Source organism: Geodermatophilus sp. SYSU D00708, from assembly GCF_054050115.1.
Map to the genome: position 1 here is coordinate 1 of NZ_JBJGYS010000020.1, position 56,692 is coordinate 56,692.

Annotated in this window: 52 protein-coding genes (1 of these 52 cut by a window edge); 17 read left to right on the forward strand and 35 right to left on the reverse strand. The window is 73.6% G+C overall.

Annotated features, from left to right (window positions below):
• Positions 1 to 117: 117 nt before the first annotated feature.
• From folP to glyA, 9 genes are all read right to left on the reverse strand, one after another.
• Positions 118 to 984, reverse strand: a complete 867-nt coding sequence (gene folP / locus ACI79D_RS16750; protein ID WP_456919577.1) for a dihydropteroate synthase — start codon at positions 982 to 984, stop codon at positions 118 to 120.
• Positions 981 to 1,826, reverse strand: a complete 846-nt coding sequence (locus ACI79D_RS16755; protein WP_456919578.1) for a bifunctional 5,10-methylenetetrahydrofolate dehydrogenase/5,10-methenyltetrahydrofolate cyclohydrolase — start codon at positions 1,824 to 1,826, stop codon at positions 981 to 983. The genes folP and ACI79D_RS16755 overlap by 4 nt, the downstream gene beginning before the upstream one ends.
• Positions 1,823 to 2,443 carry a cyclodeaminase/cyclohydrolase family protein gene (locus ACI79D_RS16760; RefSeq protein ID WP_456919579.1) on the reverse strand — a complete coding sequence of 207 codons (621 nt, stop codon included), beginning with the start codon at positions 2,441 to 2,443 and terminating at the stop codon, positions 1,823 to 1,825. The genes ACI79D_RS16755 and ACI79D_RS16760 overlap by 4 nt, the downstream gene beginning before the upstream one ends.
• A 101-nt stretch (positions 2,444 to 2,544) precedes the next feature.
• The gene (locus ACI79D_RS16765) at positions 2,545 to 5,010 is read right to left on the reverse strand and encodes a GcvT family protein (protein ID WP_456919580.1); all 2,466 of its coding nucleotides are present in this window, start codon (positions 5,008 to 5,010) and stop codon (positions 2,545 to 2,547) included.
• A 94-nt stretch (positions 5,011 to 5,104) separates the two neighbouring features.
• Positions 5,105 to 5,695: a sarcosine oxidase subunit gamma gene (locus tag ACI79D_RS16770; protein WP_456919581.1), complete on the reverse strand. Its 591-nt coding sequence runs from the start codon at positions 5,693 to 5,695 to the stop codon at positions 5,105 to 5,107.
• Entirely contained in the window at positions 5,688 to 8,558 is a 2,871-nt protein-coding gene (locus tag ACI79D_RS16775; RefSeq protein WP_456919582.1) for a 2Fe-2S iron-sulfur cluster-binding protein, read from the reverse strand. The genes ACI79D_RS16770 and ACI79D_RS16775 overlap by 8 nt, the downstream gene beginning before the upstream one ends.
• A complete protein-coding gene (locus ACI79D_RS16780; RefSeq protein ID WP_456919583.1) occupies positions 8,555 to 8,833 on the reverse strand; it encodes a sarcosine oxidase subunit delta in 279 nt (92 codons plus the stop codon). Before ACI79D_RS16780 ends, ACI79D_RS16775 begins: the two co-directional genes overlap by 4 nt.
• Before the next feature lie 14 nt (positions 8,834 to 8,847).
• Positions 8,848 to 10,107: a sarcosine oxidase subunit beta family protein gene (locus tag ACI79D_RS16785; RefSeq protein WP_456919584.1), complete on the reverse strand. Its 1,260-nt coding sequence runs from the start codon at positions 10,105 to 10,107 to the stop codon at positions 8,848 to 8,850.
• Positions 10,104 to 11,414, reverse strand: coding sequence for a serine hydroxymethyltransferase (glyA, locus tag ACI79D_RS16790; RefSeq protein WP_456919585.1), 1,311 nt, complete (start codon positions 11,412 to 11,414; stop codon positions 10,104 to 10,106). Before glyA ends, ACI79D_RS16785 begins: the two co-directional genes overlap by 4 nt.
• 196 nt (positions 11,415 to 11,610) lie before the next feature.
• On the opposite strand from glyA, the gene ACI79D_RS16795 reads away from it, so the two are divergent.
• Genes ACI79D_RS16795 through ACI79D_RS16810 form a run of 4 tightly spaced genes read left to right on the forward strand, consistent with a single transcriptional unit; the run spans position 11,611 to position 15,121 of the window.
• Positions 11,611 to 12,702 (forward strand): S-(hydroxymethyl)mycothiol dehydrogenase, encoded by a 1,092-nt coding sequence (locus tag ACI79D_RS16795; RefSeq protein WP_456919586.1) that lies wholly within the window; start codon positions 11,611 to 11,613, stop codon positions 12,700 to 12,702.
• On the forward strand, positions 12,699 to 13,310 hold the full coding sequence (locus ACI79D_RS16800; RefSeq protein WP_456919587.1) for an MBL fold metallo-hydrolase: 612 nt from the start codon (positions 12,699 to 12,701) through the stop codon (positions 13,308 to 13,310). The genes ACI79D_RS16795 and ACI79D_RS16800 overlap by 4 nt, the downstream gene beginning before the upstream one ends.
• A 19-nt stretch (positions 13,311 to 13,329) precedes the next feature.
• Positions 13,330 to 14,217, forward strand: a complete 888-nt coding sequence (locus ACI79D_RS16805) for a methylenetetrahydrofolate reductase (protein ID WP_456919588.1) — start codon at positions 13,330 to 13,332, stop codon at positions 14,215 to 14,217.
• Entirely contained in the window at positions 14,207 to 15,121 is a 915-nt protein-coding gene (locus ACI79D_RS16810) for an MBL fold metallo-hydrolase (RefSeq protein WP_456919589.1), read from the forward strand. The genes ACI79D_RS16805 and ACI79D_RS16810 overlap by 11 nt, the downstream gene beginning before the upstream one ends.
• Positions 15,122 to 15,215: 94 nt before the next feature.
• Here the strand turns inward: ACI79D_RS16810 and ACI79D_RS16815 are convergent, their stop codons facing one another.
• Both ACI79D_RS16815 and ACI79D_RS16820 read right to left on the reverse strand, forming a co-directional pair.
• A complete protein-coding gene (locus ACI79D_RS16815) occupies positions 15,216 to 16,337 on the reverse strand; it encodes an aromatic ring-hydroxylating oxygenase subunit alpha (RefSeq protein ID WP_456919590.1) in 1,122 nt (373 codons plus the stop codon).
• Between the two features lie 327 nt (positions 16,338 to 16,664).
• The gene (locus ACI79D_RS16820; protein WP_456919591.1) at positions 16,665 to 17,465 is read right to left on the reverse strand and encodes an IclR family transcriptional regulator; all 801 of its coding nucleotides are present in this window, start codon (positions 17,463 to 17,465) and stop codon (positions 16,665 to 16,667) included.
• Between the two features lie 131 nt (positions 17,466 to 17,596).
• Here ACI79D_RS16820 and ACI79D_RS16825 point away from each other — a divergent pair, with 131 nt between their 5' ends.
• Together ACI79D_RS16825 and ACI79D_RS16830 are read left to right on the forward strand one after the other, a co-directional pair.
• Complete coding sequence (locus tag ACI79D_RS16825; RefSeq protein ID WP_456919592.1) at positions 17,597 to 17,917, forward strand: bifunctional 3-phenylpropionate/cinnamic acid dioxygenase ferredoxin subunit; 321 nt, start codon at positions 17,597 to 17,599, stop codon at positions 17,915 to 17,917.
• The gene (locus ACI79D_RS16830) at positions 17,914 to 19,086 is read left to right on the forward strand and encodes an NAD(P)/FAD-dependent oxidoreductase (RefSeq protein ID WP_456919593.1); all 1,173 of its coding nucleotides are present in this window, start codon (positions 17,914 to 17,916) and stop codon (positions 19,084 to 19,086) included. Before ACI79D_RS16825 ends, ACI79D_RS16830 begins: the two co-directional genes overlap by 4 nt.
• Here the strand turns inward: ACI79D_RS16830 and ACI79D_RS16835 are convergent.
• Positions 19,063 to 20,271, reverse strand: a complete 1,209-nt coding sequence (locus tag ACI79D_RS16835; protein ID WP_456919594.1) for an MFS transporter — start codon at positions 20,269 to 20,271, stop codon at positions 19,063 to 19,065. The two genes, ACI79D_RS16830 and ACI79D_RS16835, sit on opposite strands and share 24 nt — an antisense overlap.
• 21 nt (positions 20,272 to 20,292) lie before the next feature.
• On the opposite strand from ACI79D_RS16835, the gene ACI79D_RS16840 reads away from it, so the two are divergent.
• Positions 20,293 to 20,904, forward strand: coding sequence for a TetR/AcrR family transcriptional regulator (locus ACI79D_RS16840; RefSeq protein WP_456919595.1), 612 nt, complete (start codon positions 20,293 to 20,295; stop codon positions 20,902 to 20,904).
• 88 nt (positions 20,905 to 20,992) lie between these two features.
• On the opposite strand, the gene ACI79D_RS16845 is transcribed toward ACI79D_RS16840, so the two are convergent.
• On the reverse strand, positions 20,993 to 22,834 hold the full coding sequence (locus tag ACI79D_RS16845; protein WP_456919663.1) for a BCCT family transporter: 1,842 nt from the start codon (positions 22,832 to 22,834) through the stop codon (positions 20,993 to 20,995).
• A gap of 417 nt (positions 22,835 to 23,251) precedes the next feature.
• Positions 23,252 to 25,150 (reverse strand): alkyl/aryl-sulfatase, encoded by a 1,899-nt coding sequence (locus tag ACI79D_RS16850; RefSeq protein ID WP_456919596.1) that lies wholly within the window; start codon positions 25,148 to 25,150, stop codon positions 23,252 to 23,254.
• 229 nt (positions 25,151 to 25,379) lie between these two features.
• On the opposite strand from ACI79D_RS16850, the gene ACI79D_RS16855 reads away from it, so the two are divergent.
• Entirely contained in the window at positions 25,380 to 26,432 is a 1,053-nt protein-coding gene (locus ACI79D_RS16855) for a DUF389 domain-containing protein (RefSeq protein ID WP_456919597.1), read from the forward strand.
• A gap of 150 nt (positions 26,433 to 26,582) precedes the next feature.
• Here ACI79D_RS16855 and ACI79D_RS16860 read toward each other — a convergent pair whose 3' ends face one another.
• From ACI79D_RS16860 to ACI79D_RS16920, 13 genes are all read right to left on the reverse strand, one after another.
• Positions 26,583 to 27,467 carry a mycofactocin-coupled SDR family oxidoreductase gene (locus ACI79D_RS16860; protein ID WP_456919598.1) on the reverse strand — a complete coding sequence of 295 codons (885 nt, stop codon included), beginning with the start codon at positions 27,465 to 27,467 and terminating at the stop codon, positions 26,583 to 26,585.
• A gap of 62 nt (positions 27,468 to 27,529) precedes the next feature.
• A complete protein-coding gene (locus tag ACI79D_RS16865) occupies positions 27,530 to 27,916 on the reverse strand; it encodes a nuclear transport factor 2 family protein (RefSeq protein WP_456919599.1) in 387 nt (128 codons plus the stop codon).
• The gene (locus ACI79D_RS16870; protein ID WP_456919664.1) at positions 27,913 to 29,031 is read right to left on the reverse strand and encodes an NAD(P)-dependent oxidoreductase; all 1,119 of its coding nucleotides are present in this window, start codon (positions 29,029 to 29,031) and stop codon (positions 27,913 to 27,915) included. Before ACI79D_RS16870 ends, ACI79D_RS16865 begins: the two co-directional genes overlap by 4 nt.
• Positions 28,934 to 30,010, reverse strand: coding sequence for a maleylacetate reductase (locus ACI79D_RS16875; RefSeq protein ID WP_456919600.1), 1,077 nt, complete (start codon positions 30,008 to 30,010; stop codon positions 28,934 to 28,936). Before ACI79D_RS16875 ends, ACI79D_RS16870 begins: the two co-directional genes overlap by 98 nt.
• Positions 30,007 to 30,945, reverse strand: a complete 939-nt coding sequence (locus ACI79D_RS16880) for an intradiol ring-cleavage dioxygenase (RefSeq protein ID WP_456919601.1) — start codon at positions 30,943 to 30,945, stop codon at positions 30,007 to 30,009. The genes ACI79D_RS16875 and ACI79D_RS16880 overlap by 4 nt, the downstream gene beginning before the upstream one ends.
• Positions 30,942 to 32,009 carry a zinc-dependent alcohol dehydrogenase gene (locus tag ACI79D_RS16885; protein WP_456919602.1) on the reverse strand — a complete coding sequence of 356 codons (1,068 nt, stop codon included), beginning with the start codon at positions 32,007 to 32,009 and terminating at the stop codon, positions 30,942 to 30,944. Before ACI79D_RS16885 ends, ACI79D_RS16880 begins: the two co-directional genes overlap by 4 nt.
• Complete coding sequence (locus ACI79D_RS16890) at positions 32,006 to 32,986, reverse strand: zinc-dependent alcohol dehydrogenase (protein ID WP_456919603.1); 981 nt, start codon at positions 32,984 to 32,986, stop codon at positions 32,006 to 32,008. Before ACI79D_RS16890 ends, ACI79D_RS16885 begins: the two co-directional genes overlap by 4 nt.
• An 8-nt stretch (positions 32,987 to 32,994) precedes the next feature.
• Complete coding sequence (locus ACI79D_RS16895; protein WP_456919604.1) at positions 32,995 to 34,062, reverse strand: SDR family oxidoreductase; 1,068 nt, start codon at positions 34,060 to 34,062, stop codon at positions 32,995 to 32,997.
• A gap of 64 nt (positions 34,063 to 34,126) precedes the next feature.
• On the reverse strand, positions 34,127 to 34,585 hold the full coding sequence (locus tag ACI79D_RS16900) for a VOC family protein (protein WP_456919605.1): 459 nt from the start codon (positions 34,583 to 34,585) through the stop codon (positions 34,127 to 34,129).
• A 24-nt stretch (positions 34,586 to 34,609) separates the two neighbouring features.
• Positions 34,610 to 35,674 (reverse strand): alcohol dehydrogenase catalytic domain-containing protein, encoded by a 1,065-nt coding sequence (locus ACI79D_RS16905; RefSeq protein WP_456919606.1) that lies wholly within the window; start codon positions 35,672 to 35,674, stop codon positions 34,610 to 34,612.
• Between the two features lie 47 nt (positions 35,675 to 35,721).
• Entirely contained in the window at positions 35,722 to 38,241 is a 2,520-nt protein-coding gene (locus ACI79D_RS16910) for an ATP-binding cassette domain-containing protein (protein WP_456919607.1), read from the reverse strand.
• Positions 38,242 to 38,337: 96 nt separating this feature from the next.
• Positions 38,338 to 39,450, reverse strand: a complete 1,113-nt coding sequence (locus ACI79D_RS16915) for a substrate-binding domain-containing protein (protein WP_456919608.1) — start codon at positions 39,448 to 39,450, stop codon at positions 38,338 to 38,340.
• A 50-nt stretch (positions 39,451 to 39,500) separates the two neighbouring features.
• On the reverse strand, positions 39,501 to 40,520 hold the full coding sequence (locus ACI79D_RS16920; RefSeq protein WP_456919609.1) for an ABC transporter permease: 1,020 nt from the start codon (positions 40,518 to 40,520) through the stop codon (positions 39,501 to 39,503).
• Between the two features lie 459 nt (positions 40,521 to 40,979).
• On the opposite strand from ACI79D_RS16920, the gene ACI79D_RS16925 reads away from it, so the two are divergent.
• Together ACI79D_RS16925 and ACI79D_RS16930 are read left to right on the forward strand one after the other, a co-directional pair.
• Positions 40,980 to 41,723: a helix-turn-helix domain-containing protein gene (locus ACI79D_RS16925; protein ID WP_456919610.1), complete on the forward strand. Its 744-nt coding sequence runs from the start codon at positions 40,980 to 40,982 to the stop codon at positions 41,721 to 41,723.
• A 197-nt stretch (positions 41,724 to 41,920) separates the two neighbouring features.
• Positions 41,921 to 42,703: an SDR family NAD(P)-dependent oxidoreductase gene (locus ACI79D_RS16930; protein ID WP_456919611.1), complete on the forward strand. Its 783-nt coding sequence runs from the start codon at positions 41,921 to 41,923 to the stop codon at positions 42,701 to 42,703.
• A 156-nt stretch (positions 42,704 to 42,859) separates the two neighbouring features.
• Here the strand turns inward: ACI79D_RS16930 and ACI79D_RS16935 are convergent, their stop codons facing one another.
• Together ACI79D_RS16935 and ACI79D_RS16940 are read right to left on the reverse strand one after the other, a co-directional pair.
• Positions 42,860 to 43,258: a hypothetical protein gene (locus tag ACI79D_RS16935; protein ID WP_456919612.1), complete on the reverse strand. Its 399-nt coding sequence runs from the start codon at positions 43,256 to 43,258 to the stop codon at positions 42,860 to 42,862.
• Between the two features lie 7 nt (positions 43,259 to 43,265).
• The gene (locus ACI79D_RS16940; protein WP_456919613.1) at positions 43,266 to 43,616 is read right to left on the reverse strand and encodes a hypothetical protein; all 351 of its coding nucleotides are present in this window, start codon (positions 43,614 to 43,616) and stop codon (positions 43,266 to 43,268) included.
• Positions 43,617 to 44,377: 761 nt separating this feature from the next.
• On the opposite strand from ACI79D_RS16940, the gene ACI79D_RS16945 reads away from it, so the two are divergent.
• A complete protein-coding gene (locus ACI79D_RS16945; protein WP_456919614.1) occupies positions 44,378 to 44,707 on the forward strand; it encodes a TraR/DksA family transcriptional regulator in 330 nt (109 codons plus the stop codon).
• Positions 44,708 to 44,859: 152 nt separating this feature from the next.
• Complete coding sequence (locus ACI79D_RS16950; RefSeq protein WP_456919615.1) at positions 44,860 to 45,309, forward strand: STAS domain-containing protein; 450 nt, start codon at positions 44,860 to 44,862, stop codon at positions 45,307 to 45,309.
• A gap of 62 nt (positions 45,310 to 45,371) precedes the next feature.
• On the opposite strand, the gene ACI79D_RS16955 is transcribed toward ACI79D_RS16950, so the two are convergent.
• Entirely contained in the window at positions 45,372 to 46,250 is an 879-nt protein-coding gene (locus tag ACI79D_RS16955) for a DUF6544 family protein (protein ID WP_456919616.1), read from the reverse strand.
• A 90-nt stretch (positions 46,251 to 46,340) separates the two neighbouring features.
• Positions 46,341 to 46,694: a DUF3040 domain-containing protein gene (locus ACI79D_RS16960; protein ID WP_456919617.1), complete on the reverse strand. Its 354-nt coding sequence runs from the start codon at positions 46,692 to 46,694 to the stop codon at positions 46,341 to 46,343.
• 164 nt (positions 46,695 to 46,858) lie between these two features.
• Here ACI79D_RS16960 and ACI79D_RS16965 point away from each other — a divergent pair, with 164 nt between their 5' ends.
• A complete protein-coding gene (locus tag ACI79D_RS16965; RefSeq protein ID WP_456919618.1) occupies positions 46,859 to 48,076 on the forward strand; it encodes a PucR family transcriptional regulator in 1,218 nt (405 codons plus the stop codon).
• An 88-nt stretch (positions 48,077 to 48,164) separates the two neighbouring features.
• Positions 48,165 to 48,908, forward strand: a complete 744-nt coding sequence (locus ACI79D_RS16970; protein ID WP_456919619.1) for a VOC family protein — start codon at positions 48,165 to 48,167, stop codon at positions 48,906 to 48,908.
• Positions 48,909 to 48,959: 51 nt separating this feature from the next.
• Here ACI79D_RS16970 and ACI79D_RS16975 read toward each other — a convergent pair whose 3' ends face one another.
• Positions 48,960 to 49,472 (reverse strand): DinB family protein, encoded by a 513-nt coding sequence (locus ACI79D_RS16975; RefSeq protein ID WP_456919620.1) that lies wholly within the window; start codon positions 49,470 to 49,472, stop codon positions 48,960 to 48,962.
• Between the two features lie 327 nt (positions 49,473 to 49,799).
• Here ACI79D_RS16975 and ACI79D_RS16980 point away from each other — a divergent pair, with 327 nt between their 5' ends.
• Positions 49,800 to 51,320, forward strand: a complete 1,521-nt coding sequence (locus ACI79D_RS16980; RefSeq protein ID WP_456919621.1) for an amidase — start codon at positions 49,800 to 49,802, stop codon at positions 51,318 to 51,320.
• 463 nt (positions 51,321 to 51,783) lie between these two features.
• Here the strand turns inward: ACI79D_RS16980 and ACI79D_RS16985 are convergent, their stop codons facing one another.
• On the reverse strand, positions 51,784 to 52,059 hold the full coding sequence (locus ACI79D_RS16985) for a hypothetical protein (protein WP_456919622.1): 276 nt from the start codon (positions 52,057 to 52,059) through the stop codon (positions 51,784 to 51,786).
• Positions 52,060 to 52,318: 259 nt separating this feature from the next.
• On the opposite strand from ACI79D_RS16985, the gene ACI79D_RS16990 reads away from it, so the two are divergent.
• Together ACI79D_RS16990 and ACI79D_RS16995 are read left to right on the forward strand one after the other, a co-directional pair.
• Positions 52,319 to 53,308 carry an AraC family transcriptional regulator gene (locus ACI79D_RS16990; RefSeq protein WP_456919623.1) on the forward strand — a complete coding sequence of 330 codons (990 nt, stop codon included), beginning with the start codon at positions 52,319 to 52,321 and terminating at the stop codon, positions 53,306 to 53,308.
• 38 nt (positions 53,309 to 53,346) lie between these two features.
• The gene (locus tag ACI79D_RS16995) at positions 53,347 to 54,345 is read left to right on the forward strand and encodes a helix-turn-helix domain-containing protein (RefSeq protein WP_456919624.1); all 999 of its coding nucleotides are present in this window, start codon (positions 53,347 to 53,349) and stop codon (positions 54,343 to 54,345) included.
• Here ACI79D_RS16995 and ACI79D_RS17000 read toward each other — a convergent pair.
• Positions 54,233 to 55,315 (reverse strand): AraC-like ligand-binding domain-containing protein, encoded by a 1,083-nt coding sequence (locus ACI79D_RS17000; protein WP_456919625.1) that lies wholly within the window; start codon positions 55,313 to 55,315, stop codon positions 54,233 to 54,235. The two genes, ACI79D_RS16995 and ACI79D_RS17000, sit on opposite strands and share 113 nt — an antisense overlap.
• Before the next feature lie 1,056 nt (positions 55,316 to 56,371).
• On the reverse strand, positions 56,372 to 56,692 hold the 3' end of the coding sequence (locus ACI79D_RS17005; protein WP_456919626.1) for a DUF427 domain-containing protein. Its footprint extends 477 nt past the window's final position; the window shows 321 of its 798 coding nt (coding positions 478-798); the start codon falls outside the window, past its right edge — the gene reads right to left on this strand; it ends in the stop codon at positions 56,372 to 56,374.

Below are 56,692 nucleotides of genomic sequence, written 5' to 3' on the forward strand. Positions count from 1 at the left end.
CTTATTGTATTTTTTTTTTTTTCTTTTTTAATATATTTTTTTTTTTTTTTTTTTTTTTTGTTGGTTGTTGGTGGGGGGGGGGGGGGCCGCCCCGCCCCCCCCCCCCCCGCAGGCCGCTCAGGCCGAGCCGACGGCGGACAGGACCGCCAGGGCGTCGCGCGTGGCCGCGACGTCGTGCACGCGCAGCACCGACGCTCCGCGCTCGACGGCGACCAGCGCCGCGGCCAGGGAACCGGGCAACCGCTCCCCCACGGCCCGGCCGGTCAGCTGCCCGACCATCGACTTGCGCGACAGCCCCACCAGGACCGGCACCCCGAGGCCGGCGACCACGTCGAGCGACGCCAGCAGCGCGACGTTGTGCGCCAGCGTCTTGCCGAACCCGAACCCCGGGTCGACCACCAGGTGCTCCGGGTGGACGCCGGCGCCGAGGCAGGCGGCGATCCGCTCGGCGAGGAAGGCGCGCACCTCGGCGACGACGTCCCCGTAGCGGGGGTCCTCCTGCATGGACACCGGCGAGCGCTGCATGTGCACCAGGCACACCGGCACGCCGAGCTCCGCGGCGGCCGCGAGGGCGCCCGGCCGCTGCAGCGCCCGCACGTCGTTGACCATGCTCGCCCCGGCGGCCACCGCCGCGCGCATGACCTCGGGCCGCGAGGTGTCGACCGACAGCGGCACGGGGACCCGCCCGGTCAGCGCCTCGACCACCGGGACGACGCGGTCCAGCTCCTCGGCCACGGACGGCGGCCGTGAGCCCGGCCGGGTCGACTCCCCACCGATGTCGATCAGGTCGGCGCCCTCGGCCGCCAGGCGGCGGCCGTGCCCGACGGCCCGCTCGAGGTCGTCGAAGCGGCCGCCGTCGGAGAAGGAGTCGGGGGTGACGTTGAGGATGCCGCAGACCAGGGGCCGCCCCCCGCGGAGCAGCCGGCCGAGCGAGTCGGCGGTAGCGGTCGAATGCGGGGCCTCCACCAGCGCCGTGGCCGTCACGACGCCCCTTGCGCCGAGGCGACGGTGTGCTGCAACAACAGCGCGGTGGTCACCGGGCCGACCCCGCCGGGCACCGGGGTCAGGCCGGCCGCCCGCCCGGTGACCGAGCCGGCGTCGACGTCCCCGACCAGTCCGCCGTCGGCCGTCGGGTTGGTCCCGACGTCGATGACGACCGCGTCCTCGGCGACGTGCTCGGCCGTGATGAGCTCCGGTCGCCCGACGGCCGCGACGAGCACGTCCGCGGACCGGGTCACCGCGGCCAGGTCCTTGGTGCGGCTGTGGCAGACGGTCACGGTGGCGTCCCGCTGCAGCAGCAGGTGCGCCACGGGCTTGCCGACGACGGTCGAGCGGCCCACCACGACGGCGTGCGCCCCGGACAGCGGGACCCCGTGGGCGTCCAGCAGCGCGAGCACGGCCTCGGCGGTCGCCGGCGGGTGCGCGGGCAGGCCGGCGGCCAGCCGTCCCAGGCTGAGCGGGTTGGCGCCGTCGACGTCCTTGGCCGGGTCGATCGACGCGGCCAGGTCCTCGACGACGGCCCCGGCCGGCAGCGGGGTCTGCAGGATGATCCCGTGCACCGCGGGGTCCGCGCTGAGGGCGGCCAGCTCGGCGCGGATGCGGTCCGGCGTCGCGGTCTCCCCCAGGTCGACCACCGTGCAGGTGATGCCGGTCCGCTCCGCGGCCCGGGCGATGGAGCGGACGTACCAGGCGCTGGACTCGTCCGCCGTCGCGACGACCACGGCCAGCCGCGGCGGGGTCCCGGCCGCGGCCAGCTCGGCGGCAGCGGTGGCCGCCTCGGCGCGGATGCGGGCGGCCAACTCGGTGCCGCTCAGCGTCGCGGTCACCGGACCAGCCCGTCCCGGACGGCGGCGGTGACCTTCTCCGCGCGCAGCACCAGGTCGTCGACGGTGTCGACGACCGCGGCGAGCTCACCCCAGGCCGTCGGGTCCTTGATGCCGCCGAGGTTGACCTCCACGTTGACCCGCGCCGTCGTGGCCGCGGCCCGGGCCGCCTCCGCCGCGGCGGCGACGTCGCTGACCACGCTGCGGTTGCCGATGGGCAGGAGCCGCTCGGCCAGGTCCAGCACCTGCTCGGCGACGGCGACGACGATCGCCGGCACGTGCGCGGCGGCGACCAGGGCCGTCGCGATGGCGTCGGACCGGGCGGCGGCCTCGTCGGCGGTCCCCTTCGGGAGCCGGTAGGCCTCGGTGACCGCGGTGAAGGCCGCGGCGTCCTCCTCGGCCAGGCCCAGCGCGTTCTCGCGCAGCCGGTCGGCGGTGTGCGTGATGGTGCTGATCTCCTCGGCGTGCTCGGCGTACCTCGCCGAGTCGCTGTAGCGGGCGACCATCGCCACGAGGGCGGCGGCCTGGGCCGCGTGCAGCGCGGCGGTGGCCCCTCCCCCCGGTGCGGGCACCCTGGCGGCGAGCTGCGCCAGGAACGTCTCGATGCTGTCGGTGCGCACGTGCGGTCCTCCGGGTCGGTGGAACTCCGGTCAGGTGGGCGGCCCCCGTGCAGGGCCCCGCCGCGAGCCTGTGAGCGGCGGGGGGCACGGGGGTCCTTTCTCTAGCCGCGGATGCGGGCCATCTCCGGGTCGACGAGCGGCTCGGCGGCGACGGTGGCCGCGATCCGGGTGCCGAAGTACTCGATCTCCACCTGCGTGCCGACGGTCGCCGAGGCGGGCAGCCAGGCGTAGGCGATCGGCCGGCCCACGGTGTGCCCGAAGGCCGCGCTGGTCACGTAGCCGGCCGGGCGGCCGTCGACGAGGACCGGCTCGTGGCCGAGGACGACGCTGCGGCCGTCGTCGATCGTCAGGCAGGACAGCCGGCGGCCGACCGTGTCCGCGCTCTTCCCGGCGAGGGCCCGACTGCCGATGTGGCCCTCCTTCTGCTTGCGGACGGCGAACCCGAGGCCGGCCTCGTACGGGTCGTGCTCGGTGGTCATGTCGTGGCCCCAGGCGCGGTAGCCCTTCTCCAGCCGGAGGCTGTTGAAGGCGGCGCGGCCTGCCGCGATCACGCCGAGGTCCTGGCCGGCGCGCCAGAGCACGTCCCACAGCCGCCGGCCGTTGTCGGCGCTGGTGTAGATCTCCCAGCCGAGCTCGCCGACGTAGGACAGCCGCATCGCCGTCACCGGCACTCCCCCGATCCGGGCCCGCTTGGCGCGGAAGTACTTCAGCCCGTCATTGGAGAAGTCGTCGGCGCTGACCCGCGCGACGAGGTCGCGGGCCCGCGGTCCCCACAGGCCGATGCAGCAGGTGCCGCCGGTGATGTCGCGGACCTGCACGCTGCCGTCGTCCGGCGCCTCGCGCAGGAGGTGGTCGAGGTCGAGCGGGCCGTTGGCGCCGACCTGGAACAGCTGCCCGCCGAGCCGGGCGACGGTGAGGTCGCTGCGGATGCCGCCGGCCTGGTCGAGGGCCAGCGTGTAGGTCACCGCCCCGACGGACTTGTCCATCTCCCCCGTCGTCAGCCGCTGCAGCAGGTCGAGGGCCCCGGGACCGCTGACCTCGAGCCGCTTGAGCGGCGTCATGTCGTACATCGCCACGGCGGTGCGGGTCTTCCACGCCTCCGCGGCCGCGATCGGGGACCAGAACTGCCCGGCCCACGCGTCCCGCTCCGGCGGCACCCACTCCGCGGGCAGCTCCTCCACCAGGCCGGCGTTGGCCTCGTACCAGTGCGGCCGCTCCCAGCCGGCGGCCTCGAGGAAGACCGCGCCGAGCTCCTGCTGCCTGGCGTGGAAGGGGCTGACCCGCAGGTCGCGCGGGGACAGCCGGGGCTGCAGCGGGTGGATCACGTCGTAGATCTCGACGAAGTTCTGCTGCGAGGTCTCGCTGACGTACTCCGGCGCGAGCTGGACGTCCTCGAACCGGTGGACGTCGCAGCCGTGCAGGTCCACCTCGCTGCGGCCGTCGACGAGCAGCTGGGCCACCGACCGGGCCACGCCCGCCGAGTGGGTCACCCAGACCGCCTCGGCGATCCAGAAGCCGGCCACGTCCCGCGACTCCCCGATCAGCGGGCCGCCGTCCGGGGTGAACGAGAAGACGCCGTTGAAGCCCGAGTCGATCTTCGAGGCGCGCAGCGAGGGCAGGAGCAGCTGGCTCTCCTCCCACTGGGGCGCGAAGTCCTCCTCGGTGAAGGGCAGCATCGAGGGCATCGACTCCTCCCCGACGCCGTCCCCCTGCGGCAGCTCGCGCAGGTCGACCGGCATCGGCCGGTGGGCGTAGGAGCCGATGCCCAGGGTGTCGCCACGCTCCCGGTAGTAGAGGTCCTGGTCCTGGTGCCGCAGGATCGGCAGGCTCGCCTCACCGAGCTCGGTGTTGCGGCCGACCAGGTCGGGCACCTGGCCGGTCCAGACGAACTGGTGGGCCAGCGGCAGCAGCGGCACGTCCATGCCGACCATCGCGCCGAGCTCCTGGCCCCAGAAGCCGGCGCAGGACACCACGAGGTCGGCGGGGATGACGCCGTCCGGCGTCCGGACGCCGGTGACCCGCCCGCCGGACTGCTCGATGCCGGTGACCCGGGTCGAGCCCTGGAACCGGGCGCCCCGGGCCTCGGCGCGGCGGGCCAGGGCGACGACCGCCCGGGACGCCTTGGCAAGGCCGTCACTGGGGATGTGCAGGCCGCCGAGGATGCGGTCGCGGTCGACCAGCGGGTGCAGCCGCACGCACTCGTCGACGTCGACCACCTGCGCCTCGACGCCCCACGAGGTGGCCCAGCCCTGCTTGCGGTGCAGGTCCGCGAGCCGCTCGGGGGTGGTGGCGACCTCGAGACCGCCGACCTGGTTGAAGCACCAGGCGCCGTCGACGTCGATGCTCAGCAGCTTCTCGACGGTGTAGCTGGCGAACGCGGTCATCGTCTTGGACGCGTTGGTCTGGAAGACCAGCCCGGGAGCGTGCGACGTGGAGCCCCCGGTCAGCGGGAGGGGGCCCTGGTCGACGACGGTGACGCGGTCCCAGCCACGGGCGGTGAGCTCGTCGGCCAGGTTGGCCCCGACGATCCCCGCTCCGATGATGACCACACGAGGGGTGGTGGACATTGCTATCGCTCCTGACTGCCAGAAGATCGCGGTCGGCCCCTCTGCAGGGTCCCGCCCCGAGCCTGCGAGGGGCGGGGGGCAGAGGGGTCCTTCATCAGTGGTCGTGGGTGGGGGTGGAGGTGAACTCGAGGGCCGCGTCGAGCAGCCAGTCGGCCAGGTAGCCGGCGAAGGACGACCGGACGAGGACGACCACGTCGTCGCCGGTGTCGGAGAGGACCAGCAGGACGACGCCGGCCTGGCCGAGCGTGGTCTGCGCGCTGCTCCCCCGGCCGGCCACCCGCGGGTGCAGGTCGATGGCGCAGCCCTTGGCCAGGACGTCGAGCACCCGGGCCCCCGTGAGGCGGAGGCCGATCCGCTGCGCGGAGACGTCGGTCGCGGACCCGCCCAGCGGGAGGACGGCCGCGCGCACCCGGGCCTCGAGCTCCTCGGGTGCCTCGGTGGTGCTGGTGAGCAGCCACTCGTCCGGGCCGAGCCAGACCGCCCGCCCCGATCCGGCCGGCACCCAGGTGTTGGGCGCCGTGGGCAGGTCGACCCCCAGCGCGGCCGACGTCTCGGCGCCGACCGAGCCGAGCCGGACGTCGACCATCGCCACGTACGGCTCGACGGCGATGCCGACGGTGTCGGGCAGGCGCTCGAAGGCGCTGCTCCACGCCTCGAGCGGGTGCGTGCGCAGCAGCTCAGCCATCGCGACGGGCTCCTTCGGGATCGACCAGCACCGACCCGGTGACCTCGACCGGGACGAGGGTGCCGTTGACGGGGACGTGGACGGTCTCGCCGATGCGCTTCCGGCCGCCCTTGACCAGCGCCAGGGCGAAGGGGCGGGCCAGCTCGGCGCTGCGGTAGCTGGAGGTGACGTGGCCCAGCATCGGGACCGGCGGGGGCGGCAGCTGGCCGTCCGCCCGGTACTCGACGATCTGCGAGCCCTCCGGCAGCACGGTCCGCCGGTCCACGGGCAGCAGCCCGACCAGCTGCTTGCGCAGCGGGTCGGAGTTGGCCGGCCGCGAGAAGCTGCGCTTGCCGACGAAGTCGGGCTTCTTCTTCGACACCGCCCAGCCCATGCCGAGGTCCTGCGGGGTGACCGTGCCGTCGGTGTCCTGCCCGATGATCGGGTAGCCCTTCTCCGCGCGGAGGACGTGCATGGTCTCGGTGCCGTACGGCGTGATGCCGTACGGGCGGCCGGCCTCGAGCAGCCGCTGCCACACCGCGACCGCGTACCAGGGGTTGACGTAGACCTCGAAGGCCAGCTCGCCGGAGAAGCTGATCCTGGCCAGGCGGACCGGCACGCCGTCCAGGGTGGTGTCCCGCCAGGTCATGAAGGGGAACGCCTCGTTGGCGACGTCCACGCCGGGGAACACCGCGCCGACGACGTCGCGGGAGCGTGGGCCGACGACCGGGAAGGTGACCCACTGCTCGGTGACCGAGGTGCAGTGGACCCGCAGGTCCGGCCACTCGGTCTGGACCCACTCCTCCATCCAGTCGAGGATCTTCGCCGCACCGCCGGTGGTGGTGAGGACGAGGAAGCGGTCCTCGGCCAGGCGCAGCACCGTCCCGTCGTCGATGACCATGCCGTCGACGCCGCACATGACGCCGTAGCGCACCGAACCGACCTTCAGGCTGCTCATGAGGTTGGTGTAGAGCCGGTCGAGCAGGACGGCGGCGTCCGGGCCCTGGACGTCGATCTTGCCGAGGGTGGAGCCGTCGAGGATCCCGACGCCGGTGCGGGCCGCGGCGCACTCGCGGAGGACCGCGGTCTCCATGTCCTCGCCGGGCCGTGGGTAGTAGCGGGGCCGCTTCCACTGGCCGACGTCCTCGAAGACCGCCCCGGCCGCGACGTGCCACTCGTGCAGGGCGGTGACCCGCTCGGGGTCGAAGAGCCGGCCGCGGTCGCGGCCGGCCAGGGCGGCGAAGGCGACGGGGGTGTAGGGCGGCCGGAACGTCGTCGTCCCGGTGTCCTGCACCGGCACCCCCAGCAGCTCGGCCACGATCCCCGAGGTGAGGACGCCGGAGGTCTTGCCCTGGTCGTGCGCGGTGCCGATCGTCGTGTACCGCTTGACGTGCTCGATGGACCGCAGGCCGGCGCCGACCGCGCGGACGATGTCGGCGACCGTCGCGTCGCGCTGCAGGTCGACGAACGAGGTGCTCCCCTCGGCGCCGGTGGTGTCCGGCACCCGCCACAGCACCAGCGGCGGGGTCGGGACGACGGGCTCCGGGGCGGCGGGCAGCCGGTCGTCGTCCGCCGGCGCGATCGCCAGCGCGGACATCGCCGCGCGGGCCGCGCGCTGCCCGTCGGCCAGGCACCCGGCCAGGTCGAGCACGCCGGCGGCCGAGCCGGCCACCGACAGGCCGTCGAGCTCCTCGCCGGGCACGAAAGCGCCGAGGCCCTCGTCGTAGCGCAGCCGGCCGCGGGCCTGGCTGAACAGGTGCACCGCGGGGTTCCAGCCCCCGCTGACCAGGAGCAGGTCGCAGGCGATCGCGCTGGCGGCGCCGACCTCCCCGCCCGCGAACGGCGCGACCAGGGCGTGCGTGACCCGCTCGACGCCCTGCGTGCCGGTCACGACGGCTCCGGACAGGACGCGGATGCCTGCCTGCTCGCACTCCTCGCGCCGGCGCGGCGAGCCCTCCGGCCGGGCGTCGACCACCGCCTGCACCCGCACCCCGGCGCGGGAGAGGTCGAGGGCGGCGTCGTAGGCGCTGTCGTTGGTGGTGAAGACGACGGCCTCACGACCCGGCAGCACGCCGTAGCGGTGCAGGAACGTCCGGGCGGCGCCGGCCAGCAGAGTGCCCGGGCGGTCGTTGTCGGCGAACACGACCGGGCGCTCGTGCGCTCCGGTCGCCACGACGACGGAGCGGGCCCGGATGCGCCACACCCGCTGGCGGGACAGGTGCTTGGGCGCGGATGCGCCGAGGTGGTCGGTCCGCCGCTCCAGCGCCAGGACGAAGCCGTCGTCGTAGCTGCCGAAGGCGGTGGTGCGCTGCAGGTGCAGCACCTCCGGGGAGGCGGCCAGCTCGGCGACCGCCGCGGCGACCCACTGCAGCGCCGGAGCGCCGTCGAGCCGGTCGGTGCCCGAGAGCAGCGAGCCGCCGGCCTCGGACTGCTCGTCGACGAGGGCGACGCGCGCCCCGGCCCGGGCGGCGCTGAGCGCGGCGGCCAGGCCCGCCGGCCCGGCCCCCACGACCAGGACGTCGACGTGGGCGTGGACGGCGTCGTAGCGCGCGGAGTCGGGGACGTCGGCCAGCCGGCCCTGGCCCGGCAGGCCGTGGGCGACCAGTCCGTCGGTGAGCTCGACGGTGGAGGCCAGCAGCATGGGCTCGGGGAAGGGCTCCTCGATCTGCACGAGGCCGCCCGGGTCCTCGGCCCACGCCGCGGCGATGCCGCGGGGGCGGCCGAGCTTGATGCTCGTGGCGACCTGGTGCCGGCCGTTGGCGAGCAGCGCCGAGGCCAGCGTGTCGCCGGGGTGGCCGGGGAGGGTCTGCCCGTCGAAGGTGAACTCGACGGTGGTGGTGCGGTCGATGCGGCCGCCCTCGGCGGTGCGGAACGGGCTCGTCATGAGGTCACCGGCTTGGGGTCGTCGAGGCGGTAGACGCGCTCGAAGCGGTAGGTGGCGGTGTCGCGGACGGCGTTGAACCAGCGGCGGCAGCCGGCGCTGTGGTTCCAGCGCTCGGCGAAGCGGCCCTTGGGGTTGGCGCGGAAGAAGACGTAGTGCGCCCACTCCTCGTCGGAGAGCTCCGCCGGGTTCTCCGGGTACGGGACGTGGGCCTGGCCGCCGTAGGAGAACTCGACCTCCTCGCGGGGGCCGCACCACGGGCATGCGATGAGTTGCACGGGGACTCCCTGGGTCAGTGGGCGACGGCGGCCGCGCCGTGCTCGTCGACGAGCGCGCCGGTCACGAAGCGGTCGAGGCTGAACGGCGCCACGGTCGGGTGCGGTTCGTCGTGGGCGATGGTGTGCGCCAGGGCCCAGCCGATGCCGGGGGTGGCCTTGAACCCGCCGGTGCCCCAGCCGCAGTTGAGGTAGAGGTTGTCGTAGGGGGTGCGGCCCACGATCGGCGAGGCGTCGGGGCTGGTGTCGACGATGCCGCCCCAGGTCCGCAGCAGGTGCGCCCGCGCGAACACCGGGAACAGCTCGACGGCGGCGGCCATCTGCCGCTCGATGACGTGGAACGCGCCGCGCTGGCCGTAGCCGTTGTAGGAGTCGACGCCGGCGCCCATGACCAGTTCGCCCTTGTGCGCCTGGGACACGTACACGTGGACCGCGTTGGACATGACCACCGTGGGATGCACCGGCTCGAGCAGCTCGGAGACCAGGGCCTGCAGCGGGTGGCTCTGCACCGGCACGCGGATGCCGAGCATGTCGGTGAGCACGGATGTGTGGCCGGCCGCGCACAGGGCGACCCGGCCGGCGGCGATCGTGCCGCGGGTCGTCTGCACCCCGGTGACCCGGTTGCCGTCGGTGGCGAAGCCGGTGACCTCGCAGTCCTGGATCAGGTCGATGCCCGCCTCGTCGGCCCGGCGGGCGAAGCCCCAGGCCACGTAGTCGTGCTTGGCGATCCCGGCGCGCGGCTGGTACGTCGCGCCCAGGACCGGGTAGCGGATGTCGGTCGAGGTGTTCACGACCGGGCAGACCTTGCGGACCTCGTCGGGCTCCAGCCATTCCGCGTCGACGCCGTTGAGCTTGTTGGCCTCGACCCGGCGCACGCTGTCGCGGACGTCCTGCAGGGTGTGGGCGAGGTTGAGCACGCCGCGCTGGCTGAACAGGATCGGGTAGCCGAGGTCCTCCTCGAGCCCCTCCCACAGCTTGAGCGCGTGCTCGTAGATGGCCGAGCTCTCGTCCCACAGGTAGTTGGACCGGATGATCGTGGTGTTGCGGGCCATGTTGCCGCCGGCCAGCCAGCCCTTCTCCAGGACGGCGACGTTGGTGATGCCGTGGTTCTTCGCGAGGTAGTGCGCGGTGGCCAGGCCGTGCCCGCCGCCGCCGACGATCACCACGTCGTAGGAGCGCTTCGGCTCCGCGTCGCGCCAGAGGGCGTCGGGGTGCTCCGGCAGGTCCGCGCCCGGGGTGCGCGGCGTGCGGGGGGCGTGGGAGGAACCGAGGCTCATCGAGGGACCTCCGTCAGGTCGGGGTAGAGCGGGTGGCGGTCGGCGAGCCGGGTGACCCGCGCGCGGAGCCCGGCGAGCTCGTCGTCCCCGGTCGAGGGCCGGAGCGCCGTGGCGATGACGTCGGCCACCTCGGCGAAGTCGTCGAGGTCGAAGCCGCGCGCCGCCAGTGCGGGGGTGCCGATGCGGACCCCGGAGCTGACCATCGGCGGGCGGGGGTCGAAGGGCACCGCGTTGCGGTTGACGGTGATGCCGATGGAGTGCAGCCGGTCCTCGGCCTGCCGGCCGTCGAGGGCCGACTCGCGCAGGTCCACCAGGACGAGGTGCACGTCGGTGCCACCGCTGACCACGTCGATGCCGGCCTCGCGGGAGTCGGGGGCCAGCAGGCGCTCGGCCAGGATGCGGGCGCCGGCGAGGGTGCGTTCCTGGCGCTCGCGGAACGCGGGCTCGCCGGCCAGCTTGAAGGCGACGGCCTTGGCGGCGATCACGTGCTCGAGCGGGCCCCCCTGCTGGCCGGGGAAGACCGACGAGTTGAACTTCTTGGCCAGCTCCGCCGTCGCGAGGATGACGCCGCCGCGCGGGCCGCCCAGCGTCTTGTGGGTGGTCGAGGTGACCACGTGCGCGTGCGGCACGGGCGACGGGTGCAGCCCGGCGGCCACCAGCCCGGCGAAGTGGGCCATGTCGACCATCAGGTAGGCCCCGGCCTCGTCGGCGATCCGCCGGAACTCGGCGAAGTCCAGCTGGCGGGGGTAGGCCGACCAGCCCGCGACGATGAGCTTGGGCCGCCGCTCCTGCGCCAGCTTCTCCACCTCGGCCATGTCGACCCGGTGGTCCTCGCGGCCCACGTGGTAGGCGGCGACGTCGTAGAGCTTGCCGGAGAAGTTGAGCTTCATGCCGTGGGTCAGGTGACCCCCGTGGGCCAGGTCCAGGCCCAGGATGGTGTCGCCGGGGTCGAGCAGGGCGGACATCGCCGCGGCGTTGGCCTGGGCACCCGAGTGCGGCTGCACGTTGGCGTACTCGGCGCCGAAGAGGCCCTTCAGCCGGTCGATGGCCAGTTGCTCGATCACGTCGACGTGCTCGCACCCGCCGTAGTACCGCCGGCCCGGGTAGCCCTCGGCGTACTTGTTGGTCAGCACCGACCCCTGGGCCTGCATGACCGCCACGGGGGCGAAGTTCTCGCTGGCGATCATCTCCAGCGTGGTCTGCTGCCGGGTCAGCTCGGCGGCGATCGCGTCGAAGACCTCCGGGTCGGTGTCTCCCAGCGATCGGTCGAGCACGCGGTCCGCGACGGCTTCAACCTGGACGACCATGCCGGGGTCCCTTCTGTCATGAATCAATGCCGAGGACTGGTATATCAGTCGTGCAACACCGTAGGGTGGCGCTCGGGCGGGGGTCAAGGGGTTCGGCGGAAGCGATGTGACCGGGGCCTCCCCGGGGTCGGCACACGTCCCCCCGCACCCCGCCGCGCGCCGTTCCACACGTCCCCACGAGAGGAGATCCGTCGCCATGGCCTACGAGGTGAAGGGCGTCGTCGCCCGCGGCAAGGGCGCCCCGGTGGCCGTCGAGACGATCGTCGTCCCCGACCCCGGTCCGGGTGAGGCCGTCGTCGACGTGCAGGCCTGCGGGGTCTGCGCCACCGACCTGCACTACCGCGAGGGCGGGATCAACGACGAGTTCCCGTTCCTGCTCGGCCACGAGGCCGCCGGCGTGGTCTCCGCCGTCGGGGAGGGCGTCACGAACGTCGCGGTCGGCGACTTCGTGGTCCTCAACTGGCGGGCGGTCTGCGGCCAGTGCCGCGCCTGTCTCAAGGGCGTGCCGCAGTACTGCTTCGACACCCACAACGCGGCGCAGAAGATGACGCTCACCGACGGCACCGAGCTGTCCCCGGCGCTGGGCATCGGCGCGTTCGTGGAGAAGACGCTGGTCCACTCCGGCCAGTGCACCAAGGTCGACCCGGCCGCCCCGGCGACCGCCGCGGGGCTCCTGGGCTGCGGGGTGATGGCCGGGGCCGGGGCGGCGATGAACACCGGCGCGGTCCGCCGCGGCGAGAGCGTCGCCGTGTTCGGCTGCGGCGGCGTCGGGAACGCCGCGATCGCCGGGGCCAAGCTGGCCGGCGCGACCACGATCGTCGCCGTCGACATCGAGGACCGGAAGCTGGAGTGGGCGAGGCAGTTCGGCGCCACCCACACGGTCAACTCGCGGAAGACGGACGCGGTCGAGGCGATCAAGGGCCACACGAACGGCTTCGGGGTGGACGTCGCGATCGACGCCGTCGGCCACCCGGCGGTGTTCGAGCAGGCCTTCTACGCCCGCGACCTGGCCGGCCGCGTCGTGCTGGTCGGCGTCCCGACCCCGGACATGAGGATCGAGCTGCCGCTCATCGAGGTCTTCGGCCGCGGCGGTGCGACGAAGTCCTCCTGGTACGGCGACTGCCTGCCCAGCCGCGACTTCCCGATGCTGGTCGACCTGTACCTGCAGGGGCGCTTCCCGCTGGACCAGTTCGTCACCGAGGCCATCGGCCTGGACGACGTCGAGGAGGCGTTCGACAACCTGCGCCGGGGCGAGGTGCTGCGTTCCGTGGTGGTGTTGGACAAGTGAGCGAGCGTGCGAGCTCACCGAGGTGCAGCACGGCTGCGCGAGTCGACCGACTGGTCACCTCCGGTGCCGACGGGCAGGCCGAGACCAACGTCTGGCTGGTCGGGGACGATGACGAGGTGCTCGTCATCGACGCCCCGCGCGACGCCGCCCCGATCCTCGAGGCGGTCGGCGGACGGACGGTGACGGCGATCGTGCTCACCTCCGGGCACGGCGACCAGGCCACCGGCGCCGTGGCCCTGCGCGAGGCCACCGGCGCGCCGATCTGGCTCAACCCCGCCGACCTCGGGCTCTGGAGCGCCGTCCACCCGGGTGCGCTGCCCGACTCCGCCGTCGGCCACTGCACGCCCTTCTCCGTGGCCGGGACGCTCCTGCTCTCGATGCACACCCCGGGCCACAGCCCGGGGGGCACCTCGCTCTACTCGCGGGACCTGGGCACCGTCTTCACCGGCGGCACCCTGCCCGGGGCCGCCGGGCACTCCGCCACCGACGCGCCGACCCTGCGCAGCTCGGTCCGCTCGCGCCTGCTGACCCTCCCCGCGGACACGGTGGTCAAGCCCGGCCAGGGCGAGGACACCACCATCGCCGCGGAGGCGTCCCGTGTGCGTTGAGGTCCCGGGCCCGAGCCGGGTGACTGCGGACGACGGCCGGCCGGCCCGGGGGCGAGCCCGGGCCGCGCTGGCCCGAGCGCTGCGCGAGGCCAGCTACGAGGTGCTGCCGCTGCGCGGCGCCGAGGAGTCGGTCGTCGAGCACGTCCCCCGGACCGTGCCCCTCACCGTGACGGTGACCGAGGCCAAGGGCCTGACGCCCACGCTGGAGCTGGCCGAGCGGCTGTCCCGCCAGGGGTTCGCGGTCAGCCCCCACCTGGCCGCTCGGCTGGTCCGCGACGCGGCGCACCTGACCGACCTCGTGGCACGGCTCCGCGACGCCGGCGTCGACGGCGTGTTCGTCGTGGGGGGCGACGCCGCCGAGCCGGCCGGGTCGTTCCCCGACGCGCTCAGCCTGCTCGAGGAGCTGGAGACCGCCGGCCGCCCCTTCCGGCACGTGGGGATCGGTGGCTACCCCGAGGGCCACGGGCACATCAGCGCGGAGCTGATCGAGCGGGCGCTGGAACGGAAGGCGCCGCACGCGACCCACGTCATCACCCAGCTGTGCTTCCACCCATCGACGACGACGGCCTGGGCGCGCCAGGTGCACGAGCGCGGCGTCGCCCTGCCGATCCGGGTCGGACTCCCCGGCGCCGTGACGCGGCAGAAGCTGGTGCGCATCTCGGCCGGGCTCGGGCTCGGCCAGTCCGCCCGCTTCCTCGCCAAGCAGCACAGCGTGTTCTGGCGCTTCTTCCTCCCGCACGGCTACCGGCCCGACCGCCTGGTCGAGCGCCTCGCGCCCGCCCTCGGACAGCCCGGGCACGGCCTGCAGGGCCTGCACTTCTTCACGTTCAACGAGGTGGCGCGGACCGAGGCCTGGCGGCGGGCGTGGCTGGCCCGCCTGTCGGACGCCGGGTGCGATGACCGGTGAGCGCAGCGCGGCCGGATCCGCCCTGGACGTGTCGTACGGGGCCGTCACCGTCCTCGGCTCGCCGGAGGCAGGCCGCTACCCCACCGGCAACTCCCTGCTGATCCGCGGGACGCGGGGCACCGTGCTGGTGGACCCCTCGCTCGAGGTCCACCGGCGCGGCGGGGTGCCCGGCGGCGTGGACCTGGTCGCCGTCAGCCACGGCCACGAGGACCACCTGGCCGGGCTGCACCTGTTCCCGGACTCCCCGGTCCTCGCCCACCCGGCCGAGGTCGGCGCCGTCCGCTCCCCCGACGTCCTGCTGGCCGGCTTCGGGATGGGGCCCCGGGAGGCCGGGGCCGTCGCGGAGGGGCTCCGCGAGACCTTCCACCTCGCCGAGCGCCGGGACGTCAGCACGTTCGACGACGGCGACGTCCTGGACCTCGGCGGCCGGACCGTGACCGTCCTGCACCTGCCGGGGCACACCGCGGGCCACTGCGGCTTCCTCGTCGAGCCCGACGGCTTCCTGTTCCTCGGGGACGTCGACCTCACGTCCTTCGGCCCCTACTACGGCGACCTGTCGAGCAGCCTGGAGGACTTCGAGGCGTCGATGGCGCGCCTGCGCGACGTCGAGGCCCGGTGGTACGGGACCTCCCACCACGTCGGCGTGGTCGAGGGCCGTCCCGCCTTCCTCGCCGCCCTGGACCGGTTCGCGGCGGTCATCCGCCGTCGGGACGACGTGCTCCGGGAGCTGCTCCGGCAGCCGCGGACCCTCGAGGACGTCGTCGCCCACCGGCTGGTGTACCGGCCACACGTGCAGCTGCCGCTGGTCGACGCGGTGGAACGGCGCACCGCCCGCCTGCACCTGGAGCGGCTGGTGCGCCTCGGCGCCATCGTCGTCACCGACGACGGCTACCTCGCCGTCTGACGGATCCGGCCCCGCGGCGCGCCGGCGAGCACGCGCCGCGGGACCGGTGGACGGTGGCCCTCCTGCCCTCGGTGGGGGCAGGAGGGCCCTTGCATCAGCGGGACAGGCGCTGCGTCAGCCAGTCGTGGAAGGCGCCGATGTGGTGCTCGGAGGGCACCAGCACGCCACCCTTGGCGTAGGCCCGGGAGGACATGGCCGGCTGGGTCCGCTCGCAGGCGGCGAAGTCCTGCTCGTTCACGCGGTGGAACAGCTCCACCGACCGCGACACGTCCCGGCCCGACTCGACGACCTCGTGCGTGTACAGCCAGTCGCACTCGACGATCGTCCGGTCGACCGAGACCGGGAACATGCGGTGGAAGATGACGTGGTCGGGCACCAGGTTGACGAAGACCGTCGGCTTGACCGTGATGGCGTAGTAACGCCGGTCCTGGTCCTCGTCGACGCCCGGCAGCCGGTCGAAGCCCTCGCTGCCGTCGACGGTGAAGCCCTTGACGTCGTCGCCGAACTCCGCGCCGTGCCCGACGAAGTACTGCGCCGCGTAGCCGTCGGCGAACTCGGGGAGCACCTCGGTGAGCTCGGGGTGGATGGTCGCGCAGTGGTAGCACTCCATGAAGTTCTCGATGATCAGCTTCCAGTTGGCCTTGACGTCGTAGGTGACGCGGCGGCCCACGGACAGCGAGTCGAGGTCGTAGTGGTCGATCGCCTCCACGCTGCCGAGGCGCTCGACGACCTCGCTCATGACGCTGTCCTCGAAGGACGGGGGCTCCTTGGCCAGGCACACCCACGCGTAGCCCAGCCACTCCCGCAGCGCCACCGTGACCAGGCCGTACTCGACCCGGTCGATGTCGGGCATCTTGGTGAGGTTGGGGGCCGCGATGAGCTTGCCCTCCAGGTCGTAGGTCCACGCGTGGTACGGGCACCGGAAGGCGCGGTTGGTCGCGCCCGAGTCCTCCGTGCAGATCTGCGCACCGCGGTGCCGGCAGATGTTGAGGAACGCGCGCAGCTGCCCGTCCCGGCCGCGGACGACGAGGACGCTCTCGCTGCCCACCTGGACCTTCTTGAACGAACCGGGCTTGGCCAGGTCGCTGGACCGCACCACGCAGAACCACATGTCCTCGAAGACGTGCGACTGCTCCAGCGCGAAGACGGCGGGGTCGGTGTAGTAGTGGCCCGGCAGCGTGGAGATGAGGCTCGCGGGCTGTTCGGTGGTGGTCATACGGCACCTCGGGGTTCCGTCGGCGATCTGCGGGACGCCGGAAGTCGGACAACACGGGTCTGCGACTAGCCACGGTCGTCGTCCGCCAGCGAGCTCAGGACGACCGGCGTGTTGCACATTACAGAGCGCGTCGCGCTCTACGCAACAACTTGACGGTGCAAACGTGCCCGGAGACGTTTCGAGGGCTGCGGGGGCGACGGGGTGCGCACGCGACGCGATCGTGCGGTCGCTCCGTCCGCGCCGCGTGCACCCACCGCGCAACGAGGGCGACGCCCCGAGGGAACGCTGCGAGGCGGGGCGGCGCCGGGCGGGCGGCGCCCCGCCGGGTCAGCGCGTCTGGCTGAAGAAGCCGAGCCTCCGGCTCAGCTCGTCGGCGCCCGACACCACGCGCCGGGCCAGTCGCGCGAAGTCGGCCGGGTCCATGCGGAAGGACGGCCCGGAGACGCTCAGCGCCGCCATCACGTCGCCGTCCGCGCCCCGGACGGGCGCGGCGACGGCGTTGAGGCCGACCTCGTACTCCTCGACGGTGCTGCCCCATCCCTGCTCGACGATCCGGTCGAGGTCCTGCCGCAGTGCCTCGGGGTCGGTGGTCGTGGTGTGCGTGTAGCGCGGCAGCTCCCGGGAGAGCACGCCCTTGCGGACGGCGTCGGGCGCGTGGGCCAGGAGCACCTTGCCGCTCGACGTGGCGTGCAGCGGGGTGCCCTGCCCCACCCAGTTGTGCGTGCTGAGGGCCGCCGGCCCGCGGACCTGGCTGACGTTCACCGCGCGGTCGCCGTCCAGGATGGCGATGTTGACCGTCTCCTCGAGCTCGGCGGCCAGCGCCTCGCAGATCGGCCGTCCCTCGCGCGCGATGTCCAGCTGTGCGGCGGCCGCGCCGGCGAGGCGCACGACGCCGAAGCCCAGCCGGTACTTGCCCCGGTCGGCCAACTGCTCGACGAAGCCCCGGCTCTCGAGGGCCGCGACCAGCCGGAAGGCCGTGGACTTGTGCACGCCGAGTTCGGCCGCCACCTCCGTGACGCCGGCCTCCCCCTGGGCCGCCAGGATCTCGAGGACGCTCAAGGCGCGGTCCACGGACTGCACGACGGCGACCGAGCCCCGCTCTGCGTTCTCTGCCTGCGGCTCACTCATGATCTCAGGGTAGGTGGCCCCTGCTACGCCCCCGCTCCCCTTCCTCTTGACGACGGGGTGAAGCGCGAGCAGGCTGTTGCGCTATCAGCACTGCGTTGCGTGTAATGCAACAACGACGAGCTGGAGCGCCCATGATCCCGGTCTGTCCCACGACCGCCCTGCCGCCCGGTGAGGCCATCCGAGTAGCGGCCGACGAGCCCATCGCGGTCTTCAACGTCGACGGCGACTTCTACGCCATCGACGACACCTGCACCCACCAGGACGCCTCGCTGGCCGACGGCTGGCTCGACGGCTGCGCCGTGGAGTGCCCCCTGCACTCCTCGTGCTTCGACCTGCGCACCGGCAAGGTGTCCGGTCCACCGGCCAAGACGCCGGTCCGCACGCACGCGGTCGTCGTCCGGGACGACATGGTCTACGTGCAGCCCGGTGTGCCCGCGGACGGTGCCGCATGACCCCGACGGTCGCCGTGGTCGGCGCGTCCCTGGCCGGCCTCTCGGCTGCGCGTGCGCTGCGGGAGCAGTCCTTCGAGGGCCGCATCGTGGTCATCGGCGACGAGGTGCACGCCCCGTACGACCGCCCGCCCCTGTCGAAGGAGTTCCTGGCCGGGACGGCCTCGCTGGAGGACATCGCCCTCGGCGCACCCGACGACGACGACCTCTCCCTCGAGTGGCGGCTGGGCGCCACGGCGGTCGGCCTGGACCGCCCGAGCCGCACGGTGCTGCTGGACGACGGCAGCACGGTGCGCGCCGACGGCGTCGTCCTCGCCACGGGGGCCCGCGCCCGGCGCCTGCCCGGCAGCGAGGGGCTCGCCGGCGTGCACGTGCTGCGCTCCCTGGACGACGCGGTCGCCCTGCGCGCCGACCTCGCCGCCGGTGGACGTCTGGTCGTGATCGGCGCCGGCTTCATCGGGGCGGAGGTCGCCTCCACGGCCCGCACGCTGGGATGTGAGGTCACCGTCGTGGAGACCCAGCCCGTCCCGCTCGCCGGTCCGCTGGGTGCCGACATGGGCGCGGTCTGCGCCGGGTTGCACGCCGACCACGGCACCCGGCTGCTCGTCGGCACCGGTGTCGCCGGCCTGGTCGGCACCGCGAGGGTGGAGGCGGTCGAGCTGACCGACGGCACCCGCCTGCCCGCCGACGTGGTGGTCGTGGGGATCGGCGCCCTGCCCAACGTCGAGTGGCTGGCCGACTCCGGCGTGGCCCTCGGCAACGGCGTCCTCACCGACGCGCGCGGCGCGACGAACACCCCGGGCGTGGTCGCGGTCGGCGACTGCGCCGCGGTGTGGTCGGCTGCCGCCGAGCGGCACGTCCGCACCGAGCACTGGACGCACGCGCTCGAGCAACCGGCGACCGCGGTCGCCACCCTGCTCGGCGCCGGGGAGCCCGCGGCGACCCCGGTGCCCTACTTCTGGTCCGACCAGTACGGGGCCCGCATCCAGTTCGCGGGATCGCGCCGCGAGGGGGACGTCGCCCGCGTGGTGGAGGGCAGCTGCGCCGACCGCAGCTTCCTGGTGGTCTACGAGCGCGACGGGCAGCCCGTCGCCGTCCTCGGGATGAACCAGCCCCGGTTGTTCACCCGGTGGCGCCGGCAACTGCGCTCAGCGGTGCCCACGCCGTCCTGACCGCCCCGCCGGCGCCGTCCGGCCACCGGCGCGCGGCGCGGCGAGCGCGGCGGCCGCTCCGAGGACCGCGGCGGCGGCGAGCGGAGCCCGCGACCCGGCGGTGTCGGCGAGGACGCCGAGGAGGGCGGCGCCGGCGGCCTGGCCGACGGTCAGCGCGATGAACAGCAGGGCCGTGGCCTGGGCGGCCGCTCCCGGCGCGAGCCGGCTGCCCCAGACGATCAGCACGCCGCTCAGGGCCACGAACCCGCAGCCGAAGAGCGCCAGGGCCGCGGCGGCGACCACGACGGACCCCGGCCGCCAGGCGAGCAGTCCCGTGCCGGCGGCGGCGAGGCCGGTCGAGGCCAGCCAGACGGCGGGGAGGCCGGCTCGGCGCACCGAGCTCCCGCTCAGGCCGCCGAGCAGGGCGGCACCGCCCAGCAGGCACCACAGCAGCCCGGCGACCCGGGCGGACAGTCCGCTCCCGGTCGTGACGTCGGCACCGAAGGTCCACACCCCGGCCCCACCGGCCCCGGCGAGCAGCGCGGCGGTCAGCGCGCGGACGAGCCGCCGCGGCTGCAGTCCGGACTCCGGCCGGTCGCGGTCCGGCACCGGTGGGCGCCAGCAGGCGGACCGGTCGGCCCACCAGGTCACGAGCAGCGCGCTCCCGGCGAAGGCGACCCACGCCCACCGCCACTCCCCCGGCCAGGCCAGCACCACCAGGCCGCCGGCGACCACCCCTGCCCCGGTGCCGCTGTTGACCACTGCCTGGGAGCGCGGCTCGGCGGCCGGCGACACCGTCCCGGCCACGGCGGCCACCAGTGCCGGACTGGCGGCACCGGCTCCGCTGCCGGCGACGAGCGCGCCGATCGCCAGGACCGGTGTCGCCTCGGCGGACGCGACCGCCAGCGACCCCGCGGCGGCACTGAGACCGGCCGACCACAGGGCCGGACGCGCCCGGCCCCGGCCGACCAGGTACAGGCCCAGCCCGGCAGCGGCGCAGTAGGCGAGGTAGCTGCTCGCGGCGATGCCCCCGGCGGCACCGGGCGTCAGCCCGAGGTCCGAGCGGAACTGCGGCAGGTAGAGGCCGAACCCGTACCGGGTCAGGCCGTAGGTGACGGCGACGACCAGCAGTCCGCTGACCACCAGCGCGCCCGGCGCCCGCCCGGCGTCCGGGCCGCGAGCCGACCGTAACGATCGTTTCAGCATAACGATCGTTATGCTAGGCCGGTGCCCACCGCCGCCGCGAGCCGACCGGCCCGGGAGCGGCTGCTCGCGGCCGCCGGGCAGCTGTTCTACGAGTCCGGGATCGCCGCGACCGGCGTGGACGCCGTCCTGGCCCGCGCCCGGGTGTCACCGGCGACCCTGTACGCGCACTTCTCCGGCAAGGACGGACTGGTCGCGGCCTACCTCGAGGACCGCTTCCGGCGCTGGCAGCAGACCTGGGACGAGGTCCTCGACGAGCGGACCGATCCGGTCGACCGGCTGCTGTCGGTCTTCGACGCGGTCACGCGCTACCGCGACGCCGAGGGCAACCGTCGCGGGTGCGCGTTCCTCGCGGCGGCCACCGAGCTCCCGCCGGGCCATCCCGGCCGGCAGTGGCTGGCCGCCGACTCGCGGCTGCTGACCGAGCGCCTCCACCGGCTGGCCGAGTCCGCCGGCGCCGACAGGCCCACCGACGTCGCCGACGGTCTGCTGGCCTTCTACGACGGCGCGCTGGCCCGGCTCGCGCGCCAGGCCGCCACCCCTGGACTGGACACGGGCGATCCGGTGCAGCGCGCCCGGCAGGCGGCAGCGGACTGGCTGGTGGGCCGGCTGCGTCCGGCGTCCTCCTCCGGCTGAGGACACCCCGACGGGCCGCGAGCCTCCCGGCACCTGAGCAGTCTCAGCAGCTCCGGTGCCGGGAGGCTCGCTCCCTGCCGATCCGGCCTCAGTCGCGGGGATCGAGCGGGCGGCCGATGGGCTCGGCCTCGGGCTGCCCCTGGGACGGGACGGACGGGCCCTCGACCGGCGCCACGAAGTTGCCGCTCGGCCTGATGGGCAGCCGGCCCAGCGGCTCCGGACCCGTCGGGGACGCCGGCGGCGGCACGCCCGGGGTGTCCGGTGCGCCGGGGATCCGGGCGGGTTCCACCATGAGGACGAAGTCGTCGCCGTGGCGGCTGATGCCGTCGACGACGGCCTGCTCGATCGCCAGGTTGGCGTAGTTGCCCCGCAGCACGATGGGGTCGCGCCGCAGGTCCTTGACCAGGCTCACGGCCATCGCCGCCATCACCAGGGCGAACGGCAGGGCCGCGATGATCGTCAGGTTCTGCAGCCCGGTCAGCGCGGCGCCGTCCTCCCCGAGGAGCAGCATGATCGCTGCGACGGAACCCATCACCACGCCCCAGAACACGACGACCCAGCGGCTGGGCTCCAGGGTGCCGCGCTGCGACAGCGACCCCATCACGATCGAGGCCGCGTCCGCACCGGACACGAAGAAGATCGCCACGAGGACCATCACGAGCACGGTCGCGGCGGTGGCCAGGGGGTACTGCCCGAGGACGGCGAACAGCTGACCCTCCGTGGTGCCCTGGCCGGCGACGTCGAGGCCGTCGCGCTGGGCGGCGATCCCGGCTCCGCCGAACACGGCGAACCACAGCAGGCTGACCAGGCTGGGCACCAGCAGCACGCCCGTGACGAACTGCCGGATCGTCCGCCCGCGGCTGATCCGCGCGATGAACAGCCCGACGAACGGCGTCCAGCTGATCCACCAGGCCCAGTAGAAGACCGTCCAGCCGCGCAGCCAGGTGGCCATCGCGTCCCCGCCGGTGGCCTCCGTGCGCGCGGCCATCTCGCCGAGGTCGGAGAAGTAGCTGCCGATCGCGTCGGGGATCAGGTTGAGGATGAAGATCGTCGGGCCGAGGACGAAGACGAACACGGCGAGCAGCAGGGCCAGGACCATGTTGGTGTTGGACAGCCACTGGATCCCGCGCTCGATGCCGGAGACGGCCGAGGCGACGAAGGCGGCGGTCAGGATCGCGATGATGGCGACCAGGACGCCGTTGCCGACGTCCCCGGCCCAACCGAGGATCTCCACCCCGCTGCCGATCTGCAGCGCACCGAGCCCGAGGGAGGCCGCCGACCCGAACAGCGTCGCGAAGATGGCCAGGACGTCGATGACCCGACCCACCGGGCCCTCGGCCCGCCGCCGGCCGAGCAGCGGGATGAAGGCGGAACTGATCAGCTGGCGGCGGCCCTTGCGGAAGGTGCCGTAGGCGATGGCCAGCCCGACGACGGCGTACATCGCCCACGGGTGCAGCGTCCAGTGGAACAGCGTGGTCGCCATCGCCGTCTGGATCGCCTGAGCGCTCTCCGCCTCGGACGTGAGCGGCGGCGGGGCGACGAAGTGCGACAGCGGCTCGGCGACCCCGAAGAACATCAGCCCGATGCCCATGCCGGCGCTGAACATCATCGCGATCCACGAGATGGTGCGGAACTCCGGCCGTTCGGCGTCACGCCCGAGCGGGATCCGTCCGTACTTGCCGGCCGCCAGCCAGATCACGAAGACGACGAAGGCCGACGCCAGCAGCACGAACAACCAGCCCAGCCTGCCGGTGATCCAGCCGAGGACCGAGCCGCTCACCGTGCCGAGGCCCGTGGGGGTGGCGAAGCCCCAGGCGACGAAGCCGAGCGCCATGACCGCGGCGATGGCGAACAGCACCCGGTCCACCGCCCAGTGCCGGTCGGCGACGCAGGGAGGTGGCTCGGCGATGGCCGGGTGGGTCCCGGTCACGGTCACGTCCGTGGCGTCGACGGGGACGTGTTCGGCTCCCGCTCCGCCGGCCACGTCGGGCGCTGCAGGATCCCCGGGCCCCGACCGGCTCACCGGGCGAGAGGACGAGGGGTTCTCGCTCCGCGGTTTCTCCATGACACTCCCCTGTCTTGTTGCGTCATCCGAGACCGACTTCGCATGAGGGAACCAGAGGCTCTGGCCCGGAACAAGGGTCCACAGTGATTCTTTACACATTCCGCACGAGACGGGCTCTGCGTCATCCGGGCGTAACGAGGCCGCGGCTCGCCCGCTGACCGACGCGTGCGGCGGAGGCGTGCGCGGCGAGACCGGAGGGCGGCCGGCAGCGGTCGGCCGCACCCGCGCCGGAGCGGCCGCACGGCGACCGCAGACCTGGTCAGGGCTGCCGGCGTCCAGGTCTCAGGGCAGGACGATCGCGAAGGCGGGGTCGGGCTGCTCCAGGACGCCGGCGAGCCGGTCGAGCGCGTCGGAGGCGCCCTCGACCACCAGGTCACCGGCCGCTGCGAGGTCGGCCGGCGCCGCCCCGGCGAGGAGAGCGAGCAGGGTGGCGCGGGTGGTCCGGACGTGGGCGTCCGCCGCGTCCCGGCCCGGCCCGGGGCCGTGGGTGAGCACCCCGTTGGCGAGGCTCGTGCGGTAGCGGTCACCGGTGTCGGTGAACTCCCAGTCGATGGTCGTGCGCAGTGGCCACGCGCGCGGGCCGTCCACGCGGATGGCGAGGGCGTCGAACACCTGGGTGAGGGACAGGGCGGCCATGAGGTCGGGCGAGGCCGTCTCGGTCGGGGTGGAGGCACGCCCCCCGCGCAGCTCCGCCGCACCGCTGAGGAAGGAGTTGCGCCAGGTGCCGTTCTCGGCGCCGAACCCGAGCTGCTCCAGCGCGGCGGCCTCCAGCTCGCGTGCCTCCCGGTTCGCGGGATCGGCGAAGACCAGGTGGCTCACGACCTCCGCGACCCAGCGGAAGTCGCCGTCGTCGTAGGCGCGGCGCGCGGACTCCAGGAGCCGGTCTGCCCCGCCGGCGAGCTCGACGTAGCGGCGGCCGGCCGCCTCGGGCGGGTGCTGCCACAGGTGGGCGGGGTTGCCGTCGAACCAGCCCATGTACCGCTGGTACACGGCCTTGACGTTGTGGCTGACCGAGCCGTAGTAGCCGCGGGCGTGCCATGCCTGATCCAGCGCCGGGGGCATCTGCAGCACCTCGGCGATCTCGGCGCCGGTGAGGCCGCGGTTGAGCAGCCGCAGTGTCTGGTCGTGCTGGTAGGCGTAGAGGTCGCGCTGCAGCGACAGCAGCTCGACCACGGGGTCGCGTCCCCAGGTCGGCCAGTGGTGCGAGGCGAACTCGACCTCGGTGCGGTCGGCGAACAGGTCGATGGCCTCGGTCAGGTACCGGGCCCACACCCGGGGGTCGCGGACGAGCGCCCCCCGCAGCGTCAGCAGGTTGTGCAGCGTGTGGGTGGCGTTCTCCGCCATGCACAGAGCCCCGGTGTCGGGGAAGAGGAAGTTCATCTCCGCGGGCGCCTCGGTGCCCGGGGTGACCTGGAAGACCAGGCGGACGCCGTCGAGCACCTCCTCCTGCCCGGTGGCGGTGACCTCGAGCGTCGGGGGGATGAGGGTGACCGTGCCCGTCGAGGTGGTCATGCCCAGGCCTGCTCCGAGCTGTCCCGCGGGTCCGACCGGCAGGGCGGCGCCGTACATGTAGGCGGCCCGACGGGCCATCGCCGTCCCTGCGTAGACGTTCTCGGCCACGGCGTGCTCGAGGAACCCCTCCGGCGCGAGGACCGGGACGCGGCCGGCGGCGACGTCCTCCCCCGAGACGACCCCGCGCACCCCGCCGAAGTGGTCGACGTGGCTGTGCGTGTAGACGACCGCGGTCACCGGCCGCTGTCCTCGTGCCGACCGATAGAGCTCCAGCGCCGCGGCAGCACACTCGGCCGAGATCAGCGGGTCGATCACGATCACGCCGTCGCGGCCCTCGACCAGGGTCGTGTTCGACAGGTCCAGCCCCCGTACCTGGTACGTGCCGGGGACGACCTCGTAGAGGCCGTGCAGCGCGACCAGCTGGGCCTGCCGCCACAGGCTGGGGTTGACCGACGGCGGCCGCGGCGTGCGCAGCACCGGCTCCCACGCGTCGGCGTCCCAGACGACCCGTCCGTCGGCGGCGTGCACCCGGCCGGGCGTCAGCGCGGAGACGAACCCGCGGCGGGCGTCCTCGAGGTCCGTCGGGTCGTCGAACCGCAGTGCCGCCTCGGTCGCCGCCGCGGCAGCGGTGATCGAACTGGCCACGGCTCGCAGGTCGGTGTCGGTCATCGTTCCTCGATCCACGCCGCCGGGGCGCACCCGGCGGTCCCGCGCCGGCCGGTGTCGCAGCCCCTGACCACGGTGGCGGCCCGCTCGGGCGTCGCCGTCATCCCGAGCGGGTGAGCCCCACGCGGTGTCCGGGCCCGACGCGCCGGTCACCGCGGCGGCCCGGTGGTGCCGGGGAGGATCACCCGGCGCGGACGGCGTCGGCCGCCGGCGTGCCGCCCACGCTGTCGGGATGGCCGACGACCCGACGAGCGGGACCGGTGCGGCGCCGCTGCCCGACTCGCGCACCCCGACGACCGAGCCGGCCTCCCGGGTGGTCGCCGCCGACATCGAGCGGATGACCGGCCGGCTCTTCCTGCACGACACGTACGCCCGGTCGGGCTTCTGGGTGCTGCTGGTCCTGGCGGCGGTCATCGCCGGTGCGGGCATCGTGGCGGACTCCGACGCCACGGTCATCGGGGCGATGATCGTGGCACCGCTCATGACGCCGATCCTGGGCACCGCGCTCGCCGTCGTCCTGGCCGACCGCCGGCAGGTGCTGTGCAGCGTCCAGCTCATCGTCGCCGGCGCCGCGGCGGTGGTCGCCCTCGGTCTGCTCCTCGGCCTGATGGTGCCCGAGCCGATCACCGCAGCGACCAACTCGCAGGTGGCCGGGCGGGTCAGCCCCCGCCTGATCGACCTGGTCAGCGCGCTGGCGACCGGGGCCGTCGGCGCGTTCGCGCTCGTCCGCTCCGACGTGTCCGACGCCCTGCCCGGCGTGGCCATCGCCATCTCGCTGGTGCCGCCGCTGGCCGTCGTCGGGCTCACCCTCGAGTCGGGCGTCCCCGAGCAGTCGCTGGGCGCGCTGTTGCTCTTCGCCACGAACGTCACGGCGATCATCGCCACCGGGACCGCCGTGTTCCTGGGGTTCCGCGTCCGGGAGGTCGCCCAGCGGGCCGGCCGGGAGGTCGGCAGGTTCCGCGGGCGCACCCTGGTCGTCGTCTCCGCGCTCCTGGTCCTGGTGGCCGTGCCGCTGACGATCGGCAGCTACCAGGTGGCCGTGGCGCAGCACTCCGTCAGTGCGGCCCGTCCCGCCGCCGAACGGTGGGCGGCGGCGCAGGGCTGGCAGATCGTGGGCCTCGACTTCCGGCAGGGGGTCCTGCAGGTGGCCGCGGCGGGACCACCACCGGCCGCCGACGCCGACTCGCTCCGCCAGGCCCTCGACGCGGCGGGTCTGGCCGCCGTGCCGGCACGGCTGTCGCTGGTGGTCGGCGGCACGCGAGAGCTGCCCGCGACCGCCGGTTGACGACGTCGCGGGCCGCACCGGAGTGCGGAGCTGGCCGACCGTGAACCCGTCCGGCGCTGACGCCCGGCCTCCCGGACGGGCGACCGTGTCCCCGGCGAGGCCGGGCGACCGGGACGGGCGCGGTCTGACCGCGCCCGTCCGGCTGCGGTGTCAGCGGGGAGGCGCCCAGGACAGCGGCTCGCGGACCGGGGAGGTGTTGAAACTGGGCAGGACCATGTGGCCGCCGTCGACAGGCAGTGCGACACCGGTGATGTCGGCCGCGTCGTCCGAGGCCAGGAACACCACGGCCCGGCTGATCGTCTCAGGGGTCAACATGCCCAGTCCGGCGAGCGCATGCCAGTTCCGGGCGCTCTCCGCGCGGTCCTCCGGAGTGCCGCCCGGGTGGCCGGCCATCATGTCGTAGGACCCCTGCCAGTCGTTCATCTTCGTGTCGACGAACCCGGGACAGATGGCGTTGCACCGCACGCCGTACGGCGCCATCTCCACGGCGAGGCTCTTCATCAACCCGATGACACCGTGCTTGGCCGCCGTGTAGTGCGCGAAGCCGGGGCCGGCCTCGAGTCCGTTGACCGACGACGTGAGGATCACCGATCCGCTCCCCTGGGCCAGCAGGTGCGGGGCGGCCGCCTTCACCGTCCGCCACGGACCCGAGAGGACGACGTCGACCATCTCGGCCCACTGCTGCTCGGTGATCTCCCACGCCGGGGTGAGGGCCCAGATGCCGGCGTTGGCGACCACGACGTCCAGCCGGCCGAGCTCGCTGACGGCTCGCGCGACGGCGGCATCGAGATCCTCCTGCCTGCGCACGTCCCCGTGCACGGCGATGGCCCGGCGGTCCAGGGCCTCGACGGCGGCGACCGTCTCCTTGAGGTCCTCCGCCGTGCCCGGGGAGTAGGGCAGCGTGTCCAGGGTGTCCGGGACGTCCAGGCAGACGACGTCGGCTCCCTCACGGGCCATCGCGACGGCATGTGCCCTGCCCTGCCCCCGCGCGGCGCCGGTGATGAACGCGACGCGACCGGCGAGTCGACCGCTCATGCTCGCTCCCTCTCGAGGTGGTGGTGTTCGGGACTGTGGGTGGTGTCAGCCATGACGAGGGGTCAGGCCGGGATCGCAGTGGGCTGGAACGCCAGCAGGCGCCACCGGTCCCCCTCGGCGACCCACACCGCGGCGACCCGGCTGTTGAGCGTCTTCGCCTTCCCGCGCATCTGGATGGAGCCGGACATCGTGCCGCCGACGACCACCACGCCGGGCCGGCTCACGACCGCCTCGGTGGTGTGCTCCAGGCTGTGGTAGACGAGCGTCCCGTTGCGCAGGAGCTCCAGGTAGGAGGCCTTGCTGTCGACCGTGGCGTCGGAGTGGGCGTAGCGGACGTCGTCGCTGAGCAGCTCGCCCAGGGCGTCGAGGTCGGCGTCGACCATCGCCGCGTAGCGACGGTCCTCGAGGTCCTCGATCTGGCTGGTGGAGAGCGTGTCGGACAGGGTCATCGTTCCTCCATCGGGTTGTCGTTCCGGAGAAGTCGCAGGACCTCGGCCATGTCCCGGTCGGACAGGCCGGCTCGGCGCGCGTCGTCGAGGACGCGACCGACCGTGGTCGCGACCGGCAGGTCCAGGTGGTGCTCACGCGCGAGCTCCAGACCCAGCCCGACGTCCTTGTGCAGCAGGGAGACCGGGAAGGCGACACCGGCGCTCTCCGGCCTCAGGAACGTCTCGCGCTTGTAGGAGACGTAGGGCGCGGCCACGGCACTGGCCTGGAGGACGTCGTAGAAGACCTCGGGGTCCAGCCCGTCGGCGCGCGCGACCACGAGCGCCTCCGCGACGGCCTGGTTCAACGACGCCAGGGCCAGGTTCACGGCGAGCTTGGCGGCCGAACCGGAACCCACCGGCCCGGTGTGGAACTGGGCCCGGGTCATCGCGGCGAGCAGGGGTCGAACGGCGGCGAACACCTCCGGTTCCGCGCCGACCATCGCGGTGAGGGTGGCGTTCTCGGCCATGCTGACGCTGCCGGACACCGGGGCGTCGGCGAGGACGACGCCCGTCGCGCGAGCCTTCTCCGCGAGTGCGCGGACCGGCGCGGCGCCGACGGTCCCCATCACCACGTGCACGTGGGAGGACCCGCCGTGCGCCACGATCCCGTGCTCGCCGAAGAGCAGGCTCTCGGTGGCCGCCGCGTCGGGCAGCATGCTCACCGAGACCTCGGTCCGGGCGAGCCGGGAGACGTCGTCGGCCACCTGCACGCCGGCGTCCGCCAGCTCGGGCGGCACGGCGTCGGAGGAGACCGCGGGGTCGTACCCGACCACCTCGTGACCGGCGAGTGCCAGATGGCGCGCCATGGGGCGCCCCATCCGGCCCAGACCGGCGAACCCGACCTGCATGACCTGACCTCCTGGAGCTCTGATCGGGTCTCGCTGGGACCAGCGAGACGCTGAGACGTACGGGACGACCCGGCGCCCGCGGGGAGGGACCGGCCCCCGGGACCCGGCCGGGCCAGGCCCGGGCAGCGTGCTAGCGCTGCAGGGCGGGCGGCGGATCTCCCGCCCAGGCGGCGCGCAGCAGGGCCTCGACGCCGTCGCGGGTGACCGGCCGGGGGTTGGCGTACGGATTGGCCACGGCGAGCTGGGCGATCCGCGGGACGTCGTCCTCGGCCATGCCCAGCTCGCGCAGCGACCGCGGTGCGCCCAGCCGGCCGGCGAGCTCCCACAGCGCCCGGGCCGGGTCGGGTGTCCCGCCCAGGGCACGGGACAGTGCGGCGACCGCGTCGGGGGCGGCGGGCTGGTTGTGGGCCAGGGCGTGCGGCAGGACGACGGTGTGGGTCTGCGCGTGCGGCAGGTCCAGCGTGCCGCCGAGGGTGTGGCACAACTTGTGGTGCAGCGACATGGTGGTCGCGGCGAGCACCGCGCCGCACAGCCAGGCCCCGTACTGCGCCTCGCCGCGCGCGTCGAGATCGGACCCGTCGGCGACCACCCTCGGCAGCGCGGCCGCCAGCGCCCGGGCGCCCTCCTCGGCCATCAGCGAGACGATCGGCGTCGCGTCGGGCGCGTACAGGCCCTCCACGGCGTGGGCGATCGCGTTGATCCCGCTGGTGGCCGACAGTCCCGCCGGCAGGGTCAGCGTCAGCTCCGGGTCGTAGACGACGCTGCGCGGCAGCACCCGGAGGTCGCGGCCGGTGCGCTTGGCCCCGCCCTCGGTCAGCCCCCACACCGGGGTCATCTCCGAACCGGCGTAGGTGGTCGGCACCGCGATCACCGGCAGGCCGTGCTCGAGCGCGATCGCCTTGCCCAGCCCGACCGCCGACCCGCCACCGACGGCCACGCAGCCGTCGGCGCCCAGCTGCCGGGCCAGGTCCCGGGCCCGCGTCGCCACCTCGATCGGCACGTGCATCCGGGCCTCGGGCAGCACGCCCGCCGCCCGCTCCCCCAGGGCCGCGGCGACCTGCTCGCCGGTGGCCTCCTGCTCCGGGGAGCACAGCACCAGCACCCGGGTCAGCCCCAGGGCGGCGACCTCGTCGGGCAACGAGGCCAGGGAGCCGGCGCCGAACACGACCCGCATGGGCAGCGCGGAGTAGGTGAACGGCCGGATCACGACGGCGCTCCCCGGACGACGGTCGGCTGCGCCTCGGCCGGCTGGGCCGCCGGCGGCGCCTGGTCGGCGCGCAGCAGGGTCAGGTCGAACGTCAGCGTGCGGAACGGGTTGGCCAGCCCGACCTGCGCGGCGCGGGCCGGGTCGTCGACCTCGGGCACCTCGCGGATCAGGCTCTCCTTGACCCCGAAGACCGCGTCGGAGTCCAGGTACGGGGAATCGGCCACGAAAACGTGCGTGGTGACCGGCCGGTAGCCGGCCGCGGCGACGATGAAGTGCAGGTGCGCCGGGCGGTTGGGGTGCCGGCCGGTGGCGGCCAGCAGCTGGCCGACCGGGCCGTCGTCGGGGATCGGGTAGTAGCGCGGCACCACCGACCGGAACCAGAACCGGCCCTCGGCGTCGGTGGTGAACAGCCCGCGCAGGTTGCCCGGCGGCTGGATGTCGGGCTGCTGGACGTCGTAGAAGCCGTCCTCGTTGGTCTGCCACACGTCCACCGACGCCCCCGCCAGCGGCTCGCCATCCGGACCGGTGACCCGCCCCGACACCAGGCACGGGGTGCCCTTGCGGTCGAGGTTGATGTCGTCACCCAGCTGCCGCTCCGGCGAGGCCACCATGTGGAACGGGCCCAGCACCGTCGACTCGGTCGAGGTACCGCCGGTGCGGTGGTTGATCGTCTCCACCAGCATGGAGATGCCCAGCACGTCGGAGAGCAGGATGAACTCCTGCCGCACCTCGTTGCTCATGTGCCCGGTGCGGGTGAGGAAGTCGATCGCGAAGCCCCACTCCTCCTCGGTCAGCTCCACGTCCTTGACGAACGCGTGCAGGTGCTGCACCAGCGAGGTCAGCACCTGCTTCAGCCGCGGGTCGGGGGTGTTCGCGAAGCTGGCGGCCACGACCTCGGCCGACCCCTCCTCGGTGAACAGTTGCCGGTCGGTCATGCCGTCACCTCGGTGTCGATGAGGAGCTTGCCTCGCGCGGCGCCCTCGGCCATGGGGACCAGGGCGTCCTCCACCGCGTGTTCCAGCGGGACGACCTTCTCGACCAGCAGGGACGCCAGGTCGCGCTGGGCCAGGAGGTCCAGGGCCGCGGGCAGGTTGACGTCGCACACGTGCGCGACCGTCGTCATCACGTCGATCTCCCTGAGGATGAGGTGAACCGCGTCGAAGGACACCTCCTTCTTGGGCAGGCCGACCAGCAGCACGGTGCCTCCCCGGCGAGTCAGCCGCTGCACCCGCGACATGCCGTCGACCAGTCCGCTCGCCTCGACGGTGACGTCGGCGAGGGCTGACCCGGTCAGCTCCCGGACCACCTCCAGGGGGTCGGTGTCCCGGGCGTCGACCGTGTGGGTGGCCCCGACCTGCTTCGCGACGTCGAGCCGGGCAGGGTCCACGTCGACCGCCACGACCGCACCCGCGCCGGCCGCCGCGGCACCGGCGATGACGAAGGAGCCGATGGCGCCGGCGCCGTGCACGACGACCACGTCCCCCGGCTGCATGCGGCTGCGCTCCACCGCGTGGAACCCCACCGCCAGCGGTTGCGCCAGGGCGGCGTTGTCGTCGGACACGGTCGGCGCCACCGGGTGGAGCATCGCGGCCGGGACCGTGATGCGTTCGGTGAGCCCGCCGTCGGCGGACAGGCCGAAGGTCCAGTAGGACGCGCAGAGGTTCGTCTGCCCGCGCCGGCACCAGTCGCACCGGCCGCACCAGACGCCTGCACCCGCGGCGACGCGCTCGCCGACGGCGAACCGGTCGACCGCGGACCCGGCCTCCTCGACGACCCCGATGAACTCGTGCCCGAGGACGACCGGCCCCTGTGCGCCGCTGGCCGGGTGCCGCTTCTCCAGCGGGGTCATGACCGGGCCGGCGGCGAACTCGGTGGCGTCGGTGCCGCACAACCCCGCCCGCACCACCCTGAGGCGCACGTCACCGGGCCCGGGGGGCGGCGGCTCAGGGCGCTCCTCGATGCGGGCGTCCCCCGCGGCGTGCAGGACGAGGGCCTTCACCGCGTGCTCCGGTTCTCGATGTGCACCTTGATGTTCTCCCCGGTCTGCCGGGCGGCGGCGTAGGCGTCGGGAGCCTCGTCCAGAGCGAAGCGGCGGGTCACCATGGGCGAGAGGTCCAGGCCGGTGCGAGCCAGGAAGCGCAGCGTCTGCGGCCACACCCCCGGTGAGCCGATGCTGCCGCGGATCTGCAGCTGCTTGGACTGGATGAGACCCAGCTGCGCCTGGGCACTGCGGCCGACGTCGATGCCGATGTTGACCAGGCGTGCGTTGAACCCGGCCACCTCCAGGGTCGCGGCCATGGCGGCCGGCTGTCCCGAGGCCTCCAGCACCACGTCGGCGCCCCGTCCCCCGGTCAGCTCCATCACCGTGTCGAGGAAGCCGTCGGCCGTCGGGTCCACGACCTCGTCGGCGCCCAGCCGACGCGCCAGGTCCGCCCGCGACGCGTTGGGCTCGGCGGCGATGACCCGGGCTCCCAGAGTGGAGGCGACGGCCACGCAGCTGAGCCCGATCGGGCCGGCGCCGAACACCACGGCGGTGTCGCTGGCGTTGAGGTTGTCCGCCCGCATGGCCGCGAAGTAGGCGCAGCTGAACGGCTCGACGAGCGCGGCCTGTGTGTCGGTCAGCTGCTCGGGAACGCGGTGCAGCCACTCGGGCCGCGCGACGAAGTACTCGGCGGCGGCACCGGAGATCGAGAACCCGAAGTGGTCCTCGCCGATGACGCACTCCCCCACCACGCGGTCACCGGGCCGGAAGTCGGTGACGTCGCGGCCGACCTCCACGATCTCCCCCGCCCACTCGTGGCCGGGGATGATCGGGTAGGCGAACGGGATGATGTAGCGCCCCTCGAGCAGCTCGAAGTCGGAGTGGCAGATGCCGACCGACCGCGAGGCGACGAGGACCTCGTCGGCCTTGATGGACGGGGTGTCGAGCTCCTCGAGCGCCAGCTTGTCCACGTCCTGGAACTGAACGGCCTTCATCGTGTTCCTCACCTCGGGATGACCCGCTCGCGACGGAGCCGGTCGAACAGGTCCAGGAACGAGCGCTCGCTGTCCTGGACGTCGGGGAAGCCGGCCTCCCGGCTCTTGGTCATGTCGGCGTACGTCTCGACGGTGCGACCGAGGTCGCTGTCGGTGTGCCACCAGGGGGCGAGCCGGTCGACGTCCGGCTCGGTCAGGCCCTCCCGGTCGGCGATCCGCCGCCAGGTCTGGGGCGCATCGGTCATCTGCTCGACCAGTGGCGTGGGGGAACCCGGGTACGGGGCCGGCTCCACGCCGAGACCCGAGGCCACGACCTCCCACATCCGGCGCCAGTGGAAGGTGTCGCCGTTGACCACGTTGAACGCCTCGTTCGCCGCGGTCGGTGCCGTGGCAGCCCAGGCGAGGTGCCGCGCCAGCAGCCGCGCGTCGGTGATGTCGGTCGTCCCGTCGTACTGCTCGGGGGACCCCGGGAAGACGAACGGCCGCCCCGTCTCCTTGGCGATGGTGCCGTAGACGGCGAGCGTGACGCCCATGTTCATGGCGTTGCCCAGCGCGTAGCCGATGACGGTGTGCGGCCGGTGCACCGACCAGCGGAAGCCGTACTTCTCGGCGGCGGCGAAGAGGATGTCCTCCTGGTCGTAGTAGAAGTTCTTGTGGTCCAGCCGGGGCTGGCTCTCCCGGAACGGTGGCTGGGCCGGGTTCTGGGCGTACGCCTCGAAGGGGCCGAGGTAGTGCTTGAGGCCGGTGACCAGGGCGACGTGCTCGAGGGTGCCCACCGCTCCGGCGGCGTCGAGGGTGTTCCGCGTCATGGCGCCGTTGACCTCGATGTTGCGGTCCTCGGTGTCCTGCCGCAGCCACGTGCAGTAGAAGAGGTGGGTCGCCCGGACCTGCTCGGCCACCGCGGCCACCGACGCGGGGTCGAGGGCGTCCCCGGCGACCGGACGCACGCCCTCGGCCTCGGCGCCGGGCCGGCGGGACATGCCGTAGACCTCCCAGCCGGTGGCGGCCAGGTGCTCGGCGGTGTTGCGGCCGGTCAGGCCGGTGGCGCCGACGACCAGCGCCCTGCGGTTGCTCATCGGACCTCGCTCTCTCCGCCGCCCCGACCGTTCGGGAGGAAGCGGCTCGTCCTGCGGATGTGGTTCACGGGTGACCGGAGGCGCCGCTCTGGAAGAGCTCGAGGGTCACGCCGTCGGGGTCCTTGAAGTAGGCGAAGGCGCACCCGGCGAGCGGTCCCTCGTCGATGGCCAGCGGCGGCGCGAGGAACTCCACGCCCTTGGCCCGCAGGTCCTCGTAGGCCTGCTGCAGGTCCGGGACGTCGATGCACACGTGCGCGCTGCCGACGTCGGCGTTGGACCGGTCGAAGGTCTCCTGCCGCTCGTTGGCGTAGCAGAGGAGCTCGACGACGCAGCTGCCGAAGCGGAGGAACGCGAAGCGCAGGTCGACGTCCGGGACCCCCACCGCGCGCGCCAGCTCGGGACCCGAGCCGGTCGCGACGAACTCCCGCTGGACGTCGAAGACCCGCTCGTACCACTGGAGCGACTTCTCCAGGTCCCGGACGGTGATCCCGACGTGGTGCACGTCGCCGACGAACGAGGTCATGGCAGTGCTTCCCTTCTCTCCTGGTCAGGAACCGGCGCGGACGAGCACCTTGAGCTCGTCGCCCTGCGGGTCGATGAGCGTGTCGAAACCCCGGGACACGACGTCGTCGAGCGGGATCTGCGCCGTGACGGCCTTGGCCACCGGGTACTGGCCCGTGGCGATGAGCCGGATGATCCGGGGCCAGTCGGTGGTGTTCCAGCACCAGCTGCCGTAGAGGGTCAGGTCCTTCTCCGACAGGGCCATCGCGTCGAGGGACGCGGGCTTGGTGTGCAGGCCGGTCTGCACGATCGACGCCCGCTTGCGGGTCAGCGTGACGCAGCTGGACAGGCCCGGGGTGCTGCCCGAGCACTCCACGGCCAGGTCGACGCCGTCCCCGCCGGTGAGCTCGCCGACGAGGTCGTCCAGCGCGCCGGTGGTGGGGTCGACGACGTGCCCGATGTCGAGTCGCTCGGCCAGTGCGGCCCGGTTCTCGTTGGGCTCGGAGATGATCACCGAGGAGGCGCCGGCGGCGCTGGCGTACATCGCGCTCAGCACGCCGATCGGCCCCGCGCCGGTGACCAGGACGACGTCGCCACCGGTCACCCCGGCCCGCTCCACGCCGTAGGCCGCCACGGCGGCCGGTTCCACGACCGCGCCCTCGAGGTCGGACACCTCGTCGGGCAGCCGGGCGACCTGGTACTCCTTGACGACGGCGAGCTCGGCCATCCCCCCGGTCTCGGCACTGAGCCCGGTGCACGCGAACTGGACGCACAGGTGTCCCTGACCGCGCCGGCAGTACCGGCACCGCCCGCACACGATCGCGGGCATGATCGCGACCCGGTCGCCGGGCCGCACGTCGCGGACAGCGGGGCCGACCTCCACGACCCGCGCGGAGAACTCGTGCCCGAGGGTCTGCGGCAGCGTGACGCCGGTGAGGGGGTGCGGCGACGTGGGGGTGACGATCGGCCCGACCGCGTACTCGTGCAGGTCGGTCCCGCAGATGCCGCAGTAGAACGGGGCGATGAGCACGTCGTCGGGCTCGCGGATCTGTGCGTCGGCGACGTCCTCCACGCGGATGTCGCCCTTGCCGTGGTAACGGGCAGCGCGCACGCGGCTGCTCCCTTCTCGATCAGGTGGAGTGGGTGACGAGGTCGCCGTCAGTGGGCGACGCCGCGGCGGGTGCCGCGGATCTGGCTGTAGACGACGGCGGCGACGACGATCAGCCCGCCCTGGAAGATGTACTGCCAGGTCTGGGTGAGGTCGAGGAACGTCGTGGCGTTGAGCAGCTGGACGATCAGGCCCGCCCCGAGGAGGGTCCCGACGAAGCTCCCCCGCCCGCCGAGCAGGCTCGTGCCGCCGAGCACGACGGCCGTGATGCTGCTCAGCGTGTAGCCGACGCCCTGGGCCGGGTCGCCGATGCCCAGCTGGGCCAGCAGGATCAGCGCGCCGAGGAAGGTGAACACCGACACCGCCACGTAGGCCAGCACGACGGTCCGCGTGGTGCGGACGCCCAGCCGACGGGCCGACTCCTCCTCGGAGCCGACGGCGCGCAACCGCAGCCCCCACGCGCTCCGGCGCAGCAGGAACTCCATGACCAGCGTGGCGGCGACGAAGAGCACGAAGGCCACCGGGATCGGACCGACGGTCCAGGTGATCGCATCGGTCACGGAGCGGGCGATCAGTCCGCCGGGTTCGTCGCGCAGCAGGAAGCTGAACCCCTGCAGGGCGATGTAGGTGGCCAGCGTCGCGGCGACGGCCGTGAACTTGCCGAAGCGGATCAGTGAGCCGTTGACCAGCCCGGTGACCGCGGCCAGCCCCAGCATGAGCACCAGGCCCAGGACCATCGTGCCGCCGGACGACCCGTCGACGAGGAAGAAGGACCCGACGACGACGAGGAAGCCGGCCAGCGGCCCCACCGACAGGTCGATGCCGCCGGTCATGAGCGCGATCGTCTGGCCCATGGCGATGAAGCCCAGTGCGGTGCACAGCAACATCACCGAGGTGACGTTGAACGGGAAGAAGTAGCGGTCGTTCTGCGAGTAGATGTACGCGGCCAGGCTCAGCATGACCGCGGCCAGGATGACGACGGGGGCGTAGTCGCCCTCCAGGCGCCGGCGCAGCGCCGAGCTCTTCGGGGTCCGCGCCCGCTGCTCGGCCTGTTCCTTCTTCAGGGTCGTGGAGGAGACGGCCGCGTGGACCATCCGCTCCTCGGTGACCTCGTCCCCGCTGAGCGTGGCCACCACGTGCCCGCGGGACATGACGATCACGCGGTCGCACAGCCCCTCGAGCTCCTTGGCGTCGGACGAGGCGACGATCACCGGGACGCCGCCGGTCGAGACCTCCCGGAGGATGCGGTAGATCTCCGCCCGGGCTCCCACGTCGACACCCTGCGTCGGTTCGTCCGCGAGCAGGATCGTCGGCTGGGACAGGAGCGCCCGCGCCATGACGACCTTCTGCTGGTTGCCACCGGACAGCGCGGTGACCGGCGACTCCATCGACCGGGCCTTGACGTTGAGGGCGCCCAACTCGGCGCCGAGGACCTCGACCTCCCGTCGCCTGCTGACCAGGCGGCCGACGCGCAGCCGGTCGAGCGCGGCGACCGCGGCGTTCTCCCGGACCGACATCGTCATCATCAGGCCCTCGTGATGACGGTCGGCGGGCATGTAGGCGGAGGAGTTGTGCAGCTGGCGCGGGGAGAAGTCCCGGTCGCCGATGCGCACGGTCCCGGTGGACCTCGCGAGGCCGGCGAGCGCACGCAACAGCTCGGCCTGGCCGTTGCCGACGACGCCGGCCACACCGATGATCTCGCCCCGGTGGGCGGTGAAGGAGACGTCGGAGAAGCCGTCCCCGGAGAGGTCCTCGACCACGAGGGCGGGCTGCCCATCCGCCTCGATCGGGTGCTTGGGCGGGAAGGTGTACTCCAGCTGCCGCCCGACGATCATCGCCAGCAGGTCCTCGTCGGTGACCTCGTCGACCACCACCGTGCCGCGCTTGCGGCCGTCCCGCAGGACGGTGACGCGGTCGGCGAGCTCCCGCACCTCCGCCATCCGGTGGGTGATGTAGACGATGGCCGTCCCCTCGCGGGCGGCCGAGCGCACCCGGTCGAAGAGCAGGTCCACCGAGTCCTGGCCGAGCGGCGCCGTGGGCTCGTCGAGGATGAGCAGCTTCGGGCGCAGGGCCAGTGCCTTGGCGAGCTCGAGCAGGTGCTTCTGCGCCACGCTCAGCCCGTTGACGCGGTCCTCGAGGTGGACGGTCAGTCCGACGTCGTCGATCAGCCGGCGCATCGACGCGGTCGTGCCGCCGGCGAACTCGAGGAACTCCCCGGGGACGGCGACGAGGATGTTCTCCGCGACCGTCATGTCGGGCAGCACCGCCGGGTGCTGGTGCACGATCGCGATGCCGAGCCGGCTGGCCGTCGCCGGGGTCAGGTCGTCGATGACCTCCCCGAGGACCTCGATGGTGCCGGTGTCGGGCTTCGTGGTGCCCGACGCCACCCCCATCAGGGTCGACTTGCCCGCACCGTTCTCCCCGAGGAGGGCGTGGACCTCGCCGGGCAGCACCTCGAGCGACACGTCGGTCAGCGCGGCGACCGCGCCGTAGTTCTTGGAGATCCCGGACAGGGAGATCGTCGGACGCCCGCCGACGACCACCGGGGTCTGCTGGGTCTGCTCTGTCACCACGTCGTCCTTCCGCCTGCGAGGGGGGAGGTTCGGGTCAGGGGGTGCGCCGGTCGTCGCCGTGCAGCGCCGGCCGGCGCACCCGCCCGCCGGTTGTCAGTCGTTGAGGAGCTCGGCCTGGTCCTCGCCGGACATCTCCGCGGAGAGGTAGACGTCGTCGGGCAGGTTCGGGTCGCACGTCACCGGGTTCGGCTGGCTCGTGACGGAGTTCTCGAACGCGCTCGACGGGTAGCTGTCCTCCGCGGGGACCTCACCGCCGGTCGCACGGGCCACGGCGTGCTGGATCGCCAGCCGCGCGTGGTCGTTCTGCGTCGACACCGTGAAGAGCTGGAAGTCCGGGTTGTTGGCCTTGTTGTCCTCGTAGAAGCACGCGAGGACGTTGCCGTCGGACGTCGCGATCGCCGGGATGGAGCGGCCGCTCTGCTCGAAGACGGGCAGGGCGCCGACCAGCGAGGGCCCGAAGTCGGAGACGATCACGTCGATCTCGGGGTTCTGCGCGATCGCGGCGGTCAGCACCTGCTGCGTCTCCGCCGGGTCCCAGTTCGTGACCTCGAACGGCTGCTCGCCGATGAAGGTGTACTTCCCCGTCGGGTCGAGCACCTCGTGCAGGCCCTCGGCCTCATCGGTGCCCTGGCTGTTGCCGGGCGGACCGCTCAGGAAGAGGACGTTGCCGCCGTCGGGCAGGGTCTCGATGATCCACTGACCCCACAACCGGCCGGCCTCGCTGAAGTCGGTGCCGATGAAGACGTCGTAGTCCTCCCCGGCCTCGCCGCCCGGACTGACGCGGTAGGGCACGGTCACCACGCCGGCGCTGTACGCGCTGCGCAGGGCGGGCAGGATCGCCTCGCCGGCGTCGGGGAAGACGACGAGCGCGTCGACGCCCTTGGCCACCATGCCCTGGATGTCGGCGATGGCCTTCTGGGTGTTGCCCTGGCCGTCCGCGTACTCCAGGGAGGTCACGCTCGGGCACTTGGCGGCCTCGTCGCGCGCCGAGGCGGTGGTCACCAGGCGCCAGCTGTTGCCGCCGAAGCCGTCGGTCATGCCGAGGACGATCTCGTCGGGACCGCACCACGAGGGGACGTCGCCGTTGGCCGCAGCGCCACCCGCGGACGTCCCACCGTCGTCGTCGCCGCCACCGCACGCCGCGAGGGTGAAGACTCCCGCGCTGCCGAGCGCCAACAGCCTGGTGCGGACCTTGGATCGGTTCATGGGTCGTTTCCCTTCTCGGTTCTGCCGGACGATGTGACGGAGTGCGCGGGTCACGTGGCGGTGCGTGGGGTCGGTGACGACCGGGCGAACCTGGCGCGGAGGTTCCGCCAGTTGACGCTGTAGAGCGCGACGCCGACCGTCAGGGCCGCCGCCTCGACGAGGGTGCGGATGGCGAAGGAGACGCCGAGGGCGAGCACGAACTGGTCGAGCTGGCTGAGGAAGAGCGCGGCGACGGCGGTGGCCACGAGGTAGCCGCGACCACCGAGCAGGGACGTGCCGCCGAGGACCACCGCGGCGACCGAGGGCAGCAGGTAGGCGTCGCCCTGGAAGGCGGTCGGCTGGGCGATGATCCCGGCGAGCAGCACGCCGGCGAGCCAGTAGAGGACCTGGGCCCACACGTACGCGGCGGCGCGGTGCCGGGTCACGGGCAGGGCCGTGGCGAAGGCGGCGTCCGGGTTGGCCCCGACGGCCTCGAAGCGCCGTCCGGCCACGGTCATCTTGACCACGACGGCGGCCACCGCCACCACCACGAGGGCCACGTACACCGAGTTCGGGATGCCCCAGGTCAGGCCACCGGCGACGCTGCGCAGCAGATCGGTCGTGCGGCGGGGTGAGCCCCCGGAGATCCCCAGGACCCCCGCGTACAGCAGGGCGTTCATGCCGAGCGTCGCGACGATCGGGTTGAGGCCGAGGCGGCCGATGAGCACGCCGTTCCCGATCCCGGCCACGACGGCCACGACGAGACCGAAGGCCAGCGCCGGCAGCAGCTTGCTGTCGTCGCCGTTCGGCTGGTGCGTGGTGATGACGACGGCCAGCGAGATCGCGCCGGGGACCGACAGGTCGATCCCGCCCTGCTGCACCACCAGGGTCTGACCGATGGCGGCGACGGCCAGCACCGCCGCGAAGGGCAGCATGCCGAGCAGTGCGCCGCGACTGATGCTCGTCGGCGCCACCAGGGCGCTGACCACGAACAACGCCACCACCGCGACGGTGACGGTGATCAGCCCGCGGGAGACGGCGATGCGGGGCCCGGCCTCGATGGCGGGGCGCGGTGGTGCGTCGAGGGTCATTGCCTCGGCCTCCTCCGGTGGGGTGGACCTGCCGGCTGTCGTGACCGGCGTCACGATGTGATGTGGGACCGTACAGACGAGGAAGGTTGTTCACAAGCACTTCACAAATATGTCGGACCGGGGCATGCTGGCACTCGATCGGGTGAGCCAGGCCACGCCACTACATCCGGTCGAGGGAGCGTGACGCCGTGTGCGTTAAGTAGTGGCGATCGGAGTGTTAAGTGCTGGAGCGTCGCGTCGGGCGGTCTCAGCGCGAGGCGGCGAGAGAGGCGGGTGCGACATGACGGACCGCGGCGAGGGCGGCGTCGTCGCCAGTGCGGGCGGCGCGGGTCGGGCCTACGCGGTGCGCCTGACCCGTGCGGGCGTGGACGCCGGGGGGATGGTCCCGGTGTGAGGGGCGTGGCGGCCGTGGGCGCAGTGGATAATCGAGGGATCACCGCCAGCGACAGGGGAACCAGCATGAGCACCGGCGCGGAACCACCTGCCGCCGCGGAGGTCGATCCCGCGGAGAACCTGGGTGGTCGGCTCCGGCAGGCGCGGCTGCAGGCCAACTTGTCGCTCCGCGAAGTGGCACGACAGCTCGGGGTCTCTGCCTCCTTCGTGTCGCAGCTCGAGAACGGCAAGTCCCAGCCGTCCGTGGCCACGCTCTACTCGTGGGCGCGGCTGCTCGGGGTGTCCATCGACCGGCTCTTCGACGAGCAGGACGACGCGGCGATCCCGGCAGAGGAGCACTCTCCCGCTCCGGCGCCGGGAGACGGCCCCACCTCCGGGGACGCCGCCGCCGAGGAGGACGCGCAACTCCTCCACCGCGGCAAGCCGGGGTTCCCGGCCGTCACCTGGGGTGAGCAGCCCTCCGAGCCGGTGCGGTACCTGGTCTCGAGCCCCGGTCACCGGAGCCGGCTGGTGCTGGAGTCGGGGGTCTCCTGGGAGCAGTTGGTCCGCAAGTCCGACGAGCTGGACTTCATCGAGCTCGTCTATCCCGCGGGCAGCAGCTCCACCATGGACGGCCGCATGCTCCGTCACGACGACTACGAGTACGGGATCCTGCTGGAGGGCGAGCTCGAGGTCACGCTCGGGTTCGACGTCTTCGTCCTGCACGCGGGCGAGGCCATCGGGTTCGACTCGACGATCCCCCACCTCTTCCGCAATCCCGGCACGACGCCGGCCCGCGGGATCTGGGTCATGCACCACCGGCACCAGTAGCCGCTGCAGCACGCACCACCGGCGCCGCGACCCGACGTCGCGGAGCCGTCGACATACCTCGTCGAAGACCCCGTTCGACGTTCCGGTCCGGGCGCTACCCGGGCGACCTCCGACGCGCCATTGGACGAGGCAACCCGTTCACCCGGCCGCACGGTTCCGGTCGAGGTCAGCTCACCACGTCTCATCGAGGAGGATCCATGGACACGTTGAAGGGGCGGGTCGCCGTCGTCACCGGGGCCGCGCAGGGCCAGGGCGCAGCAGAGGCGCGACTCCTGGCCGAGCACGGCGCTCACGTCGTCATCACGGACCTGAAGGACGAAGGCCGGACGCTGGCCGAGGACATCAGCGGCGCCACATCGGGTGGCGCCGAGTTCGTCCGCCTCGACGTCACCGACGAGCAGGGCTGGGGTGACCTCGCCGACGACCTGCGCCGGCGGCACGGGCGCCTGGACGTCCTCGTCAACAACGCCGGCGTGGCGTTCCGTTTCGGACTGATGGAGACGACGCGCGACGACTTCCAGCGCGTGCTCGACGTCAACCTCACGGGCCCGTTCCTGGCGATGCGGGCTCTGGCGCCGCTCATGCGGGACAGTGGCGGCGGCTCGATCATCAACGTGGGGTCGGCAGCCGGCATGACGGGGCACTTCTCCGCGGCGTACTCCGCGAGCAAGTGGGGTCTGCGGGGGGTCACGAAGGTCGCTGCCATGGAGTTCGCGCCGTGGAATGTCCGGGTGAACGCCATCCACCCCGGGATCGTCAACACGGCGCTCGTTCCCGGGGACACCGCCTTCCCCCAGGCCATGACCCGCTTCACCCCGCTGGGACGTCCAGCGGAGGTCGAGGACGTCGCTCCCCTGGTGCTCTTCCTCGCCGGCGACGGAGCTCGCTTCATCACCGGCTCCGACTTCCCCGTCGACGGCGGACTCGTGGACCTGGGCGTCTACGACGCCGTGGCCAAGGAGTACGCGAACCTCAAGTGACCCCGGCCGACCGGGCGGTCGCCCTCCTGACGCGCCACGGGGCACCCGCGCGCGTCCGACCTGGGATGGACCGCCTGCGAGTGCAGCCGGGGGCCGTTCCGATCTCGGGAACGGCCCCTGAGGCGCTCCGTCGGGCTGACAGGGTTCCCGTGGGCGTCAGCGCCAGAACTCGCTGAGCCGCCCGGCGAGGGCTCTGCCCTGGGTGTGACCGGCGCGAGCGGCGCGCGGACGCAGGGAGAGATCCATCGCGTCGGCGCCGAACAGGTCCTCGGAGTCGCTGTCCGGGAAGACCGTCTCGACCCTGCTGCCGTGGGCGCGCAGTTCATCGACCTGTGTCGCGAGGTGCGTGCCCCAGTGCACCGGGGTCAGCGACCTGCCGCCGAACGGTGACAGCACCAGCGCCCGCGCGTACCCGGCTGCCAGATCGGCGTTCTCGGCGTTGGACCGGTAGCCGCCGTCGATGTACCGGCTGTCGCCGATGCGGTGGGCGGAGCCGCTGGAACAGCTGGCGGCGACGGCGTCCACCAGGTCGACGCCGCTGTGGCGGTCGAACACGACCGGATCACCGGTGTGGGCGTCGACCGCCGTGTTGAGGACCCGCTGCTCCGGCCAGTGCTGACTGGGCCGCGGCGATGATCGCGTTCAGCCTCCCCAGGTGCCTCGTCGCGAGCCCCACGGCGGGGCGTCGACCGTCGGATCCGACCGGTCCCGTCGGTGGTGGGGGCGCGGTGGCCAGGACGGCGGCGAACAGGTCGGTCGGGCTCGCGCTGGTGATCTGGGCCGCGGCGGTCGAGCCGGCCGACGTCCCGATGACCAGATCGGCCTCGGTCACGTCCACCCCGGCATCGACCGGTCCGGCGACGACGCCGACCAGCCACGCGTTGCCTGTGGATCCGCCGCCGCCGAGGACCAACGCGCGCTTCCCCGCGGCGCGCGGCCGCTCGGAGGCCGTCGTCGAGGTGACGGGCGAAGTCGGAGGAGGGTTCGTGTTCATGGGAGTCGCCTCTCGCGGGGTGCCTGGCGGCGCTCCCGGTCGCGACTACCTCGGTCGCGCGATCGCGGCCTGCAGGGGAGCACCCACTGCGGGTGTTGCCGTCATGGGTCTCACCTCCTGTCCATGGATGACGATCGCCGGAACGGTCGCAGGACCGCCACGCGGTGCACAACCGACATCCCGCGGTGGACGTCCGTGGTCGTTGCCGACGGTCGGCAACACCGCTCGGGCTGTGTTGACCGGTGACGGCCCTGTTCCCGCCACGGGCGTGCGGCGATGGTGGGCTCGGGTCCGCGGAGGGCGTGCAACACCGGATCCCGCCCATCGGCCGCCCCGTGGCCGTGCGCAGGCGGGGACGGCGTGCTCGGAGCGCTCTCCCGGGCCCGCGCTGACAGACGACGAGAGGAGGGGTGGCCCTGGTGGACACGCGGTTCCCACCGGTCTCCGGCCCAGCGGTGCTCGCCGGGTTCCCCTCGCGCCGTCCCTCTCCGGTGACCGGCGGCGGGTCGTCGGCCCTGGAGATGAGCCTGCGTGCTCGTGGGTTGCGCGGCCTGGACGTGCTGCGACGCAGCCAGGACCGGGCGCCTCCGGCGAGTGCCTGACCCCGCCGGGTCGTCGGTCCTCGTCCCCACGCGTCCCGCCCCGGTGGGACGCGTTCTCGTCATCCCAGGAGCCCCCTCATGACCACCCTTCTGCCCTCCGCGACGACGGCCACCGCCCCGGCCGCCGACTGGGCGCCGTTCCAGGTGCTGCTGGAGACCCAGCGGGCCGACTGCGTCCGACAGCGCGAACTCGCCCTGGCCGAGACGGCCACGTCGGTGCCGGACCCGGTCGCGGTCAACCGCGCAGCGAGCCTGGCGCGCACGATCGAGGAGATCGACGCGGCGCTGCGGCGCATCGCCGCCGGGACCTACGGCCGCTGCGTCGACTGCGGGAACACCATCCCCGCCGAGCGACTGGAGTTCCGGCCGTTCGCGGCCACCTGCGTCTCCTGCCAGCAGGCGCACTGAACCGTCTGCGCCTCGGCCGCGCAGCCCTGCGCGAACCGCGGGTCCACCTCCCGGGCACCGCCGGTCCCACCGCCGCGTCCGATGCCCCGGCGGAGCCGGCGCCCGTCGACCCGCTGCGCTGATCCACCCCGCACCCCACGTCTGGAGCCCCCGTGCTGCACACCCCGGTCCACCGGTCCGCCCCCGATCCCGATCAGCTCCTGTCGGTGCAGACCCTTCCCGACCCCCACCCCGGCCGGGTCGTCGTCGAGGTCGTCGGTGAGGTCGACAGCTACACCGCCCCCGCGCTCGACCTCTGCCTGACGTCGCAGGCACGCCGGCGTGGCGTCCGCGAGCTGGTCGTCCTCCTGGGCCAGGTGACGTTCCTCGGCGCAGCCGGTGCCGAGGTGCTGGCGCAGGCCGATCGTCGCTGCCGGATGCGCGGCGCCCGACTGGTCATCCGGACCGGCGGGCGGCCGGCCGTCCTCCGCGCGCTCCAGCTGACCGGCCTGGCCGACCTCGTCGCCGTCGACCCGCAGCCACGCGGCCCGCGGACGACCCGGCGACCGCGGACGAGCTCGCACCGGCCCTCGGCGCGGCGTCCTCGGCAGGTGTGCCGGTGACCTGAGCGACGACCTGGGGACCGCGCTCGCCGCGCGCGTACCGGCGTTGCTCCGGCGCGCGGTCAACCGAACGAGGCGTCGGTGATCTCGGCGCGGAAGAACTCGCCGGCATCCTGCCGGTCGGTGCCCCACCACCAGCCTGCGCGCAGCGCCGACGGGACGGTCACGCCGCCGAAGGAGCGTTCGGCCTCGACGGCGACGCCGAACGGGTGGCGTCCGAACGGCTCCCCGTCCGGGTTGCCCCAGCGGTGCAGCCAGAGCTCCCGCAGGGCACCGGCCGGGTCCACCCGCAGGGTGACGGACTCGTCGGCACCACCGATCCGCCAGGTGGCCACCGCGGTGTCCGGCTCGGGACCGTCCGACCAGCGGGCTGCACCGAAGGCGGTCGGCAGCCAGCACACGCCCTCGCCGGCGAGCCGGCCGGCGGCACTGCGAGTGACGTCCGGGCCCGCACCGGTCATCACCGGGACCAGGCCGAGCAACCGCCAGCGCATCTCGCCGGTGCCGGAGCCGTACCGATCGAAGCCGGTGACCGGCAGCCCGGCGACGCGGGCCGTGGCCGCCCAGATGAACCCGTGCGGTGGAGCCAGCACCTGGCGGGCGGTGAACGACCGCCACGTCCCGATCCTGATCTCTCCGCGCATCCGCAGCTGCACCGACCGCCACAGCGGCGTCCCTGGGGCGAGAGCGTGGGTCAGCCTGCGCCGCGCCGGCTCCGGCAGCCCGGCCACGAGATCCGGGACGGACCGTCCCGGTGGGCCCGGGACGGCGGCGAGCCGTGCCCACTCGGCACGCAGCGACCGCGGCACGGCCCATGCGCTCGACGCCCGCGGAGTCACCCGGCCCACCCTCCGGCGATCGGTCCCCGGCGGCCGCGGCGGGCCGCCGTCGCCAGGGTGGTCAGCGCGACGAGCGTCCGCCAGTCGAGGGAGGGAGCCCACGCGGACCCCGGCGACGTGGGCGGTCCGGCGGAGGGCGGCGCGGGATCGGCGGGTCCGCCGCGGTTCCCACGTTCCGCCGTCCGGAGCGGCTCACCGCTCCCCTGCCCCACCTCCGGGGCGGCGCGCCGCGGACGGGCCGCGGTGCGCTGCCCCCCATCCCGACCACGCCGTGGCCGAGCCCATCTCGCCCAGCCGGGGCCAGTGGCGCCACACGGCCCATCCGGCAGCGGTGGCCACACCGACCGCCAGTCCGGCGTCCGGCACCCCGAGGACGATCAGCAGGATCGCAGCCCAGACGCCGGCGACCACGAGGGTGGGTGGATCGGCCGGGTCCCGGGACGCCCGGTGGCGCGAGGGCGGTGCGGATCGGGCGGGTTCCTGGGCGTCCTCGGCCCAGGACCGCACGACGTCCTCCCACACCCGCTGCTCGTGATCGCTGAGCACGACCGACCTCCTCCTTGCCGACCTCGAGCATGTCAGCCGCGGAGGAGCCCCGGCTACGGCGTGCCGCGGCACGATGGGGCACGCTGTCCTTGCCGGTCGTCGGCAATGAGCACGGAGGCTGCGGATCGGTTCGCCGGCGAGCCGCGGCCGGGAGAGGAGCGGACGTGTCCCGCAGCACCGGAGGGCGCCCCGGCGGGGCCGCGGCGTCGTCGGAGGAGTGGCTGGCCTCTGTCGGGGCCTCGGCAGCTGCCGCCGCCCAGGCCCCGGCCGACCTGCTGGGTGAGTACCTGCCGCTGCTGGCCGACGCCGCGATCACCGGGCGCCGTCCCGACGAGTGGGAGCTGCACGCGGTCCACGAGCTGGGGCGGCGCGCGGCGGCGCAGGGCGTCGGCGCCCGCCGCGCGGTGGACCTGTACCTGTCGGCGGCCTGGCGGCTGTGGCGGCAGCTGCCCGTCGTCGTGCGCTCGTCCGACCCGGAGAAGGTCCGCGCGGCCGCCGAGGCGGTGCTGCGGGTCCTCGACGACGCGGTCGGCGTGCTCGTCGACGGCCACCAGGCCGAACGCCGGGAGATGATCCGCCGCGAGGAGGCGCTGCGGGCGGAGTTCGTCGACGACCTGCTCCGCGGGGACGCCGACGTGTCGCGGATGGTGGAGCGCGCCCAGTTGTTCGGCATCGACCTCGGCAAGCCCCACCACGTCGCCCTGGTCGCGCCCCGCGACCCCGACGGCGGAGTCGACCGCGCGGCCACCGCTCTGGAGCGGGCGGTCGTCGACCGGTTCGGTGACCGGGAGGTCCTGGTCGCGACGAAGGACGGGCGCGTCGTCGTCCTCGTCCCCAGCGCCGCCCATGCGGGAGCTGCCGCGCGCGGCGCCGACCTCGGCGAGCTGCTGCAGCAGGACCTGCGGCGGCTGCGGGTCACCGGCCGCTGGCGGGTGGCCGCCGGTCGGGCGTTCCCCGGGGTGTGGGGCGTGCCGCGCAGCTACGAGGAGGCGCGGGAGGCACTGGCCCTCGCCGACCGGCTGAGCTCCGACGACGACGTGGTGCACGCCCGGGACGTGCTGGTGCACCGGGTGCTCGGTCGCGACCAGGCGGCGATCGTGGACCTGGTCCGGGACGTGCTCGGCCCCCTGGAGCACGTCCGCGGGGGTGCGCAGGTGCTGCTCGAGACCCTGCAGGGGTACTTCGACGCCGGTGACGTGGCCACCGAGGCGGCCCGACGGCTGCACGTCTCGGTCCGCACGGTGACCTATCGCCTCGCCCGGGTCGCGCAGCTGACCGGGTACAGCGTGTCCCGGCCCGACCAGCGGTTCGCCCTGCAGGCGGCGGTGCTGGGCGCTCGCCTGCTCGAGTGGCCCGCCGTGCCGCTGCCGGCCGACCCCTGACCGCTCGGACGCCGGGCGGGCGCCCGGTGCGACCGTCGGTGGAGCCCGCCACGGGGCGGGGCCGGCGTGGTCGTGCCAGCCTGGGCGGATGCCGGTTCCGTGGGTGCACGCCTTCGTCGACGCGCCGGCCGACCGCGTCGACACCGCCCGGGCGTTCTGGTCGGAGGTGACCGGCTGGCCACCCGGCGAGCCCTGGCCCGGCCACCCGGAGTTCGTCTCGCTCGTCCCGCCGTCCGGGGCGCCCTACCTGCACGTGCAGGAGATCGGCGGGCCGCCGCGGGTGCACCTGGACCTGCAGGGCTCGCTCGCCGACGACGTCCCCCGGCTCGCGGAGCTGGGCGCCCGGCCCGGCCCGGTCGGCGACGGGTGGCGGGTCATGACCTCGCCGGCCGGCCTGCCGTTCTGCGTCTGCGAGCAGGCCTGGCCGCACGAGCGCCCGGGCGCGGTGACGTGGCCGGACGGGCACCGGAGCCGGCCGGTGCAGCTGTGCGTCGACGTCCCGGCCGACCGGTACGACGCCGAGCTGGAGTTCTTGCGGGCGGCGACCGGGTGGGCCGACGAGCCGGTGGACTCCCCCGAGTTCTCCCGGCTGGTGCACCGCTCGCGAAGCCCGCTGGCGCTCCTGGTCCAGCGCCTCGGGGACGACGACGGCGGGGAGCACGCGCGGGCGCACGTGGACCTGGGCACCGACGACGTCGACGCCGAGGTGGACCGCGTGCGCGCACTCGGCGCCGAGCTGCTGTGGCACGGCGACGGGTTCGTCGCGCTGCGCGACCCGGTCGGCCTGCCGTTCTGCGTGACCGCCAACCACCCCGACCGGGGCGCCGGCTGACCGAACTCGCCGCACCGGCCGTACGTCCCGTGGAGACGGCGGCCGCCGGTGTCAGCCCATCGTCTTCTGGCCGTCGATCGACTCCCGCAGGATGTCGGCGTGGCCGGCGTGCTGGGCGGTCTCGGCGATGACGTGCAGGAAGACCCGCCGGGCCGACCAGCGGGCGCCCGGCTCGAACCAGGGCGCCTCCGGCAGCGCGTGCTCGGCGTCGAGGTCCGGGAGGGTGGCGACGAGCTCGTCGGTGTGCCGGGCCACCGCCTCGTAGTCGGACAGCACGCCCGCCAACGTCTCCCCCGGCGCGAGGTGCCAGTGCCGGGTCAACGCGTCGGGGCCCCAGTTGCGGTGCATCGCCTCGGCCCCGCCCTCGGCGAACCGCACCCACTCGGCCTCCGTGGCCGCCACGTGCTTGATCAGCCCGGCCAGGTTGAGCGAGCTGGCGGTCGGCCGTCGCACCGCCTGCTCGTCGGTCAGGTCGCGCACGGTGTACCGCAGGAAGGCCCGGTGGCGCCGCAGCGACTCGATCAGGTCGGTCCGCTCGCGAGTAAGGGTGGTCGTACCGGTCATGGGATCCCCTTCCGTCGTGCTCCGGTGGGCCGGTGAGGACGCTAGGGGCAGGGCGCGCCGGATGGGACGGGTCGGCACCCGCGGGCGACCTCGTCGCGGAGGAACGGTCCTGCCGGGTCGTGAGCTGCCCCCGTCGGTGGCGGCCGGGTACGAGGCTGCCGTCGCCGGGCTGGCCTGACACCGCCCTCGATCCGACGACGAGCCGGCTCAGGCCGGCCCGTTCACGAAATGCGCACTCCTACTGATGTCGTCCGCGCCACGTGCGCTCGACACTCCTGTCGCACGTGTCGACGCCGAGGTGCGGCGCGACGGCGAAGGGAGCCACCCATGACCGAGACAGCTGCAGTCCGGCCGGTCGTTCCGCCGCCGGCGGTGGCCGAGTCGGGCCCGTACGCGGCCGAGGTGACTGCGCCGCTGACGGAGCAGGCGCGGGCCATCCGTGAGGGCGAGCTGAGCAGCCGGGAGCTCACACAGATGTACCTGGAGCGCATCGAGGCCCTCGACGAGCCCGAGACCCTCAACGCCTTCCTCCTCTCGCGGGGCGACGAGGTGCTGGCCGAAGCCGTCCGGATGGACGAGCGGCAGGCCTCCGGCGAGATCGTGGGCCCGCTGCACGGCATCCCGCTCGGCATCAAGGACGCCCTGTTCACGGCGGGCACGCGCACCACCGGCGGCACCAGTGTCCTGAAGGACTTCGTCCCGACCGAGGACGCCACCGCGGTGCGGCTGCTCAAGCGCGCGGGCGCGCTCGTGCTCGGCAAGACGAACCTGCACGAGTGCGGCTTCGGGATCACCAGCAACAACCCGCACTTCGGGCCGGTGCGCAACCCCTACGACCCGCTGCGGATCCCCGGCGGGTCGAGTGGCGGCTCGGGCGCCGCCGTGTCCGCGCGACTGTGCTCGGCGGCGATCGGTACCGACACCGGCGGCTCGGTGCGCATCCCCGCGGCTCTGTGCGGTGTGGTGGGTCTCAAGCCGACGCTGGGCCGCGCGAGTCGCGGGCGCATGCTCGGGCTGTCCTGGAGCTACGACGTCCTCGGACCGCTCACCCGTACGGTGGCCGACGCGGCAGCACTGCTGCGCGTGGTCGCATCAGGACCGGACCCGCTCGACCCGTTCGCAACCGACGACCCCTCCGGCGCGCTGCTCCCGGAGGCGATCGACGAGGCGGGCGTCAGCCTGAAGGGGGTCCGGATCGGCATCCCCGACGGCTACTTCGCCGCGGACAACACCCCTGACGTGGACCGGGTGCTGGCCGACAACTACAAGCTCCTGGAGAGCGCCGGCGCGATCCTCGTGCCGGTCTCGGTCGAGGACGTCGAGCAGGCCACCCACACCGGGTTCCTGACCGTGATCCCCGAGGACGTGGTCCTCACCGAGGAGGCGCTGCGCGAGGCCGGCGTGGACGGCGGCCTCGCGGCGCACCTGGAGTCCTTCGGCGCCGACGTGCGTGCCGCACTCGGGGGCCAGGTCGGACCCGCGGCGCAACCCGTCCCCGCGTTCACCTACGCCGAGGCGATGTCGCGGACGGTGCCAGCGATCCGACGGGGCTTCGCCCGAGCCCTCGACGGCGTCGACGTGCTCCTCACCGCCACGACGCCGGCTACCGCGGTCCCGATCGCCGAGCACGTCGAGATGCAGCACAACGGCCGCATCGTCGACACGTTCGAGACGTTCATCCGCTACACGTTCTGCATCTCGGTCGCGGGGCTCCCGGCGCTCTCGGTGCCCGGCGGCGTCGGTGACGACGGCCTCCCCGTGGGTCTGCAGTTCGTCGGGGCCCCGTGGAGCGAAGCGCGGCTCCTCGAGATCGGGCTCGCCCACGAGCGGCTGGCCGGCGGCGCCTGACCCACGGCACCGACGGGCCGGGCAACCGTCCTCGTCGGGTGGGGATAGCGAGACGTCGGCACTGCGCGTCAGCACGACTCGCCACCAGCCCCCGTCGTGCCGGACGTGTCCAGCACGCCCCACGGCGCCGGTGTCGAGCAGCCTCGCCGCCGTCTGCACGAGGTCGGGAACCGCCTGACACAGGCGTGCCGCGCCTCGCCGTCCGCCGTGACGACGGCCGCGAGCGCGGACGACTCGCGCCCGGCGTGCAGCGGGCGCAGGCGGCCTCTGTCGACGATGCGGGCCAGCATCGGTGCGACGGCGGCGAGGATCCCTCGCCGCTCGTCGCCGATCGAAGCGGAACGCCGGCGCCGGGAACACCGGCGCTCGTCGGACGAGGGTGGCCGAGACGCGCGCGGAGTACCGGAGGTCGGGCGCGGCCACGGAGAGGGCGGCCCCGCTGGGACCACCCGCGGAGGCCCGGTCAGTTCGGGGCAGACTCACACCCGGCCGCGCGCGTCCACATCCGCAGCGCCTCGTCCCGTTCCTCGGCCGCGCGTCGGCGCGCCCGCAGTGCCCGGTCGTGGAGCCGCTCCGAGGCGTGGACGAGCGCGGCGGCGTCCGCCGCGCAGGCGATCTCCTCGAAGGTCAGTGCCACCAGCTGGGCGGTGGCGGCGGCCTGCCGGATGGCCTCCACGGACGTGCGCATGGCTGCTGCCCGCCGATCGGCCAGCGGCGACCGCTCCCCTGCTACGGCCACGACACGAGCGTGCGCGGCACGGGAACGGGTGCCTAGCGCCACGAACGAACGATGCCACCGGACACGGGCCCGGAAACGAAGCAACGCTGCGGCGGCGGGCATCGACGCGGCGACGTGCTCGCCGTCTCCACTCCCCGGACGTGGCACGGCGAGCCCTCGTCGCCTCCGAGCTTCGTTTTCCAGGCTGCGGCGTGCGTAGCCTGGGTGTCGGCGAAGCAGTCGCCCCCGGGCCGTGCCCGACCTCCGGAGGCCGATCAGCGTGGTCATCGACATCGCTCAGCCCGCCGCGGTGCAGCGATCGTCGTTCTCCTCGCGCGACGCGGAGGAGGTCACCGAGTTCTACCGGCAGACCTACGTCGACCACCGAACGCGGTTCGGGTCGGTCCGCGACCGCGACGGCTCGGTCGACGCGGTGACCGCCGGCGTGCCGGGCCTGGTGGCCTCGGACGTCCGCAGCGGCATCGACTACTCGCTGGTCCCGACCGGCCCGTGGGGCTCCTACTTGGTCAGCATCCTGCGCCGCGGCCGGATGAGGCTCCACCACGGCGGGGAGGAGCTCCTCGTGTCGCCCGGGGAGGCGGTCATCTTCCCGCACGACGCGCCGCTCGAGGCCGAGGTGGTCGACCTGCACGTGCGGCTGCTGCAACTCCCGACCGGGCGGCTGGACCAGGTCGCTGACGAAGTGGCCGGCGTCCCCGTCGGCGCGCTGCGCTTCGACGCCATGACGGCGGTGTCCCCGGCGATGGCCACCTACTGGCGATCGGTCATGACGCTGGCCAGCGGGGCACTGCTCGCCGAGGACTCGCCGATGAACTGGCCACTGGTGGCCGAGGAGATGGTCCGCACCATCTCGGTGGCCGCGCTGCACGTCTTCCCGAACACCAGCATGACCCGCCATCACCTCGCCGGGCCGGGACAGGTGGCGCCGGCCGCGCTGCGCCGGGCGGTGGCCTACGTCGACGCCCATGCCGACCGGCCGGTGACCTTGTCCGAGATCGCGACGGCGGCCGGGACCGGTGCCCGCGCGTTGCAGTACGCGTTCCGCCGTCACCACGGCACGACCCCGCTGGGCTACGCCCGCCGGGTGCGGCTGGAGCACGCGCACCGGGAGCTGCAGGCTGCTGATCCGGCCCGGGGTGCCACCGTCGGCGCGATCGCCGCCCGCTGGGGCTTCGCCAAGGCCGACCGGTTCACCGCCGCCTACCGCGGGGTGTTCGGCGTGCTGCCCCGTGACACCTTGCGCTCCTGAGCGCACCATCAGGCTTCCACCCGGAGAGAGGGTTCGCGATGGACACCAGATCCTCGCGCACGCCCACCGACGGCGCACGGCCGCAACGGTCGCACTTCGCCACGACCGACCCGGACGAGGCGGAGGCGTTCATCGCCCAGATGTACGGCGCGCAGGCGGACAGGGCGGCGTTCCTCCGCGCCTCGCCGCTGGCCATCACGCAGGTCAGCGCCGGCGGCCTCAGCAGTGTCGACTTCACCCTGCCGCAGGAGCTGAACATGCACCTGGCCGGCACCGACGACCTGTCGGTGTCGGAGTTCGTCGAGGGGACCGTGCAAGCCGAGCGCGGCAAGGAGATCGGGCGCTACGAGGCCGGCGACATCTCGCTGGGCGCCTGGCCGGGCGGCGACTACGCCAACAGGTGCAGCGGAGTGCGGGTGCTCGTCACGACGGTTCCCGCCGCGGCCCTGGCCCAGGCGGCGGGCGCCCTGCCCGGCGACGTCCTTGCACCGCTGCGCTTCCCGTCGATGGCCCCGTCGTCCCCAGCGGCCCGTGAGCACTGGAAGCGCGTGGCGGCGTTCGCGCGCGGCGTGCTCGACGACGACGAGATCGCCGCCAGCCCGCTCGTCACCGGCAGTGTCACCCGACTGCTGGCCACCTCGGCCCTCGCGGTCTTCCCCAACAACCGGGTGGCCACTGCCGCGCCGACCGACCACCCCGCGACGCCGGCCACGGTGCGCCGGGCCGAGGAGTACATCCACGCCCACGCGCACGCCGACTTCGGCCTGACCGAGATCGCCGCCGCCTGCCACGTCACCCCGCGTGCGCTGCAGTACGCCTTCGCGCGCCACCACCAGATGTCCCCGATGCGCTACGTCCGCCGGGTCCGCTTGGCCCGAGCTCACCGCGACCTCCTGGCCGCCGACCGGACCAGTGGCGCCACCGTCACCGGCATCGCAGCGCGGTGGGGCTTCGCCCGGCCCAGCCGGTTCGCCGCCGACTACCTCGTCGCCTACGGCACCCATCCCTCCCAGACCCTGCGTGAGGGCGGCGGCTGACGCGGCCGACTTGCCAGGGGCTCGCGGAGGTCGCCGTCAACGCTTCGCAGCACGCTGCTCGGGTCGCTGGGGTCTCGCCACCCACGTTCTGATCGGACGCTCCCCCAGGGGCTGGCGGCCGGCCCCTCCCCGCCGGGGACGTCCCCGGGCCAGACCCTGCGGAACTGAACCCACAGGGGCAGTGCCGCTGGAATCCGTACTGCAGGGCGCGGGCGCTGGTGCCCGCCGCCGCCGCGATCTCGCTCAGCCGGAGCGGCAGGTGGGCGTGGGCGTCGATGTAGGCCACCGCGCGCCGGACCGTCGCAGGTGTCGTGGTGCCCGGGCCCGGCACGTGAGAACGCGTCATCGTCGTGTTCGGGAAGGTGTGCAACGCGGCGGTGGCCACGGTGCGGGCCATCTCCTCGGCGAGCAGCGGCGAGCTCAGCGGTGACACCGGGTCCATCAGGGCCCCGCTGACCAGACCGAGCACTGCCCGCCAGTACCGGTGCATCGACGCCGAGATCGGCGTGATGTCGTGGAACTGCAGTTCTGCCGCGGGCACACCTGCCGTTTCCTCGGCCACCCGTTCGATCCGGTCGGCCGGCAGCCGCATCGTGGTGACATCGAACTCGTGCATGGCGAACTCGATCGGGACCCCGAGCGGATAGAACGCGACGTCCCCGCCGGACGCGACCGTGTCGGCATCGCGACTGCTCACCGCGACGCTGCCGGCGTGCACGACGAAGAACACGTAGTCGTGGAAGCCCTCGCTGGAGCTACCGGCGTAGTCGATGGAGGTGCGCACCCGGTCCGCACCGATCACGGGCGTGTCGTGGGTCAGCGCCGAGAAGCGCGCGCCGTTCCTGATCGGCGCGAACCGCGATGTGTTGTCGGCGTACACCTGCCGGATGAAGCCGGTGACCTCTGCCTCGTCATCAGACGAGAACGATGACCGCTGGACGAGAGCAGGCTGTGCCTCCGGTGCCAGCACGCTGCCTCCCACTGTGCGGAAGGCGGAGGGTGGCTCTGACCCGACAGACACATTACGCAGCCGGGGCCTCCCGGACGAAGCCGTGGCGCGGAGCCGCTTGGCCGTCACAGCGACGGTGTGTGACCGTGAGCGGGCGTCTGGTGGAACCCGGGGCCACCGAGAACGAAGTTCGAGCGGGTCCAAGAGGGCGGCCCGCCCGAGCGCCTCCCCTGGTCGGTCGCCGAGCGGGCGGGCCGCGACCACCGACCACCGGGAGCCCCACATGCTGCCACGAGCCGCTGGTCACCCGCCCATCGGCGCAGCCCGGCCGGCAGCGCCGAGAGCAGCCTTGCACTCTCCCGCCGATGTCGATCCCGATCACCGGCGACACCCACGGCCATGTCTCTCCCGACGTCGCCCGCCGGAGCCATGGACACGCTCGGCGACGACTTCGACCGGTAGGCCATCGGCCACCACACCGAGCGGCCGCCGCTCGCCGTAACGCGAGAACCCGTCACAGAGAGCCACCGCGGCCTCGCCCCGACGCTCGCAGCGGCCAGGCGCGGGGGACTCAGGGGCGGCGGATGATGGCCACCCCCGGAGAGCGGTCAGGGGCCGTTCCGGATCTCTCCGGACACGGCTCCTGATGCGCTCTGTCGGGCTGACAGGATCTGAACCTGCGACCCCCTGACCCCCAGCCGTCGGCCGCACGTTCGCGGCCGTCCGCCGATGTTCATCCGCGAAGGTCAGCCGGCATGTGGAACGACGACGGCCGCCGGCGAACGGTCCTGAACGGCCGCCGATGGTGGTCAGAATGGTGGTCGAAGAATTCTCTGCAGGCCGAGGCAGTGCGTCGCTTACCCACACCGCTGCGGGGCAGCAGGTCTCGCGCGACACGTCCACGTTCGGGAGGTCTGCAGTGCCGCCGCGGCGTCCGGATACTGCGTTCCGGCTCGGCGTCTGTGGCAGGCGGCATCCGCTGGGCGCCGAGCCAGGCGTCCAGGATGGTGCAGCCAGATCGGGGGTCGAGGCTGCCTCCCCCACACGCAGCCGGTGCAGCGCGCGGAGCTGCCCGGGTCAGACGAAGCGTGTGTGCGCTCGGGGCAGGGTCACGCCGTCGACCTCGATGTCGGCCTTCTCGTTGTAGAAGGCGACGAGGCCGGCGATCGGCAGGAGCTGCCGGGTGGGGAAGGAGTAGGACCAGGCGATGTCCTCGTAGGCCTTCGGCGTCTCGCCCTCGACCCGCAGCGACCAGTAGTCGGAGGTGACTCCCTTGTACGGGCACGCTGTCCGCGTGTTGGTGCGGACGAGGCGCTCGAGGGCCACATCGGTGCGGTGGATGTAGTAGCGGGTGAGCAACCCGGTCTCGAAGACCAGCACGGGGCTCCTGGTGTCGGC

Coding starts and splice junctions, on each gene's coding strand:
- ACI79D_RS16880 (WP_456919601.1), bottom strand. CDS start 30,945: ATGACCGACCGGCAACTGTTCACCGAGGAGGGGTCGGCCGAGGTCGTG.
- ACI79D_RS16970 (WP_456919619.1), top strand. CDS start 48,165: ATGCCGGTTCCGTGGGTGCACGCCTTCGTCGACGCGCCGGCCGACCGC.
- ACI79D_RS16865 (WP_456919599.1), bottom strand. CDS start 27,916: ATGACCCTGTCCGACACGCTCTCCACCAGCCAGATCGAGGACCTCGAG.
- ACI79D_RS16895 (WP_456919604.1), bottom strand. CDS start 34,062: ATGAGCAACCGCAGGGCGCTGGTCGTCGGCGCCACCGGCCTGACCGGC.
- ACI79D_RS16775 (WP_456919582.1), bottom strand. CDS start 8,558: ATGACGAGCCCGTTCCGCACCGCCGAGGGCGGCCGCATCGACCGCACC.
- ACI79D_RS16930 (WP_456919611.1), top strand. CDS start 41,921: ATGGACACGTTGAAGGGGCGGGTCGCCGTCGTCACCGGGGCCGCGCAG.
- glyA (WP_456919585.1), bottom strand. CDS start 11,414: ATGGTCGTCCAGGTTGAAGCCGTCGCGGACCGCGTGCTCGACCGATCG.
- ACI79D_RS16820 (WP_456919591.1), bottom strand. CDS start 17,465: ATGAGTGAGCCGCAGGCAGAGAACGCAGAGCGGGGCTCGGTCGCCGTC.
- ACI79D_RS16815 (WP_456919590.1), bottom strand. CDS start 16,337: ATGACCACCACCGAACAGCCCGCGAGCCTCATCTCCACGCTGCCGGGC.
- ACI79D_RS16900 (WP_456919605.1), bottom strand. CDS start 34,585: ATGACCTCGTTCGTCGGCGACGTGCACCACGTCGGGATCACCGTCCGG.
- ACI79D_RS16785 (WP_456919584.1), bottom strand. CDS start 10,107: ATGAGCCTCGGTTCCTCCCACGCCCCCCGCACGCCGCGCACCCCGGGC.
- ACI79D_RS16835 (WP_456919594.1), bottom strand. CDS start 20,271: ATGCTGAAACGATCGTTACGGTCGGCTCGCGGCCCGGACGCCGGGCGG.
- ACI79D_RS16810 (WP_456919589.1), top strand. CDS start 14,207: ATGACCGGTGAGCGCAGCGCGGCCGGATCCGCCCTGGACGTGTCGTAC.
- ACI79D_RS16925 (WP_456919610.1), top strand. CDS start 40,980: ATGAGCACCGGCGCGGAACCACCTGCCGCCGCGGAGGTCGATCCCGCG.
- ACI79D_RS16770 (WP_456919581.1), bottom strand. CDS start 5,695: ATGGCTGAGCTGCTGCGCACGCACCCGCTCGAGGCGTGGAGCAGCGCC.
- ACI79D_RS16920 (WP_456919609.1), bottom strand. CDS start 40,520: ATGACCCTCGACGCACCACCGCGCCCCGCCATCGAGGCCGGGCCCCGC.
- ACI79D_RS16825 (WP_456919592.1), top strand. CDS start 17,597: ATGATCCCGGTCTGTCCCACGACCGCCCTGCCGCCCGGTGAGGCCATC.
- ACI79D_RS16945 (WP_456919614.1), top strand. CDS start 44,378: ATGACCACCCTTCTGCCCTCCGCGACGACGGCCACCGCCCCGGCCGCC.
- ACI79D_RS16975 (WP_456919620.1), bottom strand. CDS start 49,472: ATGACCGGTACGACCACCCTTACTCGCGAGCGGACCGACCTGATCGAG.
- ACI79D_RS16795 (WP_456919586.1), top strand. CDS start 11,611: ATGGCCTACGAGGTGAAGGGCGTCGTCGCCCGCGGCAAGGGCGCCCCG.
- ACI79D_RS16830 (WP_456919593.1), top strand. CDS start 17,914: ATGACCCCGACGGTCGCCGTGGTCGGCGCGTCCCTGGCCGGCCTCTCG.
- ACI79D_RS16855 (WP_456919597.1), top strand. CDS start 25,380: ATGGCCGACGACCCGACGAGCGGGACCGGTGCGGCGCCGCTGCCCGAC.
- ACI79D_RS16765 (WP_456919580.1), bottom strand. CDS start 5,010: ATGTCCACCACCCCTCGTGTGGTCATCATCGGAGCGGGGATCGTCGGG.
- ACI79D_RS16890 (WP_456919603.1), bottom strand. CDS start 32,986: ATGAAGGCCGTTCAGTTCCAGGACGTGGACAAGCTGGCGCTCGAGGAG.
- ACI79D_RS16995 (WP_456919624.1), top strand. CDS start 53,347: ATGGACACCAGATCCTCGCGCACGCCCACCGACGGCGCACGGCCGCAA.
- ACI79D_RS16860 (WP_456919598.1), bottom strand. CDS start 27,467: ATGAGCGGTCGACTCGCCGGTCGCGTCGCGTTCATCACCGGCGCCGCG.
- ACI79D_RS16915 (WP_456919608.1), bottom strand. CDS start 39,450: ATGAACCGATCCAAGGTCCGCACCAGGCTGTTGGCGCTCGGCAGCGCG.
- ACI79D_RS16980 (WP_456919621.1), top strand. CDS start 49,800: ATGACCGAGACAGCTGCAGTCCGGCCGGTCGTTCCGCCGCCGGCGGTG.
- ACI79D_RS16850 (WP_456919596.1), bottom strand. CDS start 25,150: ATGACCGACACCGACCTGCGAGCCGTGGCCAGTTCGATCACCGCTGCC.